The sequence below is a fragment of the Pontibacter aydingkolensis genome (assembly GCF_019443125.1).
Taxonomy (GTDB): Bacteria; Bacteroidota; Bacteroidia; order Cytophagales; family Hymenobacteraceae; genus Pontibacter; species Pontibacter aydingkolensis.
In genome coordinates this window covers 1-57,671 of sequence record NZ_JAHYXK010000001.1, presented here as the reverse complement: position 1 = coordinate 57,671, position 57,671 = coordinate 1, and the positions used below count along the sequence as shown (strand labels likewise).

General features: G+C 45.4%; 49 protein-coding genes (1 of these 49 running past the window's edge). 25 read left to right on the top strand and 24 right to left on the bottom strand.

Annotation, left to right across the window (positions count from 1 at the left end; genetic code table 11):
• The 7 genes from K0O23_RS00240 to K0O23_RS00210 all read left to right on the top strand — a co-directional run.
• A protein-coding gene (locus K0O23_RS00240) for a branched-chain amino acid aminotransferase (protein ID WP_219875753.1) crosses the window boundary here: on the top strand, positions 1 to 1,035 show its 3' portion. The gene continues 39 nt to the left of window position 1, outside the view; only the last 1,035 of its 1,074 coding nucleotides appear in the window; its start codon lies off the left edge, out of view; the stop codon is at positions 1,033 to 1,035.
• 91 nt (positions 1,036 to 1,126) lie between these two features.
• A protein-coding gene (gene prfB / locus K0O23_RS00235) for a peptide chain release factor 2 (protein ID WP_219875343.1) occupies positions 1,127 to 2,204 on the top strand; the annotation gives its coding sequence in 2 pieces (ribosomal slippage) (positions 1,127 to 1,186 and positions 1,188 to 2,204; 1,077 coding nt in all).
• Between the two features lie 351 nt (positions 2,205 to 2,555).
• The gene (locus tag K0O23_RS00230; protein ID WP_219875341.1) at positions 2,556 to 5,723 is read left to right on the top strand and encodes a SusC/RagA family TonB-linked outer membrane protein; all 3,168 of its coding nucleotides are present in this window, start codon (positions 2,556 to 2,558) and stop codon (positions 5,721 to 5,723) included.
• Between the two features lie 18 nt (positions 5,724 to 5,741).
• Positions 5,742 to 7,196 (top strand): SusD/RagB family nutrient-binding outer membrane lipoprotein, encoded by a 1,455-nt coding sequence (locus K0O23_RS00225; protein ID WP_219875339.1) that lies wholly within the window; start codon positions 5,742 to 5,744, stop codon positions 7,194 to 7,196.
• 593 nt (positions 7,197 to 7,789) lie between these two features.
• Positions 7,790 to 10,939, top strand: coding sequence for a SusC/RagA family TonB-linked outer membrane protein (locus K0O23_RS00220; RefSeq protein WP_219875337.1), 3,150 nt, complete (start codon positions 7,790 to 7,792; stop codon positions 10,937 to 10,939).
• 18 nt (positions 10,940 to 10,957) lie between these two features.
• A complete protein-coding gene (locus tag K0O23_RS00215) occupies positions 10,958 to 12,424 on the top strand; it encodes a RagB/SusD family nutrient uptake outer membrane protein (RefSeq protein WP_219875335.1) in 1,467 nt (488 codons plus the stop codon).
• A 172-nt stretch (positions 12,425 to 12,596) separates the two neighbouring features.
• Complete coding sequence (locus tag K0O23_RS00210) at positions 12,597 to 13,196, top strand: ribonuclease HII (RefSeq protein ID WP_219875333.1); 600 nt, start codon at positions 12,597 to 12,599, stop codon at positions 13,194 to 13,196.
• A 62-nt stretch (positions 13,197 to 13,258) separates the two neighbouring features.
• Here the strand turns inward: K0O23_RS00210 and K0O23_RS00205 are convergent, their stop codons facing one another.
• Together K0O23_RS00205 and K0O23_RS00200 are read right to left on the bottom strand one after the other, a co-directional pair.
• Positions 13,259 to 13,693, bottom strand: coding sequence for a response regulator (locus tag K0O23_RS00205; protein WP_219875332.1), 435 nt, complete (start codon positions 13,691 to 13,693; stop codon positions 13,259 to 13,261).
• A gap of 50 nt (positions 13,694 to 13,743) precedes the next feature.
• Positions 13,744 to 15,213, bottom strand: a complete 1,470-nt coding sequence (locus tag K0O23_RS00200; protein ID WP_219875330.1) for a sensor histidine kinase — start codon at positions 15,211 to 15,213, stop codon at positions 13,744 to 13,746.
• 410 nt (positions 15,214 to 15,623) lie between these two features.
• Here K0O23_RS00200 and gcvT point away from each other — a divergent pair, with 410 nt between their 5' ends.
• Both gcvT and K0O23_RS00190 read left to right on the top strand, forming a co-directional pair.
• Positions 15,624 to 16,712 (top strand): glycine cleavage system aminomethyltransferase GcvT, encoded by a 1,089-nt coding sequence (gene gcvT, locus K0O23_RS00195; RefSeq protein WP_219875328.1) that lies wholly within the window; start codon positions 15,624 to 15,626, stop codon positions 16,710 to 16,712.
• A 47-nt stretch (positions 16,713 to 16,759) separates the two neighbouring features.
• Positions 16,760 to 17,509 (top strand): 2-phosphosulfolactate phosphatase, encoded by a 750-nt coding sequence (locus K0O23_RS00190; RefSeq protein WP_317195613.1) that lies wholly within the window; start codon positions 16,760 to 16,762, stop codon positions 17,507 to 17,509.
• A gap of 442 nt (positions 17,510 to 17,951) precedes the next feature.
• On the opposite strand, the gene K0O23_RS00185 is transcribed toward K0O23_RS00190, so the two are convergent.
• The 3 genes from K0O23_RS00185 to K0O23_RS00175 form a co-directional block, all read right to left on the bottom strand.
• Positions 17,952 to 18,278: a nucleotide pyrophosphohydrolase gene (locus tag K0O23_RS00185; RefSeq protein ID WP_219875326.1), complete on the bottom strand. Its 327-nt coding sequence runs from the start codon at positions 18,276 to 18,278 to the stop codon at positions 17,952 to 17,954.
• Between the two features lies 1 nt (position 18,279).
• On the bottom strand, positions 18,280 to 18,738 hold the full coding sequence (gene dtd / locus K0O23_RS00180) for a D-aminoacyl-tRNA deacylase (RefSeq protein ID WP_219875324.1): 459 nt from the start codon (positions 18,736 to 18,738) through the stop codon (positions 18,280 to 18,282).
• A 353-nt stretch (positions 18,739 to 19,091) separates the two neighbouring features.
• Positions 19,092 to 19,739 (bottom strand): hypothetical protein, encoded by a 648-nt coding sequence (locus K0O23_RS00175; protein WP_219875323.1) that lies wholly within the window; start codon positions 19,737 to 19,739, stop codon positions 19,092 to 19,094.
• Positions 19,740 to 19,874: 135 nt separating this feature from the next.
• Between K0O23_RS00175 and K0O23_RS00170 the strand changes: the two genes are divergently transcribed.
• Positions 19,875 to 20,765, top strand: coding sequence for an ATP-grasp domain-containing protein (locus K0O23_RS00170; RefSeq protein WP_219875321.1), 891 nt, complete (start codon positions 19,875 to 19,877; stop codon positions 20,763 to 20,765).
• 127 nt (positions 20,766 to 20,892) lie between these two features.
• Here the strand turns inward: K0O23_RS00170 and K0O23_RS00165 are convergent, their stop codons facing one another.
• Positions 20,893 to 21,774: a universal stress protein gene (locus K0O23_RS00165; RefSeq protein ID WP_219875320.1), complete on the bottom strand. Its 882-nt coding sequence runs from the start codon at positions 21,772 to 21,774 to the stop codon at positions 20,893 to 20,895.
• Positions 21,775 to 21,934: 160 nt separating this feature from the next.
• On the opposite strand from K0O23_RS00165, the gene K0O23_RS00160 reads away from it, so the two are divergent.
• A complete protein-coding gene (locus K0O23_RS00160; protein ID WP_219875319.1) occupies positions 21,935 to 24,664 on the top strand; it encodes a DUF4836 family protein in 2,730 nt (909 codons plus the stop codon).
• 69 nt (positions 24,665 to 24,733) lie between these two features.
• On the opposite strand, the gene K0O23_RS00155 is transcribed toward K0O23_RS00160, so the two are convergent.
• Together K0O23_RS00155 and K0O23_RS20255 are read right to left on the bottom strand one after the other, a co-directional pair.
• Positions 24,734 to 25,471 carry a hypothetical protein gene (locus tag K0O23_RS00155; RefSeq protein ID WP_219875318.1) on the bottom strand — a complete coding sequence of 246 codons (738 nt, stop codon included), beginning with the start codon at positions 25,469 to 25,471 and terminating at the stop codon, positions 24,734 to 24,736.
• 21 nt (positions 25,472 to 25,492) lie between these two features.
• Positions 25,493 to 25,621: a hypothetical protein gene (locus K0O23_RS20255; RefSeq protein WP_262902601.1), complete on the bottom strand. Its 129-nt coding sequence runs from the start codon at positions 25,619 to 25,621 to the stop codon at positions 25,493 to 25,495.
• A 437-nt stretch (positions 25,622 to 26,058) separates the two neighbouring features.
• Here K0O23_RS20255 and K0O23_RS00150 point away from each other — a divergent pair, with 437 nt between their 5' ends.
• On the top strand, positions 26,059 to 28,848 hold the full coding sequence (locus K0O23_RS00150; RefSeq protein ID WP_219875317.1) for an outer membrane beta-barrel protein: 2,790 nt from the start codon (positions 26,059 to 26,061) through the stop codon (positions 28,846 to 28,848).
• Between the two features lie 329 nt (positions 28,849 to 29,177).
• The gene (locus tag K0O23_RS00145) at positions 29,178 to 29,453 is read left to right on the top strand and encodes a YciI-like protein (RefSeq protein ID WP_219875316.1); all 276 of its coding nucleotides are present in this window, start codon (positions 29,178 to 29,180) and stop codon (positions 29,451 to 29,453) included.
• Between the two features lie 21 nt (positions 29,454 to 29,474).
• On the opposite strand, the gene corA is transcribed toward K0O23_RS00145, so the two are convergent.
• The 3 genes from corA to K0O23_RS00130 all read right to left on the bottom strand — a co-directional run bounded on the left by corA (position 29,475) and on the right by K0O23_RS00130 (position 32,261).
• Positions 29,475 to 30,605 carry a magnesium/cobalt transporter CorA gene (gene corA / locus K0O23_RS00140; protein ID WP_219875315.1) on the bottom strand — a complete coding sequence of 377 codons (1,131 nt, stop codon included), beginning with the start codon at positions 30,603 to 30,605 and terminating at the stop codon, positions 29,475 to 29,477.
• A gap of 141 nt (positions 30,606 to 30,746) precedes the next feature.
• Complete coding sequence (locus tag K0O23_RS00135; RefSeq protein ID WP_219875314.1) at positions 30,747 to 31,349, bottom strand: IMPACT family protein; 603 nt, start codon at positions 31,347 to 31,349, stop codon at positions 30,747 to 30,749.
• Positions 31,350 to 31,352: 3 nt separating this feature from the next.
• Positions 31,353 to 32,261 carry a hypothetical protein gene (locus K0O23_RS00130; RefSeq protein ID WP_219875313.1) on the bottom strand — a complete coding sequence of 303 codons (909 nt, stop codon included), beginning with the start codon at positions 32,259 to 32,261 and terminating at the stop codon, positions 31,353 to 31,355.
• A 116-nt stretch (positions 32,262 to 32,377) separates the two neighbouring features.
• On the opposite strand from K0O23_RS00130, the gene K0O23_RS00125 reads away from it, so the two are divergent.
• From K0O23_RS00125 to K0O23_RS00105, 5 genes are all read left to right on the top strand, one after another.
• Positions 32,378 to 32,794, top strand: coding sequence for a sugar 3,4-ketoisomerase (locus K0O23_RS00125; protein WP_219875312.1), 417 nt, complete (start codon positions 32,378 to 32,380; stop codon positions 32,792 to 32,794).
• Positions 32,795 to 33,907: a DegT/DnrJ/EryC1/StrS family aminotransferase gene (locus K0O23_RS00120; RefSeq protein WP_246596842.1), complete on the top strand. Its 1,113-nt coding sequence runs from the start codon at positions 32,795 to 32,797 to the stop codon at positions 33,905 to 33,907.
• Positions 33,908 to 34,377: 470 nt separating this feature from the next.
• Positions 34,378 to 35,637 carry an MATE family efflux transporter gene (locus K0O23_RS00115; protein WP_219875311.1) on the top strand — a complete coding sequence of 420 codons (1,260 nt, stop codon included), beginning with the start codon at positions 34,378 to 34,380 and terminating at the stop codon, positions 35,635 to 35,637.
• Positions 35,634 to 36,572, top strand: a complete 939-nt coding sequence (locus tag K0O23_RS00110; protein WP_219875310.1) for a glycosyltransferase family 2 protein — start codon at positions 35,634 to 35,636, stop codon at positions 36,570 to 36,572. The genes K0O23_RS00115 and K0O23_RS00110 overlap by 4 nt, the downstream gene beginning before the upstream one ends.
• Positions 36,573 to 36,772: 200 nt before the next feature.
• Positions 36,773 to 37,753, top strand: a complete 981-nt coding sequence (locus K0O23_RS00105; protein WP_219875309.1) for an acyl-ACP desaturase — start codon at positions 36,773 to 36,775, stop codon at positions 37,751 to 37,753.
• Between the two features lie 61 nt (positions 37,754 to 37,814).
• On the opposite strand, the gene K0O23_RS00100 is transcribed toward K0O23_RS00105, so the two are convergent.
• Entirely contained in the window at positions 37,815 to 38,165 is a 351-nt protein-coding gene (locus K0O23_RS00100) for an endonuclease domain-containing protein (protein ID WP_219875750.1), read from the bottom strand.
• Between the two features lie 205 nt (positions 38,166 to 38,370).
• Here K0O23_RS00100 and K0O23_RS00095 point away from each other — a divergent pair, with 205 nt between their 5' ends.
• Both K0O23_RS00095 and K0O23_RS00090 read left to right on the top strand, forming a co-directional pair.
• Positions 38,371 to 39,471, top strand: coding sequence for a vWA domain-containing protein (locus K0O23_RS00095; protein ID WP_219875308.1), 1,101 nt, complete (start codon positions 38,371 to 38,373; stop codon positions 39,469 to 39,471).
• 145 nt (positions 39,472 to 39,616) lie between these two features.
• On the top strand, positions 39,617 to 41,137 hold the full coding sequence (locus K0O23_RS00090) for a sigma 54-interacting transcriptional regulator (RefSeq protein WP_219875307.1): 1,521 nt from the start codon (positions 39,617 to 39,619) through the stop codon (positions 41,135 to 41,137).
• A gap of 166 nt (positions 41,138 to 41,303) precedes the next feature.
• Here the strand turns inward: K0O23_RS00090 and K0O23_RS00085 are convergent, their stop codons facing one another.
• The 6 genes from K0O23_RS00085 to K0O23_RS00060 form a co-directional block, all read right to left on the bottom strand.
• Positions 41,304 to 42,230 carry a ketopantoate reductase family protein gene (locus K0O23_RS00085; protein ID WP_219875306.1) on the bottom strand — a complete coding sequence of 309 codons (927 nt, stop codon included), beginning with the start codon at positions 42,228 to 42,230 and terminating at the stop codon, positions 41,304 to 41,306.
• Between the two features lie 84 nt (positions 42,231 to 42,314).
• Positions 42,315 to 43,967: a S8 family peptidase gene (locus tag K0O23_RS00080; protein ID WP_219875305.1), complete on the bottom strand. Its 1,653-nt coding sequence runs from the start codon at positions 43,965 to 43,967 to the stop codon at positions 42,315 to 42,317.
• A gap of 69 nt (positions 43,968 to 44,036) precedes the next feature.
• Positions 44,037 to 44,492 carry an SRPBCC domain-containing protein gene (locus K0O23_RS00075; RefSeq protein ID WP_219875304.1) on the bottom strand — a complete coding sequence of 152 codons (456 nt, stop codon included), beginning with the start codon at positions 44,490 to 44,492 and terminating at the stop codon, positions 44,037 to 44,039.
• Positions 44,493 to 44,664: 172 nt separating this feature from the next.
• Positions 44,665 to 46,503 carry a serine hydrolase domain-containing protein gene (locus tag K0O23_RS00070; RefSeq protein ID WP_219875303.1) on the bottom strand — a complete coding sequence of 613 codons (1,839 nt, stop codon included), beginning with the start codon at positions 46,501 to 46,503 and terminating at the stop codon, positions 44,665 to 44,667.
• 257 nt (positions 46,504 to 46,760) lie between these two features.
• Positions 46,761 to 48,062 carry a dicarboxylate/amino acid:cation symporter gene (locus tag K0O23_RS00065; RefSeq protein ID WP_219875302.1) on the bottom strand — a complete coding sequence of 434 codons (1,302 nt, stop codon included), beginning with the start codon at positions 48,060 to 48,062 and terminating at the stop codon, positions 46,761 to 46,763.
• Positions 48,063 to 48,537: 475 nt separating this feature from the next.
• Entirely contained in the window at positions 48,538 to 48,996 is a 459-nt protein-coding gene (locus K0O23_RS00060) for a peptidylprolyl isomerase (RefSeq protein WP_219875301.1), read from the bottom strand.
• A 118-nt stretch (positions 48,997 to 49,114) separates the two neighbouring features.
• Between K0O23_RS00060 and K0O23_RS00055 the strand changes: the two genes are divergently transcribed.
• Positions 49,115 to 49,771 (top strand): fasciclin domain-containing protein, encoded by a 657-nt coding sequence (locus K0O23_RS00055; RefSeq protein ID WP_219875300.1) that lies wholly within the window; start codon positions 49,115 to 49,117, stop codon positions 49,769 to 49,771.
• A 77-nt stretch (positions 49,772 to 49,848) separates the two neighbouring features.
• On the opposite strand, the gene K0O23_RS00050 is transcribed toward K0O23_RS00055, so the two are convergent.
• The 3 genes from K0O23_RS00050 to K0O23_RS00040 form a co-directional block, all read right to left on the bottom strand.
• Entirely contained in the window at positions 49,849 to 50,550 is a 702-nt protein-coding gene (locus K0O23_RS00050) for an SDR family oxidoreductase (protein ID WP_219875299.1), read from the bottom strand.
• A gap of 515 nt (positions 50,551 to 51,065) precedes the next feature.
• Complete coding sequence (rsgA, locus tag K0O23_RS00045; protein WP_219875298.1) at positions 51,066 to 51,989, bottom strand: ribosome small subunit-dependent GTPase A; 924 nt, start codon at positions 51,987 to 51,989, stop codon at positions 51,066 to 51,068.
• The gene (locus tag K0O23_RS00040; RefSeq protein WP_219875297.1) at positions 51,986 to 53,236 is read right to left on the bottom strand and encodes a 3-deoxy-D-manno-octulosonic acid transferase; all 1,251 of its coding nucleotides are present in this window, start codon (positions 53,234 to 53,236) and stop codon (positions 51,986 to 51,988) included. Before K0O23_RS00040 ends, rsgA begins: the two co-directional genes overlap by 4 nt.
• 244 nt (positions 53,237 to 53,480) lie before the next feature.
• On the opposite strand from K0O23_RS00040, the gene K0O23_RS00035 reads away from it, so the two are divergent.
• The 4 genes from K0O23_RS00035 (at position 53,481) to crcB (ending at position 55,613) form a co-directional block, all read left to right on the top strand.
• On the top strand, positions 53,481 to 53,969 hold the full coding sequence (locus K0O23_RS00035) for a GNAT family N-acetyltransferase (protein WP_219875296.1): 489 nt from the start codon (positions 53,481 to 53,483) through the stop codon (positions 53,967 to 53,969).
• 42 nt (positions 53,970 to 54,011) lie between these two features.
• Positions 54,012 to 54,437 carry a GNAT family N-acetyltransferase gene (locus tag K0O23_RS00030; RefSeq protein ID WP_246596841.1) on the top strand — a complete coding sequence of 142 codons (426 nt, stop codon included), beginning with the start codon at positions 54,012 to 54,014 and terminating at the stop codon, positions 54,435 to 54,437.
• 38 nt (positions 54,438 to 54,475) lie between these two features.
• Positions 54,476 to 55,105, top strand: a complete 630-nt coding sequence (locus tag K0O23_RS00025) for a class I SAM-dependent methyltransferase (protein WP_219875294.1) — start codon at positions 54,476 to 54,478, stop codon at positions 55,103 to 55,105.
• A 136-nt stretch (positions 55,106 to 55,241) separates the two neighbouring features.
• The gene (gene crcB / locus K0O23_RS00020) at positions 55,242 to 55,613 is read left to right on the top strand and encodes a fluoride efflux transporter CrcB (protein WP_219875293.1); all 372 of its coding nucleotides are present in this window, start codon (positions 55,242 to 55,244) and stop codon (positions 55,611 to 55,613) included.
• A gap of 74 nt (positions 55,614 to 55,687) precedes the next feature.
• On the opposite strand, the gene K0O23_RS00015 is transcribed toward crcB, so the two are convergent.
• The 3 genes from K0O23_RS00015 to K0O23_RS00005 form a co-directional block, all read right to left on the bottom strand.
• On the bottom strand, positions 55,688 to 56,317 hold the full coding sequence (locus K0O23_RS00015; RefSeq protein ID WP_219875292.1) for a peroxiredoxin: 630 nt from the start codon (positions 56,315 to 56,317) through the stop codon (positions 55,688 to 55,690).
• A 29-nt stretch (positions 56,318 to 56,346) separates the two neighbouring features.
• Complete coding sequence (locus K0O23_RS00010) at positions 56,347 to 56,802, bottom strand: Fur family transcriptional regulator (RefSeq protein ID WP_246596840.1); 456 nt, start codon at positions 56,800 to 56,802, stop codon at positions 56,347 to 56,349.
• 221 nt (positions 56,803 to 57,023) lie between these two features.
• The coding region (locus K0O23_RS00005; protein ID WP_219875290.1) for an IS3 family transposase at positions 57,024 to 57,671 on the bottom strand (648 nt) is incomplete at its 5' end.

The window sequence follows — 57,671 nt, the reverse complement described above, 5'->3', positions numbered from 1 at the left end:
ACCCAATCCCGCATTTCGGAACTGGACTATAACAACATCGAATTCGGAAAAATATTTTCGGACCACATGCTGGTGGTTGACTATAAAGACGGAGCCTGGCAAACACCCCAAATCGTGCCCTACGGCAACATGTCCTTAAGCCCGGCAACATCAGCCATTCATTACGGGCAATCCATATTTGAAGGCATGAAAGCCTATAAGTCAGCTGATGGGGATATTTTGCTTTACCGCCCACTGGATAACTTTAAGCGACTGAACATCTCTGCAGAGCGCATGTGTATGCCAGAGCTGCCCGAAGATATCTTTATGCAGGGCCTGGAGCAATTGTTAAAGCTGGATGCTGCCTGGGTACCGCCAACATCAGGCTGTGCGCTGTACATCCGTCCGTTTATGTTCGCTACCGATGATTTTATCGGAGTGCGTCCATCATCTAGTTACAGGTTTGTTATTTTCTCCTGCCCGGTAGGTGCTTACTATGGTCAGCCGCTTAAAGTAGCCATAGAGCCTCATTATGTGCGTTCAGCAGAAGGTGGAGCAGGTTATGCCAAGGCAGCCGGCAACTATGGTGCTGCCCTGTATCCGGCCCGTAAAATGCAGGACAGAGGTTACCACCAGCTTATCTGGACAGACGCTAAGGAGCATAAGTATATCGAAGAATCGGGTACAATGAATCTGATGTTTGTGATAGACGGAAAACTGATAACCCCTCCGGCCAGCACAACCATACTTAAAGGCATTACCAGAGACAGCGTGCTGCAACTGGCACGTGATATGGGCCATACAGTAGAGGAACGCAAAATATCTGTTGATGAGATTGTAGAAGCGTATAAAGCCGGCAAGTTACAGGAAGCCTTTGGCACAGGTACTGCCGCCACTATAGCCCAGATTGCCACTATCCATTACAATGATACTGACATGGAACTGCCGGCAATAGAGAACCGCGAAATATCTAACAGAGTAGCTACAGAGCTTGATAAGATTAAAACAGGCGAGTTGCCTGACCCTCATAACTGGGTTTACCGCATCAGCCTGTAACCTATTAAGTATAAAGTAAAATGCTGAAGTATGGCCAAGAGTTTATACTTCAGCATTTTGTTGTTTAAAACAAAGTATAACCGCATAGCTAATGACAACTGAGCAAGTAAAAGAGTTGAAGGCCAGAGTAGAGGCCTTGAGGAGGTACCTTTGACTACGAAACCAAAAAAGAGCAGGTAGCCGAGATAGAAGAACGCACAACTGCCCCAAACTTCTGGGACGATCCTAAAGAAGCAGAAAAAATACTGAAAGAAGTTAAGTCCATTAAAGTATGGACGGATCATTATGATGAAGTAGAGAAAGCTGTTTCGGACTTTGAGGTTTTGTTCGACTTCCACAAAGAGGGCGACGTATCAGAAGAGGACATACAGGTAGAGTATAAAAAGGCATTAGCGGCTGTAGAAGGGCTTGAGTTTAAGCGTATGCTAAGCGGCGAAGAAGACCAACTGAGTGCTATACTTGAAATTAACCCCGGTGCTGGCGGCACCGAAAGCCAGGACTGGGCCGAAATGCTGATGCGCATGTACATTATGTGGGCCGAGTCGCATAAGTTTGGTGTAAAGCAGATAAACTATAACGCCGGCGAAGGAGCAGGTATAAAATCAGCCACGCTGGAGATAACCGGCGATTTTGCCTATGGTTATCTAAAGTCTGAAATAGGAGTGCATCGTTTGGTGCGCATATCTCCATTCGACTCCGGTGGGCGTCGTCATACTTCATTTGCCTCGGTATTTGCTTACCCTGTGGTAGACGATACCATTAACATTGAAGTAAACCCCAGCGACATTGAGTGGGATACGTACCGGGCAGGTGGTGCCGGTGGGCAGAACGTGAACAAAGTAGAGACAGCTGTTCGCCTGAAACATAAACCAACCGGTATTGTGATCGAGTGTCAGATCGAGCGTTCGCAGCTGATGAACAAAGAGCACGCCATACGGATGCTTAAGTCGAGGCTTTACCAGATAGAAATGGAGAAGCGCAACGAGGAACGGGATCGCATTGAAAGCACCAAAAAACGTATCGACTTCGGCTCTCAGATACGTAATTATGTGCTGCACCCATACAAGCTTGTAAAAGACATTCGGACCGGGGTCGAACGCTCTGATGTGCAAAACGTGTTAGATGGGGACCTGGACGAGTATATCAAAGCTTTCCTGATGCAGGCTTAAAATTATTTTTTAATTTGTAATGCAGCGGGGGCTACTACTTTTTGTGGTAGCCCCCGCTGCATTGTTGTGCTGTGGCCACAGGTAAGAGGGAAGTATAATTTTCACTTTAATTGTTAACTGGTGTTCTATTGCACTTGTAAAGGCGTGTTTTATCATAAAGGGAAAGATGTAAGTAGTACTATTTTTATATAGCTAAAATGTTTTGAATATGTAACTTATTGATATATAATTATATATACCATAATATATTGTACGTTTTATATGCTTTTTGATAACTTATAAAACAACCTTTTTATGACCGGTATCCGTAAAACCACATTGATATGTTGTATTATTTAAAAATATATTGGTATGAAAAAAGGTCTACTACTAACCTTTTTGTTGGCGATACTATTGTCGATAGAAGGTTTTTCACAAACAACTCAGACCATAAAGGGTCAAGTGACTGATGCTGGTACAGGCCAGGCATTGCCAGGAGTTGCTGTGATTGTGAAAGGTACTACAACAGGTACTACAACTGGAGCAAATGGCGAATATGCCTTAGAGGTTCCTATTCCTGTAAACACAAAGGTTCTTCAGTTCAGGTTTATTGGTTATGGGGTCGTAGAGCGTGCCATAGGCAGTACGACTACCGTAGATGCACAGCTAAGTGTTGATACTAAGCAGTTAAGTGAGGTTGTTGTAACCGCATTTGGTATTGAGCGAGAAGAGAAAGCCCTTAGCTACTCTGTGCAGCAGGTAACTGGCGAAGAAGTTAACAGGGCAAATCAACCTAACGTGACTAACGCGATACAGGGTAAAGTTGCCGGGGTGATTGTTCGACAGTCGAGTGGCTTGCCAGGTGCTTCTTCTACAATCACGATTCGCGGTAACCGTTCTTTTACTGGAAACAACCAGCCACTGTATGTTGTGGATGGTATGCCTATAGAAAGTAATGCAAGCTTTGCAGGTGGTGTGAGTGGCACTGATGCTTCTGCGCGAGCACTTGATATTAACCCTAATGACATAGAATCAATTTCTGTGCTGAAAGGTGGCGCGGCGGCCAACCTTTATGGTATTCGCGCTGCTAATGGAGTGGTAGTTATCACAACAAAAAAAGGTAGAGGAGTCTCTCCGGATGAAAGAGCAAGAATAACCTTTACATCTGATTACTCTTTAGACAGGGTATCAAGGCTTCCGGATTTGCAGAGTACTTATGCCCAAGGCTCAGGGGGAAGATACAACAACACAACATCTCTTTCATGGGGACCAAGAATATCCGATTTAGGCACAATCGAAAATGTGCTTGGCGAGCAGGTGCAAGCCCAGGTATACGATAACGTAGATCCTTTCTTTGAGTCAGGCCATACCTGGACTAATAGCGTTTCGCTTGCCAACAACGGGCAGATAGGAAACTACGCTGTAACACTAGGTTACACAGACCAGAAAGGTATTATACCTACAACAGGTATGGAGCGCTTTAACGGTAAGGTTGGTGGCGACTTTAGAGTAGGAGAAAAAGTAACTATAGGTGCCTCAATAAATTATTCTGATATTCATATTGATAAAGTGCCGGGTGGTTCTAACTTGTCAAACCCGCTCTTTACACTTTATGCAGCTCCCAGAACTTTTGATTTGTGGGGATTACCTTTTGCAAACCCTAATAATCCATTTGAACAAATCAACTACCGTGGCGCAATAGATAACCCAAGGTGGGCACTGGCCAACAACAGGTTTTATGAAGACACAAGACGTGCGATCAGCTCAGCAAATATAAGCTTTAAGCCGCTCGATTGGATTAACATAAATTATAGATTAGGCGGAGACTTTTTCATAACAGACGGTAAAGAAATATACGAACTTGGCTCTGGCCAAACAGGTGGTTTTTCAAGACCTCCTGCAGGCGGTCAGATCAATGACTATGCCTTTATACAGAATCAAATTAACTCAAACTTATCTGTTAGTTTAAACCGTGACTTAACTGAAGACTTAACCGGTACTTTGCTCATAGGCAACGAGATCTATAACATCTGGAACCGCTTGATCACCAACAATGGTTTCGGTATTGCTCAGGGCGGTTTTGGTAACATTAGCAATACTACCGTTCAAACAACTTCAGAAACGATAACTGAAAGAAGAGTGGCAGGATTTTACGCTAACGCAGAATTAGCGTTTAAAAACTTTCTGTTCCTGAATGCTTCAGCCCGTCAGGATTACGTTTCTAACCTTGCAAGAGATAATCGCGACTTCTTCTATCCAGCTATTGGTGTTGGCTTTGCTTTCACAGATGCTTTCGATATCGGAACAGATGTGCTGAACTTTGGTAAGATAAGAGCTTCCTACGCAGAAGCAGGACAGGCTCCTGATCAGGCCTTTATTACCAGAAACATATTTGTACAGGGTGGTGCAGGGTCAGGCTTCCTAAATGATGACATCCAGTTTCCGTTTAACAGCCGCATTGGTTACACATTAAGCGATGTATTCCGTACCAGAGACCTGCGTCCGCAAAACACTAGAACCATTGAGGTTGGTGGTGACTTCAGGTTCTTCGACAACAGACTTTCTTTTGATTATACTTACTACGTTCAAAATACAGAAGATCAGATTTTTGCAGTGCCAATATCTCCTTCTTCTGGCTTCACCTCTGAATTCCGAAATGCCGGTGAGTTAGAAACCAGTGGGCATGAATTAATTGCTACTGTAGTTCCTTTAAAGTTTGAAGACTTCGAATGGGCCATTACTACTAACTTCAGCTCTTTTGAAAACGAAGTGAAGTCACTTGCGCCTGGTGTTGAGAATATCTTCCTGGGTGGTTTTGTTACTCCAAACATTCGAGCAGAGGCCGGGGCAGAATATCCTATTATATTCGGTACTTCGTTCGTTCGGGATGATGCCGGCAATATAGTGGTAGATAGCCGTGAGACAGTAGCTGGCAGGGCTAACCCTTTTTATGGTATGCCATTGGTTGGGCCAGCACAAAATATTGGTAGTGTGCAGCCGGATTTTGAGATGACGTTTACTAATACAATAACCTTTAAAGGCTTTAGCCTGGCTGCGCAATTGGACTGGAGAAAAGGAGGTAACATGTATGCCGGTAATACCCGACTATTGAAGTTATACGGTATGGCTGAAATAACTGAAGACCGTGAAACTCCTAAGATTTTTGGAGGCTCCAAAGGGTTTTTTGATGCCGACGGTAACCTGGTATTAGAAGGAGAAAATGACATTGCTATACAGCAGGGCCAGGTTTTCTGGCAAAATGCTATGGACGCGATAACAGAGTCAAATATTTACTCAACTAGCTTTGTGCGGCTTAGAGAAGTTGCGTTAAATTATACGCTGCCTACCACTTTGCTGGAGGGCACCTTTATCAAAAGTGCTTCTGTTGTGCTAACAGGACGTAACTTATTCCTGATTACAGATTATCCAAACTTTGACCCAGAGACAAACGTGGGTGGTTCTGGTAACTTCCAAGGAATAGAATACGTGACACTGCCACAAACGAGAAGTTTTGGTGCCGGTATAAGAGTAACATTTTAACTGAAGGAGACTACGAATATGAAAAAGTATAAATTTTTACATTTCCTCCTGGCAGTAGGACTAGTGATAGGTAGCTCTGCCTGTGATGAGGATACATTAGATGAGATAGATACCAATCCGAACAGCCCGGAAGATGTATCAGTAAGTTTATTGATGCCACAGGTTACAATGGCTGTGCCTACAGCTGTTACAGGCGTAGATTTAGGCTGGTATTCTTCTGTATTTGTTCAGCATACCGCAGGGGTTCACGCACAGTTACAATCTGCAGACCGCCGCTCAGGGCTAGAGGATGCTACATTAGTAAATAACGTCTGGACCAGTATTTATGCGCTTGTACTTCCTGACCTGGATGCAATAATCAGGAAAGGATCTACAGGAGGACAGGAAGAAGGTAACTGGACACATGTTGGTATTGCGAAAGTTTTAAAAGCCTATACATTGGCAGTGGCTACCGATACCTGGGGACCAGTTCCGGCAAGCCAGGCAGGCCAGGGTATAGAGAACAGACAGCCGGCATTTGACGCACAAGAGCAGGTTTATGCACAAGTACAAACGCTGCTGGATGAAGCTATTGCTGATTTAGCTAAACAAGCTGCAACAAACCCGGGCGCACAAGACTTTATTTACAATGGTAACGCAGCAAGATGGACGAAAGCAGCTTACTCACTTAAAGCCAGGTATTGGATGAGACTATCAAACGTAAATCCAAATGCTGCTCAAAATGCGCTTGCTGCAGCTGCACAAGGCTTTGAGAGTGCAGCAGACAATTTTACCTTTAACAGGTATGTTGCATCTGCCATTGGTGAGCACCCTTGGTTTCAGGAGCTAAACGATAGAAGCCACCATGCCGTAAGCGAATCCTTTGTAGAGACCCTACAGGAATTGAGTGATCCTCGTTTACCTTTAATGGTTGCGCCAGCACCTGTCCCAGGTGCAATTAAAGGTGCACCAAACGCTACACTAACGAACGATCAGAGAAACAGAGAATTTTCTGATGTTACTACGTTGGTGCTTAATCCCACTTCTCCTATGCCATTAATGACTTATGATGAGTTAAAACTGATTGAGGCGGAGGCACACTTGAAAATGGGAAATACAGCGGATGCATTTACTGCTTACCAGACTGGAATTCGGGCTGCCATGAGACGCCAGGTAAACGCGACTGATGCTACCATTGATGCTTACTTGGCAAGTTTAGCGCTGCCGCAGTCTGGTAGTGCCTTAACCTTAGAGAATATTATTCGCCAAAAGTGGATTGCTTTCTTCTATTTCCAGCCATTTGAGGCATACAATGACTGGAGAAGAACAGGCTTTCCAGAATTTATTGACGAACACCCGATTTCTCCACCACCTGTTCGCTTTCCGTACCCGCAGTCAGAAATTGATGCGAATGATGCCAATGTACCAAATATTAGAGGAAACCAGATATTTACCAATCCAATTTGGTGGGTAGATGGTGAAAGAGAAGTATAAAAGTTAAATAGCTTTATAGCAAAGGGTCCTGGTAATTAGATTACCGGGACCCTTTTTGTTTGAATTGGATAAATTATAATTGAAGTTAAATGAAATTAGAATAACCTAAATTTAGTGATGAATTATATTATCTTCTGTAGGTGCAAAAAGTGTATTATATAGAGGTTAGTAATAGCTCGTTTTATTATAATATTTAAGTAAAAAACGCTTAAATAGCTGTTTAAACATTGATTTTTAGATAAATTTATTTTCATCTTACTATTGCTTTTGAAAGAAAAGCTGGATATTATTGGTCACTGAATAGGAGCTCTGTTGACTGAAGAGTTGTTGCGAAATTGAATTTTAAGCCTCCTGTTCCCTTTCATTTACCTATTAATGCCATGTCTGTTGTATAGCAGGGCATATTTTAATTCATTTAAACTTTTTTGCTATTAAAAACAGAAAGAGCCTATGCCCTTTCTGTAACGCTGGTATACAGTTGTTTTGAGCCCCAAAAAAGCTCACAGGCTTTATATTGCCCTTTTTTTAGCTTTTAAATACACTTATAACAAACCTTTTACTTACCTATTATTCACCTTAATTCAAAAACTTAAATGAGAAGACTATTACTCATGAGTTTTGTTTTGACGCTCACCCTGCTCAATCAGGCAGTTGCGCAAAGCAAAACCGTGTCTGGTACTGTAACCGACCAGACTAATTCACAAGGGCTGCCAGGCGTTGCAGTCGTTGTTAAAGGTACTTCTGTGGGTACAACCACAGCTGCCGATGGCTCTTATACTATCAATGTGCCGGCTAATGGCACCACGCTGGTATACCGCTTTATAGGTTACCTCCCTGTAGAGAGAGTAATCGGAAACTCTACTTCCATTAATGTGGCGATGGCTTTAGACAATAAGCAGTTGCAGGAAGTAGTTGTAACTGGTTATTCTACCCAAAAAAGAGAAGAGTTTACAGGTGCAGCGGCATCTGTAACCGGCGAGGCTATCAAAGATCGTCCTGTGCAAAGCTTTGTTCAGGCTTTAACCGGCCAGGCCGCAGGTGTTAATATTGTACAGCCAAACGGTGTACTTAACAACCCTCCAGTAATCCGTATCCGTGGTATAAACTCTATCTCATTAAGCTCATTTCCACTTATTGTAGTAGATGGTATTCCGATTTCTACAGGAGATATATCGCCTAACGCAGCAGCAAATAACCCGCTTGGCGATATCAACCCTTCAGATATTGAGTCTATCGATATTCTGAAAGATGCTGCCTCAACATCTATCTACGGATCGAGAGCTGCAGCCGGTGTTCTAATCATTACTACTAAGAAAGGTAAACAAGGAAAAGCCAAAGTATCTTACGATGGCTGGGTTGGTACAGGAGTAGCTGCACGTCTGCCAGAGATGTTAAATGCGCAGCAGTACATAGAGTACAAAAACGAAGCTGTGCGTAATGCATTGTCTGTAAACCCGGCACTTGTGCCTGTTGCACAGCGTGATGCAAATGGCGTAAGCTTTTTCCCTGGCGACGGCAATGTAGACACGAAGTGGTATGATGAGATTTACCGCCGTTCAGTTTCTCAGAACCATGCTATGTCAATTTCTGGCGGAAATGATAACACTTCTTACTATTTCTCGGTAGGTGTTACTGATCAGGATGGCTTTATTAAGTCTAACTCATTTAACCGTAAGAACACAAGATTAAATATTAACCACAAAGTAACCGACTGGTTTAACTTCAGAGGTAACGTGACTTACACGAACTCCATGAACGAAGCCCCTCAGACTGGTTCACTTCCAGGATCATCTTTTGCTTCTTCTGGTTTGGCGCGTCTTGCACAGGTTTTACCTCCTAACATTGCTCCAAGAAACCCTGATGGCAGCTACAATATTACTGGTTCAAACACAATTGGTCAGGGTAACAACCGCGCTGCGATTACTTTCCAAAACCCACTTCCAATTATTGAGCTGAACACAAACACATCTGAAAACACCAGATTGATCTCTAATATTGGCGGTGATTTTACACTTTTTAAAGGTCTAACTGCTAAAACAACATATTCTTACGATAGAGGAAACACAGAGAACATCCAGTTCTGGAATCCTAAGCACGGTGATGGCTGGAGCTGGGGCGGTTATGCCTATAACAACACGGCTAGAAGAGAGAACTGGAACTGGGTTAACACTTTACAATACCAGACTACTTTTGGCGAGAAGCATAACCTAAGTATTTTAGCAGGTAGCGACGTTCAGAAAATATCTGTAACTAACTGGGGTTCAGTGCGTCAGACGCTTACAGATGTTGGGTTTGATGTGTTCCAGGCTGGTTATACTACTAACGTAGCTGGTGGTAACGGTATTGGCATGAGAGCTTATGAGTCTTATCTGTCAAGCTTAAGCTATAACTATGGTGGCAAGTATTTCCTGAGTGCAAACTTCAGAAGAGACGGTAACTCTGCTTTGGCAACAGACCAGCGTTGGGGTAACTTTGGTGGTGCATCAGTAGGTTGGTCACTGTCGGAAGAGGAATTCTTCAAGAACAGCTCGCTTGCAAACACTGTATCAAATGTTAGATTCAAAGGTAGCTGGGGCCGTGTAGGTAATGGCAACCTGGGTGACGACTTTGGTTCGTTCTCATTATTTGGAACAGGCTTATATGGAGACATCTCAACACTAGCGTATTCACAGGCTGGTAACAGATTCCTTTCTTGGGAAACAAGTGACCAGACCAACATCGGTTTAGACTTAGGCTTCCTGAACAACAGAATTACGTTAGAGGCTAATTACTATAACAACGATGTTAACAACCTGATCCTGGCTGCGCCACAGGCTCCGTCTAAAGGTATCCCTGGTAACAGCATTCTGACTAACGTTGGATCTATGTACAACAAAGGTTTAGAATTTGCCTTAGGTGCTACACCAATAGACAGAGGTAAGTTTACCTGGAGAACTAACCTGAACCTGACACTTAACAAGAACGAGGTTACTGCCCTGGCTGGCGGAAATGCGCCAATCCCTGGTGTTACTCAGCTAGAGACAGCCAACCTTACAAGAGTAGGCAATTCTGTTGGTAGCCTTTGGGTAGTAAGAACAAATGGTGTTAACCCACAGAACGGTAGAAGAATCTTCATTAACAAAGAAGGTAAAGAAGTGCAGTACCTGCATGGTGGTGGCGCCAACGCCTGGACTTACCTGGATGGAACCAAGGCTCCTCAGGTAACTGCAGCTGATGCGTCTGCGATGTACAACACATTGCCAACCTGGTACGGTGGTTTCACAAACAACATTACTTACGGCAACTTTGATCTGAGCTTGTTGTTTACTTACTCTGGTGGTAATTACATCTACAATGGTTCACAGGCAGGTTTAAGAGACCAGCGTTTCTGGAACAACCACACAGACGTGTTAAACCGCTGGCAGAAAGAGGGAGACCAGACGCACATCCCTCGTCCGATCTTCGGCGATAACCAGTCTAACGGTTCTGCATTCCCGCTTGATATTAACGTAGAAAAAGGTGACTTCCTGCGTCTGCAGAACACTGTACTTGGTTACAGGCTGCCAACTCAGTTATTTGGCAAAACCGGTATCTCTTCACTGAGAGTTTACGGACAGATCGACAATGCTTTCTTAATCACAAAGTATAGCGGCGTTGACCCTGAGATTTCTACAAATGGTAATTCTAACCTGGCTCCAGGCGTAGAGCGTAACACGGTTCCTCAGGGAAGAATGTTCACAATGGGTGTTAACCTGGGCTTTTAATCTTTAATTTCCTTATCAATGAATATACTTAACAATAAAACGAACAAAAAATACTTGCTAAGGCTGGCCTTATTAAGTATTCCTTTGGCTGGGGTTATGTCATCCTGCGCAGATGATTTCCTGGAGGCAACTCCACGTACTGAAGCTTCAGTAGAAAGTGCGTTTGACACCCCTGAACGAGTAGAAGCACAGGCAAACGGCCTTTATGCCACTATCAAATCGGGTGCTTTTCTTGGTGGCCGTTATCAGGTTTACAATGATGTACGCGCAGAGGAATTCATCAACCGTCTGAACAATGGTGTAACCGGAGCATGGGCATATCAGCACATCATTGGTGGCGATGATACTTATCTGACGAACTTTTGGATCACAGGATACCTGGCAATTAACAGATCTAACCTGTTTCTGGAAGGTTTGGATGCGAACTCTTCTAAAATAGATCCTGCAAAGCTGTTGAGTTACAAGGGAGAGGCAAAGTTTGTAAGAGCTTTGACTTATTTCTACCTGGTTCAGATCTATGCAAAGCCTTATGTGCTGGATAATGGCGCATCTCCAGGGTTGCCGCTACGCTTAAAAGGCGAAACCGGTCCTGAAAATAATGGCTTGGCAAGAAGCACTGTTGCTCAGGTTTATGCTCAGATCCTGAAGGACCTGAACGAAGCTGAGGCCGAACTGCCTGCTAACTATAGCTCTGGAAGCCTTAATACTACCCGTGCACATAAGAATACAGCAATCGCCCTTAAAACGCGTGTATACTTGACAATGGGTAACCATGCCAAGGTAATCGAAGAAGGTAACAAGATTGTATCTGCAACTGCTCCATTCACTTCTCCTAACAGAGTGGCACATGCACTGCAGCCAGATATCAAAACTGTTTTCACGAACTACACAACAACAGAGTCTATACTGTCTATGCCAATGACCAATAACAGTGCACCTGGTACACAAAACCAGTTGGGCTATTATTACAATGGCGCACCAAACGGTAACAGAGAGTATTACCTGAACGTAAACCCAACTGGTATCACAGGTATCTATACTCATCCACAGTTCAGAGATACGGATGTTCGAAAGACAGGCCTGACAGCTACTATCTCAGGACAGCGTTATGTTACAAAGTTTAGTGGTGTTACTCCATTTGTTGACTGGGTTCCGCTTATCCGTTACTCAGAGGTACTTTTGAACCTTGCTGAAGCAGAGGCTACAGTAGGTAGCGAGACCCGTGCGCTTGCATTATTACTTGCTGTACACCACCGCTCTGACCCTACCTGGGTATTCGTTCCTGCTTCTAAGGCAGAACTTATAGACGCTATCCTAACGGAGAGAAGAATAGAGTTACTGGCAGAGGGTTTCAGAACAAATGATATCATGAGAAGAGGTCAGGCTATACCGTCAATTGGTGCCGGTGCATTGATCCCTACAACTGATAGCAGATACACTTTCCCTATTCCGACAAGAGAGTTCCAGACTAACCCGCTTATATAGTCTGTACTAAAGATTTTTCTCATATATTTCTAAAAGCCCGCCGTCGCTTGACTGGCGGGCTTTTCTTTTGCCCTGGGAAATGTTTTATTCTATTGCTTTGTTTACTCTAAATAAATTTAGCCTGTTAAATTTGCAGCAGCTGAGTTTATACTTTTAGTCATACTTTATACTTATGCTTTTATCCAACTATAGCGGCTATACTTTAGAGGCTGGCATTGATGAGGCAGGCCGAGGCTGTTTGGCCGGGCCTGTAGTGGCAGCAGCTGTTATACTTCCCGTAGATTACAGGCATCCGCTTTTAAATGACTCCAAGCAGCTAAATAAAAAGCAGCGGGAACAACTACGTGAGGTTATACTTCAGGATGCTGTTTGCTGGGCAGTAGGGGAGGCAAGCCCAACAGAGATTGATGAGGTAAACATACTTAACGCAACTTACCTGGCCATGCACAGGGCAGTTGCAGGTTTGCAGCAGCATCCGGAATACCTGCTTATTGACGGCAACAGGTTTAAAACAAATTTAACTACGCCTTATGCCTGCATTGTAAAAGGGGATGGAAAGTACCTGGCTATTGCGGCTGCATCAGTGCTGGCAAAAACCCACCGCGACGATTATATGTGCAGCCTTACTGGAGAATGTGAAAAGTATGGTTGGGCCCAAAATGCCGGTTACCCGACCAAACAGCACAGAGAGGCTATAGAAAAATATGGCGCGTCTGCATACCACAGGCAGTCTTTTACCTTACTCTTTAAGCAACTGCCTCTTTTTATATAAACTTCTGCACCAAATCTATACTTACCGGTACTAATTTATACTGGCTGTAAGTATAGCAAGCGCTATTTCATTTTAATCAGATCAAGGAAAAGGCTGAAGCTATCCAATGATGAGTGGCTGTTCTCGAAACTATCAAAGGTGAGTGGCTTAACTATATAGCCGGCTACATTCAGGCGCTGGGCAGCCATTCTGTCGGTTTCCTCATTTGAGGTAGTCATGATAAATACAGGGATATGGCTGAATTCAGGCTCTCGTCTAAGTTCTGTTAAAAACTCGATGCCGTTCATCTTGGGCATGTTAATGTCCAGGAGAATAACACTTGGAGCCGGAGAAATCTTAGGTGTGCCCTCGCCACGCAGCATACTAAGAGCCTCACGGCCGTTACGCGCCACGTGTATCGGGTGATCTATATTGATTTTTTTAAGTTCGCGTTCCACGTTCATAATATCCAGGTAGTCATCTTCTACTAAGAGGATATTTACTTCTTTGTCAGTCATTTATATTTACTTATGGTGCGTTTAATACAAAAATACTAAAATTATACTTCTCATGCCTTACTTTTTGGCCACGTAAAGGTAAATGTGGCACCCTGCCCGGGCTCAGAAGTAAGCCATATGGAGCCGCCCTGCCACTCCACAATCTTCTTAACGATAGTTAAGCCCACACCAGTACTTTCCACAGCGTCGCGTTCCTGCAATGTTTGAAAAATAACAAAAATACGGTCATGGTACGTAGGGTCAATGCCAGGTCCGTCATCAGATACAGAGAAAACATGATGGGTTTCTTCTTCGTGATGGCGTATTGTAATATGGCCTTTTTCTTTGTCGTGATACTTGATGGCGTTACTTATCAGATTACTGAAAACCTGATGTAGCTGTATACGGATTGTGTGAAGTACGGGCAGGTTTTCCTGCACATCAAAAGTGAATTTTCTGCCAGGTGACAGCATATCAATCACTTCTACCAGCAACTCATTAACATCTACTGTCTCCTCTACCTGGCCGGTACGGCCAATACGTGCCAGGGCAAGTATACCGTTAATAAGATTTTCCATCCGGTGAACTCTCACACGCATCATCATAAGGTATTCCTGCACGTTAGGCGGCAACTGTGAACCCATGTCCTCTTCTACCCAACGCGATGCTACTTCGATGCCCCGAAGTGGTGCCTTTAAGTCATGTGACACAACATAGGCAAACTGATCAAGTTCTTTGTTCTTTCTGTCTAGTTCCGAAAAGGTTTCGTCGATGGTGGCAGACATCCGGTTAAGTGAGTGAGAAAGCTGACTAAGCTCGTCTTTGGAAGTATCGATGATCTGCGTTTTATAGTCGCCTTGTGATATTTGCTCGGCCAGCTTTACCATTTTATTGATCCGGTCTGAAATGATCCGGATAATATAGTAAGCCCAGCTTAAGGCAAGTATAACCGATAGTGTGGTAAGTATGGTAGATACCTGGCGCGTAGTATCTATACTATTGTTAAGGCGTTGCCGGCGCTCTTCACGAACCTGGTACTCAAAAGCATTAAACTCGCGAAAAGTAGTACGTATCGAGTCTGTTATTGCTTTCTCTCCCAATACCAGGCTATCTATTCTGCTTGTAAAATCCTGGTTACTTGGAACTGTATCGGCACGGACCATGGCGATTAACGGCTCTGCGTAGTTCTCCTGAAACTCTTTCTGCAGCCGTATGATCTTATCTATTCTTTCTCCCTGCTCTGGTGTATCTACAGTGTAGCGTTTTGTTTCATCAAAAAGGTTGGCCAGCATATCTTTAGCCTGGTAGTATGGGCGCAGGAATGTTTCGTTCCCGTTAAGCAGGAACCCGCGTAAACCTGTTTCCATATCAATGATATTTCGCTGCAAGGCAGCGGAGTTACGAATAACTGTCTGTGAGCGGGTTACCCATTGCGAGTTTTTTATCACATCTTCCGAAAGCTGGAAGTTAACAATGGCAACAGCAGTAAATAATACCGAGATCAGAATGAACCCGACAAATAGTTTTACAGATAACTTCATGAATTAAATACCTATCATAGCAAAGACCAGCCACCTGTAGTACAACAGGCAGACAACTAGCTGACATATCCCTTAAAGGCAAAGCAGATTAGCTCAAGCTAAAGCAGGGAATGTTCATGGCAGGATATACAGTAAAACTATACTGGAGGTACAGGTGTGGGGAGTATGTATGTTGGTTGGTTAGATGATATCATTTCTTTGGCTAATTATACGGTAGCAATAACGGGAAACAGCAATATAGAGTTTGTTATTATTTTGCACTATTTTTGCCTCTTTTCAAGATTTTTTTCTTTAAATGTAATATAATAAACCTATTATTAATATACCAAGATGGCGAAGACAATTAATTTCGGATGCGGTTGAAATTTAATTAATTTTGTCTCTTAACTTCTTAGAACAGCTTTACCGAAATGGAACTTAAGAAAATAGCTTTAAACGATGTACACGAGGCGCTTGGTGCTAAAATGGTGCCTTTTGCCGGATATAATATGCCTGTGCGTTACTCATCAGACCTGGACGAGCACAACACGGTGCGTAATGCAGTTGGTATTTTTGATGTGTCGCACATGGGTGAGTTCATGCTGCGCGGCCCTAAAGCCCTGGACCTGATCCAGCGTATTACTTCTAACGATGCCTCTAAGCTAAGCGATGGTAAAGTGCAGTATTCGTGCTTTCCGAATGAGCAGGGCGGCATAGTAGACGACCTGCTGGTATACCGTTTAGGCGAAGAAGAGTACATGCTGGTGGTTAATGCCTCTAACATAGATAAAGATTGGGCCTGGGTAAACAAGTATAACACAGAAGGCGTGGAACTGGAAAATATCTCTGATGAGATGTCTTTGTTTGCCGTACAGGGGCCAAAAGCTATTGAGGCACTGCAGCCACTAACAAAGTTAGATCTTGCCAGCATGGTGTACTATACTTTTGATAGAGGTGAGTTCGCCGGTGTGCAGGATGTAATCGTTTCGGCTACGGGCTATACTGGCTCTGGCGGTTTTGAGATATATGTTAAAAACGAAGACGCCAAAAAAGTGTTCGAGGCTATTATGGAGGCTGGTAAAGAGCATGGCATCAAGCCAATCGGATTAGGTGCACGCGATACACTACGCCTGGAGATGGGCTTCTGCTTATACGGCAACGACATCAACGACACTACCTCACCGTTAGAGGCTGGATTGGGTTGGATCACGAAGTTTGACAAAGACTTTACGAACTCAGCCAACCTCAAGGCTCAGAAAGAAGCAGGCGTGCAGCGCAAATTAGTTGGTTTTGAGATGCTGGAGAAAGCTATACCAAGAGCACATTACGAGATAGTAAATGCAGGAGGTGAGCAGATTGGTGAGGTAACCTCCGGCACGATGTCGCCATCTATGGGCAAAGGCGTTGGTTTAGGTTATGTTACTACTGAGTTCAGCAAACCTGGTTCTGAGATCTTTGTGCGCGTTCGTAACAAGGATATGAAAGCACAGGTGGTTAAACTGCCTATCCTAAAGAAATAGTTAATCGTTGATCGTTATTCGTTGTTCGATTTTCCAATTAACGAATAATGATCAACCAACAACGAAATAAAATGCCAAGTATAGATGTGTGCTATAGCCCGGAGCTGTTGCACTTGTATGATTTGAAGGGAAAGGCAGTGGTGGCAGTGGATATTCTGCGTGCTACCTCTACAATGGTTACGGCTTTTGCGCATGGCGCTACGGATATTTTCCCGGTGATGAAGCTGGAAGAGTGCCAGGCCTATGCTGCTAAAGGTTGCCTGATAGCCGCAGAACGTGACGGTGTAAAAGCAGAAGGTTTTGACCTGGGCAACTCTCCGTTTGCCTACATGAACGGCAATGTGCAAGGCAGAACTATCGCCATTACTACGACAAACGGCACACGTGCTATCCATTTATCTATGGAGGCTGATGAAATAATTGTAGGTTCTTTTCTGAACCTACAGGCAGTAGCTAATCATTTGCAGGAACTACAGTTGGATGTGCTGATTGTGTGCGCCGGCTGGAAAGGCAAGTTTAACCTGGAGGATACCTTGTATGCCGGTGCTTTGGTGGAACGCCTGCAGCAGGCTTTTTCTTTTGAAAATGATGCTACACTTGCCTCGCTATACTTGTACCAGACTGCCAAACAAGACTTAGTAACTTTCCTACGCCAGTCCTCGCACGTTCGCCGCCTGGAGAACCTCGAAATACATAAAGACATAGAGTTTTGCCTGCAGCACGATAAGTTTGGTGTTTTACCAGTTTGGCAACAGGATAGGCTGGTGGACATTGGAGTTAGAGAGGTAAAGGGGTAAAAAGGTAGAGAGGGAAAAGGTGGAAAATTGGGTATTACCTCATGTAAAAGACGCAATATTTTGCGTCTTTTACATTAAACCCTGCCTTGAGTTTAGCGAAGCGTAACTTGTGGCTATGCATGAGGCCAGTTTGTAAAGGCTTTCTGCGTGAGCAGAAAAGTATACTTTAAGAGATTTATACTTTCTGGGTAATTCCCCTCTTGAGAGGGGTAGGGGTGTGTTATACTTTACCGATAATTATCAAAGTATAAAGTATAGCCTGGGCCATCACAATACTTGTTTTTTCAAAGCAAAGCAGTTGAAAACTGCTGCCATACTTAGCTGTTCTAAGAGCTTCCGGAACCGCATTGAAAATCTCTCATGTAAAAAGAAGCAAAATATTGCGTCTCTACGAAAGGTAACTCTATACTTCTCTACCTTTCTAACTCCCAAACTCTCTAACTCATTTCAGTTTCTCATTTTCCTTATGGCGCTGTCTGTCGCGGGTGGTCTTTTTCTCCAGGTTTTTTTGTAGCGCCTCTGTTAAGTTGATACCGGTTTGGTTGGCAAGACAAATCAATACAAAAAGCACATCAGCCAGTTCATCGGAGAGTTGTTTGCCTTCATCGCTTTTCTTAAAAGACTGTTCGCCATACTGCCGTGCTATGATGCGGGCCACTTCGCCAACCTCTTCGGTAAGTATAGCTAAGTTGGTGAGCTCGTTAAAATAACGCACTCCGTTCTCTTTGATCCAGTTATCAACTATGGCTTGTGCTTCTGCTATGGTCATGTTAGAAGTTGTCTTTATTTTTAGTGTCCATGATTATAGTTACAGGGCCGTCGTTTAACAGCGATACTTTCATGTCGGCACCGAACTCACCAGTTTGTACGGGTTTGCCCAAAACGCTTTCGAGTATAGTTACAAAACGCTCGTACAAAGGTATGGCAATAGCAGGAGGAGCAGCATTAACATAAGAAGGGCGATTACCTTTTTTTGTGTTGGCATATAGCGTGAATTGGCTGATAACAAGTATATCTCCCTGCACATCCTGCACGCTCAGGTTCATCTTATCGTTCTCATCGCTGAATATCCGGAGCTGAGCAACTTTGGTAGCTAACCACTTCAGGTCTTCTTCGGTATCGTCAGGGCAAATGCCAACTAAAAGCAACAGGCCTTTATCAATCTGGCCTTTTATCTTTTTCTCTACCTCAACAGATGCCTGTGTTACCCGCTGAATTACTGCTCGCATACTTATACTACTCGTTGGTTCCTGGGCAAAGGTAGGAATTGATTGTTTATTGCTGGTTGCTGATTGTTAAATTTCAGTGTGAGACAACTACCCCAGCTGTACACCCCAGTCCTCTCCTAATAACAGGTGAGGAAAGTCCTGGTACTACTACGTCTTGCGTGATCATAATAGTGTCTGTCTTTCCCTTCATTTTGTCATCCTGTAAGGATCCTGGTAGAAGGGAGGTTAAGCAGTTGCACTGAGTTTATACTTTTGCTAAAGTAGTGTCAGAACTCCTATCCTTGGTTAAGGAGGGGCAGGGGTGGTTGGACCCGGTATTGCAAACCAACAATTGAACAATTAGCAAATAACAATTAATCAACATACCCCTCATACAGGATACGGCTTACTTTACCATTTTTGAGGAAAAAGTGCAGGGTGGTGGGGGCGCCTTCGTAGCCGGAGGCAATTACTTCGTTGGGATTTTGAGTGATCCTGATATCATTGCCAAAGGTTTTTAGCTTGCTCATAAGCTCTGCCTGCGACATGCCCACGCGCATGTTGTTGCGAAGCGTAATGTCGCTGTTCTTGATATCGGCTACCTGTAAAAGGAGATCACCTGTCTGGCTTGGGGCATAAAACTCGAGCATAGAGTTGCCGAAGCGGATGGTAAAGATCGTGTCGGTAACAGTAGAGCGGTGGATATTTTCTATCGGATCGGCATCAATTGTAAAGTCGGAGTTGATGCGGTCGTAGTAGGAGCTCAGGAAATTTCCTTTGCTGCGGTTTGCCACAAACGGGTTACCCAGCAGGCTTACCGTAGTCGGTACTGCGTTTCTTTTTGTAGAGGTAGTGTCGGCTTCAAGGGTTGTTTCGCGCTCACGGGGCATGTCGTTCTCCCCATCTACAGTAGAATCAGAGGAACATGCGGAGGCAATGGTGTTTACCAGGAACAACAGGATCATCAGCCTTATAGTGAGGCTGTATTTCCAGCGGCAGCTGATGAAGTATAAAGTAGACATGGTAAACGTAAGTAGGCGTTAAGAAATTATACCATACATACGAGTGCTGCCTGCTTAAAAGTTTTGACTAAAAGTAGTTTAGCCAGTAGTATCTGCGCCTGTAAAAGCATAATTTTGCGCAAAGATTACACAAATATGAATATTCAACAAATAGCACTCATAACTTATTTTAATACCGGCAATTTTAGCGGAATTTCTGATCAGGAGAACGATGACCTGTATAACTACCTCACCCAAAAAGGGCTGTCTGTATCTTACCAGATATGGGACGATCCGGAGGTGGACTGGAAGCAGTTTGAGCTGATCATTCTTAAATCGCCGTGGGATTACTTTGATAAAATAGATGCTTTTTATGCCTGGCTGGATAAGCTGGAGCAATTAGGCTGCCGTGTACTGAACCCGGTGCAGACAGTGCGCTGGAATGCCGATAAACGCTACCTGAAAGATGTGCAGGACAAAGGCATGAAAATAGTGCCTACGCTGTGGCTGGAAAAAGGTAGCACGTTTAATGCAGCAGATGCGTTTGCTACACTTAGTTCAGAAAAAATCATTGTAAAGCCAAGTGTGAGCGGTGGTGCTAAAAATACCTTTGCCCTTTCGGCATTAGATGCCGAAGCCAAAACGGAAAGTATAAATGAACTGCTTCAAGAGGAGGCATTTCTGGTGCAGCCTTTTGTAGAGGAGATCAAAACGAAAGGAGAGTGGTCGTTTCTGTTCTTTAACGGTGAGTACAGCCACACAGTACTCAAAACAGTAAAACCCGGCGATTTCAGGGTGCAGCATTTCTTTGGAGGCACCATTCATACACCAGAGCCACCTGCTGCGCTGTTAGAGGCTGCGCATAACATAGTAGATAATTTTGCACAAGGCTGTCTGTATGCCCGCGTGGATGGTGTGGAGATAAACGGTGAATTGCACCTGATGGAACTGGAACTGATAGAGCCATTCCTGTTTCTTGCAACCAGCGAGGGCGCTTTGGAACGCTACTACCAGGCGGTGCTGGAGCACTTGCAGGTTACGGCCTAAGGTAGAACACCTTGTGACTTTTAGACAAAAGACTGCATGACAAAGAACTCTGAAGTTTCAGTATAACAACTACCTATTTTGTCACAAAGTCTTTTGTCAAATTGTCCTTTACAATCCTGCTACGCTTTTATACTTCCTCCGGAGAGTGGAACACCAGCAACGGTACCTCCGACTCCAGTACAAGCTTCTGCGCCAGGCTTGGGTTTAAAATGGAGCTAAGACCACTGCGTTTGTGCGTTGTAAGGGCAAGCAGGTCAATCTGTTGCTTTTGGATGTACTCCTGCAAGGTCTTGGCTACATTATCACCCTCCAGTAAAGTATAATTTATACTTGCCTTCGGGTGATGCTGCGCGAATTTCTCCTGTAAGGCGGTGAGGTTCTGCTGGTCCTGTTTGCTGTCTGACTTGCTGATGTGCACACAATGCAGGCGGGGCCTGAATGGCTCGAGCAATTGTAGCAGTTGCGCTATGACCCTGCTGTCGGTTTTGTCGAAGTCGGAGGCATAGGCTACATTTTTCAGTTGGGTGCCTTCGTAGGAGAGTGGTATAGTAAGCACTGGAATATTTAGCTCCTGCACTACCTTGGTAGTAACTGTGCCAAAAAAAGAACGGGAGAAATTAGACTCACCTTTGGTGCCCATAATTACCAGGTCGGGTTTAAAGCGTTTTGCTTCGTCGAGTATCACCTCTTCAGGCAAGCCATGTATAAAAGCGCGGTCTATTCGGGTATGGGTATTTCGTACTGATGCCTCTGTGCGCATGAGCTGGTAAAGTTCTTCCAGTTCATCCTCTGCTTCTGTCACGTTCCGGTTTATAACACGCTCTGCCACTTCCTCCGATGCAGTCATTTCAAGAGGCGGAAGGTCCGTATCAGCGTCTGCAAGATAATCGTGGGAGCAGTGCAATAGCAGTAGTTGTGCCTGTGGAGCAGCAGTGGCCAGTGCCAGGGCATAGTGGCTGGCTTTAGTGGAGTTATCTGTAAAATCTACCGGAACAAGAATTTTATACATGGGTCTCTTCGTTTTGGATATTTATACGTGTGCTTGCTTCAGGGTTATAGTTGCCTGTGCACAAAGTATAAAAATGGCTTACATAATAGCTCCAATACCCAAGGGTAAAGCTGTCAGTATTCAAAAAAAAGCCTAAGTTTGTAATCCCTAATTGCTGAATATGCCGAAACGCATCGTATTCTTCTTCATTGGCTTTGTTGTGCTGGCATCGCTGGCCTACTATGGGTTTAACCGCTGGAAAGACTCCCGCGAAAAGGTGGACCTGTGGGCAATGGTGCCCGAAAGCGCCGCTTTTGTAGTAGAGACAAACAACCACACGGCCCTGGTAGAACACCTGAAGGAAACAAGCCTGCAGGAGAGCTTTTCAGCCCTATCGGCTTATCAGCGTTTTGAAGAGAATATGGTTTACCTGGACAGTGTATCGCCGGGTAGCCAGCGCCGCGAACGCTTCCTGGATAAAAAAAATATCCTTACCTCAATTCACGTTATTGGCAAAACAAATGTAGAGTTTGTGCACTACATACCGGTAAACTCTGTGGGAGAGCATCGCTTTTTCCGGAACCTTGTAGATAATATTAACAAGAGCAATATTTTTGAACAGGAAAGCCGGCAATACCAGGATGTTTTGCTTACAGATGTTACCAATACCCGCTTAGGCACACGCTTTACATACTTTACATATCACAATAATATTATACTTAGCCAGTCGCCGGTGCTGATAGAGGAGATCGTGCGACGCATTGGCAGGGGCAAGCCTGTGTCTATAGCCGCCGGTTTTAAAAGTACCAATTACCTTACTCAGCCTGAAGTATACGCCAACGTATTTATAAACTACCGTGCCCTGCCTGACGTGCTGGGGCTGTTTTTAAGCGAAGACCTGATGCCGCAGGTGCGTTACCTCAGTAGCCTGAGCAGTTCTGCCATGCTGGAACTAAAGCTGGAAAAGGACAAGATATTTCTGAATGGCTTTTCAGAGCCTGAAAATTTAAAGAACTCATTCCATAACAACATTGCCCCAGTAAAACCGAGAGCCCTTGGCGTAAAGAATTACCTGCCTAATCGCACCGCCATGCTGATGCACTTTGGCCTGGAGGAGGTTGCAAAGCTGAAGATACAGCCAAACCGTAAAGAGGCAGCCGGCTCGGCTTACGGTGCCACGCTGGATAGCCTGGCCCTGGCGTTTAACAATGAGTTAGCATTGGCTTACATGGAGTCGAGCTCGATAAATGCAAGCCCCGAAAAAGTAGTATTTGCCCATACCGAAAACCCCGATTTGGTCCGGCGGTTGCTTGAGAAACTAAACAAACAGGTACTGGCCTCCCGCAAAAAGAAACCCTACACCGAAAAGTATGGCAGCTATACTATCCAGATGATAGAGGTACCGGATTTGCCTGCCAAACTGTTTGGCAGCCTGTTCGCGGGGTTTGAGCAAAGCTATATAGTGCAGATAGATGGCTATACTGTTTTTTCTGATGAGGTTGCCACGCTCCGGGACCTGCTCGATGATATTTCTGCTGACAATGTATGGGGGAAATCTGTAGCGCAAAAAGCCTTTTTAGAGGAAACCCTGCAGGAAGGCAATTTCAGTTTATACCTTAATACGGTGAATGCCTGGTATGTACTGAGTCGCTACATGACCGAAAACAGTCGCGAAGACCTGCTGCAAAATTCCACCCTGATCAAACGCTTTAATCAGGTAAGTTTCCAGTTTTCCAATGCAGGCAAGCAATACTATACAAGCTTTGTTTTCCGGAAGCAGGACAGCGGAGCCATTAGCGGAGAAGATGCCTTTGCCACAGAACTTACTATACCATTTGAGTCGCGGATTAGCTCCAGGCCATTTGCAATCCAAAATGCCGTAGACCGCAGCCGCGAAGTTGTAGTGCAAGACTCTTCTAACGTTTTGATAAATATTTTGGCAACTGGAAAACGTGGCTGGGTAGATACTGTGGGAAGTACTATAAGGGGAAGTATAAAGCAGGTTGAACTGGGGGCTGATAATAAACTGCGCTACCTTTTTGCTACTGCCAACCGCATTCATGCCATCAACAACCAGGGGCAGAACCTCGAGAATTTCCCGTTTAACATCGGCGATACGCTTAATATACAGCACCTGGCGGTATTTGATTATGAGAAAAACCAGGATTACCGCCTGCTTGTAGACGATTATCTGGGCAACCTGTACATGTACGATATCAGGGGCAATGCCATTGATGGATGGCAGCCGCGGCGCATGGATTACCGCCTGGCAACAGAGCCACAGCATGTGCGTGTGAGTGGGCGCGATGTAATTCTGGTATTGCTTGAGAATGGTTACGTTTATGCCCTAAACCCGCGAGGCGAGGTGTACCCCGGTTTCCCGATGAACCTGAGATCACCGCTAACGTCTGGTGCTTTTGTAAAAGCCGGTGCCGATCTGCGCAAAACAGAGGTTACGGTGGTTACAAAGTATGGCAGCGTAACTACTTTTAACCTGCAGGGCAAACTAATTACACGTGAGCAGCTGGTGAGGCCAAGCAAGAGCGCCTTTTTTGACCTGGAGGCAGAAGGCAACAATGGAAAATCGTTTGTGATCGTGCGGCAGGAGCAAGGCAAGGTAGCCGTCTTTGATCAGGACCTGAACCTGCAGTTTGAGAAGCGCTATGTTACCTCTGCACCTAAAATAGTACAGTATTTCCATTTCGGCGGTGACAACAAGCTATACGTCATAACAGAAACCGGCCCTCAGAAAACCTATCTCTACACCAGCAAAGGCAAACTGGTAGGCAACAGCACCCTCGAAAATAGCAAGCCTGTTATTGTTTACCGCAACGAGGCTTCCAACGATTATACTTTATACAAGGTGTTCCGGAATGAGCTGCAGAAGATCAGTTTCAGGCTTGTGAATTAAGCTGAATCTAGGTGTGCTATAAGTAGTAATCAGACACGGTACTTTTCATTATATCTGCAGCTAGTTCTGCTACTGCACAGAAGCTATTTTCTCTTTCTTTTCCAAATCAGTTTTGTAGAGGATATAGCCTTTTACTTCCTTCCCGTTTAGCATTCTACGGGTAAATTTATCAGGGTATCCATCTTTGTTGTAGGAGTATTCGCAGGTGTAGGACAATTCCTTTCGCACGTTGCCTGTTGCGTCCGTAACGGTATAGCTGGTGATGTTATGGTCCCGGTAGGGCAGCTCCAGGGGCATGAATCTTGCCTCCAGGGGCAATTGCTTCAGATAGCCTGGCCTATCGTCGTAGGCAAGCTCTATCAGCAGGTAAGGCCTACTGGAGCCGGGGGCGTAGAAAGCTACCATCGATAGTTTCCCCTCTTTGTAATCGTACTTCACCTGCTTGGAAATATACCTTGGGTCGTTCAATATATTTTTTGCCTCTCGCCCTGTGAGCATGAAGTAGTAGGTTGATTCGGCTAGCTGCTTATCCTGATTATAGCTGTGCTTTACTTTTTGACTTTGGCTAGTTCTGGCAAGGTACACACTTTGCGACTCATCCGTAACCAGATCCGAGTCTGAAAGTCTTGCGAGCATTTCCTGTCTGGATTTAATAGAATCACTCCTGTCCCAGCCGATAATACCTTTGTCGGGCGAATAGTTTACTTCAAATATCTCGTCCTTTAGCCTGTGGTCTGGCTCATTAAAATATTCATCGTAGTAACGGTAGGTTACCGCCTCGTAGAAACCAGGTTTGGTAGTGGTCACGCTGTAGATCCTGCCGGCGTCTTAGTGAAACTCATGCTTCGTGTCGCCAATTACTACCTTAGTAGGGTAGAGCTTTTTTTCTTCTTCGCCTTTAGAGCAGGCGGCCAGAAACATTAGCAAAGGGAGCAGGTAAAATAGCGGGTACCTCATAGCATTTTGCATTAAAGGTGTAGGATTAATTTCAATATTAATATAATACAATGTTTTGAAAAAGCAAATCGACAGATGGACAAGCTTAAAGTATAAATTTAAGAAAGACTTTCCACTACAACAGATCAGGCAAAAGAATGCTGACCATAGGGCCTAAAGGTACTTGTAGCAGTGGTTTATATTTTAAAACTGAAAATCTGATGTGGTGTGAAAAAGGTGCTTAAACTAAGAGGCTTTATGCATTTTACCCTATTGGCAGGTTGGCCTCCCTTCAATTATTCCGGTACGATGTTGATCTAAGGAATGTAAGTTTTTAAATGTATAGAAAAAATGTTAGATTGAAATGTATTTCAGGGCTATTCGTTGGGGTGAAATGGTCTGTGTTTGAGGTTAACCTGTATGCCTGCCTAAAACTATTAATCATATCAACCCCTACTATGAGACATACTTTACTCTTAGCCCTGCTGCTTTCCTTCTTTCTTCCACACTCAGCCAAGGCCCAAAATCAGAAAGGCGAACTCGCGGGTCGTCTGTTGGATGAAACCTCTAAAGAAGCCCTTCCTTACGCCACTGTAGCCGTGTACACGGCCGCTGACACGGTTATGGTTACCTTCAGGATGAGTGACGAAAAAGGCGGCTTCCGTGTGCCCGGGCTCCCTCTTGGTCAGGAGCTCCGCGCCGTGATCACCATGATGAGCTTTAAGGTATACCGGAAGGAGTTCGTGCTCTCGCAGGAGAAGCCCTCTCTTGATCTGGGGGTGATCAATATGGAGCAATCGTCGAACCTGCTAAGCGAGGTATTAATTGTTGCCGAGACGCCGCCGGTGCTTGTAAGGAATGATACACTGGAGTTTAACGCCGCCTCTTTTAAAACCTTACCCACCTCTTTGGTAGAAGACCTTCTCAGAAAGCTGCCGGGTGTAACGGTAGACCAGCAGGGCAACATTATGGTCAACGGCAGGTCTGTTCAGAAGATACTGGTTGACGGGAAAGAGTTCTTCGGCAGTGACCCAAAAGTTGCCAGCCGCAACCTCCCGGCAGATGTGATAGATAAAGTGCAGGTAATGAACGACGCGGAGGCACTACGCCGGGACCCGGACATGCCCGAGATGGACATTCCGCAGGTCATCAACCTCACCTTTAAGAAAGGTATTAAGAAAGGGATGTTCGGCAAGCTGCATGGTGGGGCAGGCACAGACGCACGCTATGAGGTAGGGGGGATTTTCAACATGTTCCGGGATACCACCCAGATCAGTGTTTTAGGTTACTCCAACAACCTGAACCGCCCTGGCTTTGAGATGGCAGATGTAAGGAGAATAGGAGGTTTTGATCGTAGCGGCTTTAACAGTATGAGCATACGTTACGGCGGGGGATACGCTATCAATGGTGTTTCCTTCGGAGGAATGGGCCAGGGCATTCAGCAATCTTCAGGGGGAGGTGCCAACTTTAACACTGTGACTAAAAAAAGGATGAAGCTCAATCTGCAGTACTTTTTGGGTGACGCGAATGAAGATCTGAGACAGGTAGTGAACGCGCAGCAGTTTCTGAGAAGTGATACCCTTATTACCAGAAGAGACAGGGACCAGAATAGCAGGAGCCAGACCCATAGGGTAGGGGGCAGAATGGAATGGAAGCTGGATAGCTTGACAAATTTGAGTATTGCCCCTGGCTTGAATTTCTCCTATAGACTTTCAAATCAGAACTCCTTTGTGAGTACTTACCGGAACCTCTCCGGGCTGGTGAATGAGAGTATAAACGAAGAAGTGGTGGACAGCGAGGAAGTTAGCTTCTCCAATACGCTCAGTTTTGAGCGCTTCTTCAGGAAGAAAGGAAGACTACTGACGCTCTATAGCAGGATGGGCCGCGTTTCTACTTTACAGGACCAGTTCAACGAGGCGGAGAATACATTTTACCGGCCCGATCCAATGATCACTTACCTGGATCAGTTACGTCAAACAGATCAGGAGGACTTTCAGATAAACAACACGTTTGCTTATAATGAGCCTATGAGCAAGAACTTAAGCGCTGTTTTTAGACTGAATGTAGAGTACTTCAGGGATGAGAATGTACTGGTAACCTATACGCCTGACCCGGAGAGCGGGGAGTATGAGCACCTTGTACCAGGATTATCTAATGGGCTGGACCGCAAGGGATGGCGCAATTACCTGACTTCAGGCCTGAAATGGAAAGTAAAGGATGTTACACTGCAGCCGGGCATCCGCTTTACCTCGCTTCACATTAACAACAGCTTTGAGACTATGCCTGCTATTGAGCAGCGGTACTTCTATGCCTTTCCGAGCCTGAGCGTAAACTGGAAACAGCTTCACTTTAACTACAATGTAGACCTGCGGGAGCCAAATGCGACGGATCTGCAGCCTGTGCTGGATAATACCGATCCGCTGTTCATACAGTACGGTAATCCTGAGCTGCAACCCACGGTATCCAATTCCTTTAGTTTTAATTACAGAAAGTATGATACCAAAAGGTCGCTCAATTACACCGCCTATCTTTCAGGCTCCCTTACCAACGACGCCATTATAAGAGAGCGCACAGTAGAGCAGAACGGACTGCAGACAAGCAGACCAGTGAACGTGGACGGGAACTGGGGCCTTAGTGGAAGCGCCCGCGTAATGAAGGACTACAAGTATGACAACAAAAAAAAGTTTACAATAGGAGCCAATATGCGTGTTACTTACGGGACAGGGCTTGTTCTGCTCAACAATGCCCGCAGTAATAGCCATAGCTGGAGGTTTTATCCTGAAGTGGAGGCCAGGGCAAATCTGGATGACAAGTTTGAGTTAAGCCAGTCTTTTACCCTTAGTCATCAGCGCAGCACTTACGAGAACAATGCTTTTGATAACCTGCGCTTTAATACCCGGGCGGCCAGGTCGGAGATTGTGGTGCGCCTGCCTAAAAAGCTGGTATGGGAGGCGACCTTTGACTACTGGTATAACTCTAATGCCGCGCCGGGCCTGCAGAACAGCTATGGCAGACTGAATGCTGGAATAACATACCTGTTCATGAAGAATGACCGGGCGCAGCTGAAGCTGTCTGTTTACGACCTGCTGGACCAGAACATTACCGCAAGCAGGAGCATCCGGGAGAACCTGATCCAAGATTTCCAGACCGCGGCGCTGACCCGCTACGGCCTGCTCACCTTCACCTACAACATCCGTAACTTTGGTGGAAAGGTCGGGGGGAGACAGAATCCACTTTTCTGGTTTTAGCGCCGTTGGAAATCTCCATCATAAAAGTAAGGAGAAGGAAAGGTGATAGTAAAAGACAGCATAATACATTGTCGTAAATATGGCTCTGGCCATACACTTTATATTTACAGGCAAAAGTTTAAATATGGCTAACAGCTTCTCTGCTTTAAGTGGAATATTTAAAGTGCTGGGAGTATTTATATTTAATATCTTGCTAAGTGCTTTTGTAGTTCTTGTTTTCTGGGCAAGATTATGAAAGCAGACAGTAATGAAAAAAGCTAAGCTCAGAGCTAGTCCCAGGTTATCTGGCCTGGAAAAGTATAGATGCTTCCACATTTAATAGTAAGAACATGTACTACATCCTTTTTTACAAAACAGTAGAAAACTACATCGAGAAACGCGCTCCTTATCGTGAGGAGCATTTAGCACTGGCCCGGCAGGCAAGGCTGGATGGGAGTTTGTTTATGGCAGGCGCACTGGCAGAGCCAGCCGACGGAGCGATACTCGTTTTCAAGGCTGACTCTCCTGAAGTAGCTGAGGACTTTGCCAAAAACGACCCATACGTAAAAAATGGGCTTATTTCGGAGTGGCAGGTGCGGCCCTGGACCGTGGTTGTAGGAGACTAAGTGTTAAGCTTCGCCATCCTGTTAAAAGCTCCTGAACCACCCTTTCCTGTAAAAGAAGTATATCTGGAAAAGTATGAGCGTACCCATTAGCCCCAGTAGTATCGGGTAAGAGTATGGCTCGTACAATTCAGGCATACTATACCGGAAAACCTTACCTGTTTCCGGGTCTTCGCGGGAGAAGTTCATACCGTAGATGCCAACTATAAAACTAAGCGGGATAAAGATACTGGAGATAATAGTAAGCACTTTCATGATCTCGTTCATGCGGTTGCTTACCATAGACATATACAATTCTACCAGACTAGAAGACATTTCCCGGTGGTTTTCGATCAGATCTATCAACTGCACGGCGTGGTCGTAGGCGTCCCGGAAATATACTTTTAGCGAGTCTGGAATCACATCTTCGTCCATACGCAGCATTTCATTCATCAGGTCGCGTTCGGGCCAGGCAATACGGCGCAGTTTAACCAGCTCGCTTTTCAGATTTAGAATCTCGGTCAGGGTATTTTTTGAGGGCTTGCGCAATACTTTCTGTTCCAGCTCTTCCATATAAAGGCCTATTTCTGCCATTACCGGGAAATAGTAGTCGAGCACAACATCTAGCATAGCATAAGCCATGTACATTGTAGGGCGGCTACGGATAACACCTTTGCCCACCCGGATGCGCTCGCGCAAAGGGTCCAGGCAATCGCCGTAATCGCTTTGCAGGCTTAATACATAGTTGTCGCCGGTAAACAAGGATAGCTGCACATCTATCAAGGACTTAAATTCAGGAGACCAACGCAGCATGCGTGTGATAATGAATAAGCGGTTAGTACCGAACTCCTCTACCTTTGGGCGCTGGTAATCATTTATCACGTCTTCCATCTGCAGCGGGTGCAGGCCAAAGTCAGCAACAAGTTGCTCCAGCATAGTTTGGTCGCCATAGCCCCGGATGTCTATCCAATGGCGTGCCTCGGGATGGGCTTTTACACGCAGCATCAGTTCTTTGTAATTCTGTAGCTCTGTTTCTTCAAACAAAGTTTCAGAGAAAGACATCAGGAAAAAACGCGGCTTGTAAGACTCTGTAGGAACGAGTAGTGTGCCCGGTTTTATGCCAGCTTTACGATCGAGTATTTTTTCGCGTTTACGGTGGAGTCTGAGTTTGGCCATGTAGCAAGATAGAGAGTTTAGGAGTTAGAAAGTTAAAAAGGTAGAGAGTTATGAATCTGGGAAAGTAACATATTACATCTTTTAAATTTATGCCGCAAGTACAGCTGCATTTACGCTCCGCAAAATATGCGGCAGAACAACTCACTCCAGCATTTTAACCTTAACCTTCTCCATTTCTTCCAATTTAGCGGTAACTTCTTCCTGGAGAGCTTTTCTTACCTCAAGGGTTAGTTTGCAGTCCAGTTCAAATTGCTGGTTGCGTACGGGCAGGTCGTATTCTTTTACCAGACTCATCACATCGTTCATCTGCGGATAATCGTAATGCGCCTGCAGCAGAACGGTTTCGTGTTTTTCTATGATAGCAGCCTGTTCCAGGGCATCGGCAGTGGCGGTTTTGTAGGCTGTTATCAGTCCGCTAACGCCTAGCTTAGTGCCTCCGAAATAACGTACCACTATCACCAGCACATTGCTCAGGTCTGCAGAACGGATCTGGCCAAGTATAGGGTCGCCGGCCGAGTGGTTGGGTTCACCGTCGTCGTTGGCGCGGTAGCGGCTTTTATCGGCACCCAAAGTATAAGCATAGCAATGGTGACGGGCATCATAGTACTTCTTCCTCACCTCCGCCAGTACGTCCTTTACCTCATCTTCGGAATAAACAGGAAAGGCCAGGGCTTTAAACTTGCTGCCTTTCTCTTTGTAAAGTCCTTCGGTGGGGTTAACTATGGTTCTGTAAGTATCTTGCATAGGCTAAGGTAAGTTAGCTAAAATTTCCTGATACGAGATAAGTATAATGGCCATAACAGCTACCGCAATCCCCACCAGGTTCAGTTTACTAAGCTTTTCGCTAAAGAAAATAACGGCACCTACTGCTCCCACCAGTATAATGCCTATGTTGTTGATGGGGTATAGAAAAGCGCCGTCGTTGCCAAAAGCGGTAAGCGCCTTTATCAGAAAGTATATCGAAAAGTAATTCGGGATACCCAGCACCACACCTGCTGCTATACTTCTGAAGTTTAGTTTTACTTTTTTAAGCATCAGCAAAACCACTAACACCAACATGCCTGCCACTGCCGAGGTAGCAAATGTGAGCATGGTAAACTGGCTGGCCTCGTGGGCTTGCAGGTAATGCTCGTTTGTGTAGTTGATGAGAGAATCTGCGATGCCACTGTTCAGGAAAATGATAAAAGGCAGCAGCAATGCCATGGCAGGAGAGGCCTTTACCTCGCTATCCTGCCTCGGCCTGATAGACGACAGCACGATTGCCACCAGCGCAGCCACCATGCCAATGTAGTTGATGATGTTATACTCTTTGAGGCTGGTGCGCAGCACAAGCAAACTGAAAAGCACAGGTATTACCAACGAGATCTTAGCAGCCACCGAAGTTGCAGTTACTCCTACCTTTTGGGTGCTGAGCGCCATCAGGTAAAATGTAAGTATAAAGATAGCGCCAAGCGCCATAGCCGCATAGGCCCAGGTGTTAGTAAAGATGCCCGGTTGCAGCACATCACTGCCTCCCGGAAACAACAGGCCCACCAGTATACAAACCGTATAGTTTACCACAATGGCCTGAAATGTGTGCACATTGTACCGCTGGAAAAGCTTGAAGATAAAAATAAGTGTGGCGCTAACTAAAACGCTAAGTATAAGGTAAAGCATAGATTTGGTGCTGCGGCCTGTATGCCGGTATTACAAATTTAGTTTAACTATGGCTGCAGGCAAGCAGGTAAAGAGAATTAGCACTATATTCGTTCTGAAAAACCATCTTTACAAAGTTGCCGCAACAGCCATACTTCATTCAGTTTAACAGCACTGGTAATTCTGCCGAGGGCTACATCAGCTCCACGCAGTTTTCAGACAAGCTCCCTTTTAATGTAAAGCGTGTTTTCTGGACGTATAATACGCCACAGGAAGTAGTACGAGGCCGCCATGCGCACATAGCAACAGCGCAGGTACTGGTGGCAGTAAACGGAAATATAGATGTAAAGGTAGACAACGGCAGAGGAAGTACAGAGACTTTTAAGCTAAGCAAACCAGACCAGGGCTTATACTTGCCGCCTATGTACTGGGCAAATTTATACTTCTCGGAAGGGGCCATACTTTTGAGCCTTACATCTTCTGATTTTGATGAAGCCGATTACATACGCGATTACCAGGATTTTGTAGAGAAATCAAAAAACGAGAAAGTATAAATGATGGAGGTGCCATACTTTGCTTTCAGGGATTTTGTGCCGGGTGTGCAGCAGCAACTCGAGCAAGCTTTGGTGCAGATGGCGAAGCGGGGTAATTTTATACTTGGCAAGGAGGTACACAGCTTCCAAAAGGAGTTTGCCGCTTATCTCGCCGAGGGCACTACTGCCATTGGTGTTGGCAATGGCTACGATGCGCTGGTAATCTCGCTGAAGGCTTTGGGCATAGGAATTGGTGACGAAGTGCTGATGCCATCAAACAGCTACATGGCTACGGTAAATGCGGTGCTGCAGGTGCGGGCAAAACCGGTGCTGGTAGAGCCTGATGCTTATACCTACAACCTGACAGCAGCCAACGCTGAAAAGGCCATTACTCCTAAAACCAAAGCTATGCTTCCTGTGCACCTTTACGGTCAGCCTTGCCAGATGGGCGAGCTTATGCAGCTGGCAGCAAAGTATAAACTGCGTGTGTTGGAAGATTGCGCACAGGCACACGGAGCCACATTTAAAGACCAGAAAGTTGGCACCTTTGGCGACGCTGCAGCCTTTAGCTTTTACCCGACCAAAAACCTGGGTGCCATGGGCGATGGTGGCGCTGTTGTGACAAACAACATAATCATAGCAGATTTTGTGCAGCAGTACTGCAACTACGGCCAGAAGCAAAAGTATATTGGCGAACTGGTTGGCGTTAACTCCCGCCTCGACGAATTGCAGGCTGCCATACTTCGCATTAAACTGCAGCACCTGAACCAGTACAATACCGAAAGGCAACGGCTGGCAAAAGTATACTTAAAGGAGCTGCAAAGTATAGGCGATCTTATACTTCCGCGCACAGCTGATAACTGCAACCATGTGTACCACATCTTCAACATCCGGACAAAGTATAGAGAAGCCTTGCAAAACCATTTAAGTAAATCAGGCATTGGCACAGCCATACATTACCCTATGCCAGTGCATTTGCAGCCGGCTTATACTTTTCTGGGATATCAGTCAGGTGATTTTCCGGTAGCAGAGGAGTTGGCAGATACCAGCTTGAGTCTTCCGCTTTTCCCGGGAATGACTGAAGTGGAGCAGGAGAGTGTGATTGAGGTGGTGAAGGAGTTTTATAATAGGTAGTTAGTAGAGTCTTTAGGATTTTGGACCTTGCCTAGGTGTTCTCTCAATAGATTTGATATTATAGGGGGTCCTGTTTCGGACATCCTTGTCCGGAACTTTCTCTGCTGCGGACTTCCTAGTCCGTGTGAAGGCAGGGCCATTTAATTACGGTGAATTCCATACTTATGGCGCGAGCGTCCTCGTCCCGAAGCAAGTCCGGGATCTGCGACTCGTGACTGGCTATAATCTGGGCCTCTGGCCCAGTCGGGTTACAAACCCGACATCATAAACAGGACACGAGTTGTAAACCCGCGCCAGCGAAGTAATTTATGGGGATAAGGATATCCCCGGCAGAAAGCTTTCGGACTTGGAAGTCCGAAAGAGCTATAGGCATGTGCAACGTCCTTTGTCATTTGTCCAACAATCTTTTGTCCATCATTCTCCCATCCTCCACAGAAAAACCTTATTTTGCAGTTGCTTTGGCCAACTAAATGCTGCGACTACTTAAATCATCCTTCTGGTCTTTTCTTTCGGTTCTGGTTCGTGCAGTATCCAGTATTGCCATTAATAAGCTGTTTGCAATTTACTACGGGCCAAACGGTATCACGCTTTATGCCCACTTTCAAAACCTGCTATCCATTATAACCACCGTTCCGGATGGCGGTACCAATATTGGCATTATCAAGTTTCTGGCAAATGGGCGGGCTATATCCGGAAACTACAGGCGTTATTTCTGGGCTGGGGTTATACTTAACGTGTGCTGCGCACTGGCGGCACTCAGCATTATCTTCAGCTTTTCAGGCTATTACTTAGAGGCTTTTGTGGATAGTTTTGGCAGCAGCGAAGTGTGGCTATGGGCTATACTTTTTGGAGCCGGAAGTGTACTGGTAACGCTTAACCTGATGCTGATGGCAATTGCGCTGGCTCGGCGTGAACTGAAGTGGCATGTGCTAAGCACTACCTTTACAACATTCGGGGCCATGGCAGCGGTTTATTACACCCAGGGCAGGTTGTCTCTTAACCAAATACTGCTGGTGGTGCTCGGCGTGCAGTCGCTGGCTTTCTTTTTTACCCTGGCCATACTATACTTTAAAAAGCTGCTGCCTCCCCTCAAAAAGATCAACATACCCAAAAGTATATACAAAGACCTCTGGAAGTATATCCTAATGGCTCTGAGTGCGGTGGTTTGCCTGAAACTAACAGACTTTTACATCCGGGATTTCGTGATTGCGCGCTTCGACCTGTACCAGACGGGGCTTTGGCAGGCGGTAGTAAAAGTATCGGAGAATTATAGTACCGTGTACACAGCCGTTATCGGTATGCTGGTGTATCCGCGCATGGCGGCCATGGTAAACCAGGAAGACGCCCTGCGCAAGTTTGTCCGTAACACGTTTTACCTGGTGCTACCAGGGCTTATAGTAGCTTTGCTGGTAATATACTTTTTGCGGGAATGGGTGCTGCTGCTGCTCTTTAACCAGGATTTTGTAGTGGCCGAGTACCTGTTCGATTACCAGTTGCTGGGCGACTTCTTCAGGATGTGGAGCATTGTACTGACCAACCTGATCGTGGTGCGGGCACATGTAAAGCTATACATCGGGTGGCAGATTGCTTCGGCGCTGCTGTACATTACGCTGGTAAGTGTGCTGCTGGAGCCTTTTGGCCTGGAGGGCATTACCGTGGCCAATGCCCTGCGCTATGCTGTAACACTTGCCCTGGCTATGTTGTATTACCATAAATACATTCGCCCATGATTACGCAGCCACTTGTTTCCGTTATCTGTTTATGCTACAACCACGAGCGTTTCCTGGCAGATGCCCTGGATTCTGTGCTGACGCAAACCTACCCAAACATTGAGATAATTGTGGTGGACGATTGCAGCACCGACGGAAGTATAACCATCATCAACGCTTACCTGGCAAAGTATCCGCAGATCAGATTCATAAGCACCGGGAAAAACATTGGTAACTGCGCAGCCTTTAATACGGGTTTAAACGCCAGCTCCGGCGACTTTATTATCGACTTCGCAACAGATGATGTATTGCTGCCGGAAAGAATAACTCAGCAGGTAGAAGCCTTTAAGAAAGTGGATGAAAGTTATGGTGTGGTGTACTCAGATGCCGAATACATTACAGATACGTCGGAGCATTTATACTTTCATAGCCAGAAGTATAAGCCAGCCCCTGACGGTGATGTATTTGCAGAGGTGTTGCGCCGGTATTTTATCTGTCCGCCAACCATGCTTATTCGCCGTGCGGTATTTGAGGATTTAGGTGGATACGATGCAATGCTGGCCTACGAAGACTTTGATTTCTGGATAAGATCAGCCCGAAAGTATAAGTACCATTACCTGGATAAAATTACCACACAGCGCCGTGTGCACGATAAATCCCTATCCAGGGGCTTGTATAAAGCAGGAGATAAAATGCTGGCATCTACTGTAATAGTGTGCCGGAAAGCTGCTGACCTGGTACAAAACGAGATGGAGAAAAAAGCACTTGCTCAGCGGCTAAAGTATGAGGCCAGACATGCCTACCTGACTGGTAACTTTAAAGAAGCTGCTGACCTGTTAGCAATATTGGAAACTATCTCTGGCTTGCCGGTTTCCTATCGCCTGATTTCCTCTCTTAATAAGCGCAAAGTTAACCTCAGTTTCCTTCGCAAACTGTACCACTTACTCCGGTATTAATTATTTTATTGCACTCTTTTTCTGTATGTTGCGTTTTAAAATCAGCCATAAAGTATAACTTAATTCTGTTTTTGCGTAAACATTAGTTGCAGTAAACGGCAGTTTGGGTTTCGTTTCATGATATTATCAAAATGTTATCTAAAGGGGCTGCTTTATTGGCATTTAATAAGTATATTTGGCCTTTCAATTAATAAAACAAAATGATCACAGCAGTTTCAGCTTCCCGCGCAGAAGTCATCAAATGGATGGAGGATTTCGTGAATGAGAAAATGTCCGAGTTTCTAAAATCTGTAGAAGATAGCTGGCAACCAGCCGACCTTTTACCAGACGCTACTCTTGAAACGTTTTTTACTGAGGTAAAAGAATTGCGAGAGCGTGCCCGTGATCTTAGCTACGATTTACTTGCTGTACTAGTAGGTGACACGATCACTGAGGAAGCCCTGCCAACTTACGAAAGCTGGCTGATGACCATCGATGGCCTGCCACAGGACCCGAAAGGACCTTGGATGCGCTGGAACCGTGCCTGGACTGCTGAAGAAAACCGCCATGGCGATGCTCTTAACCGTTACCTTTATTTAAGCGGCCGTATTAACATGCGCGAAATGGAGGCATCTACACAATACCTGATCGCCGATGGTTTCGACCTGCAGACAGATAACGACCCTTACCGATCATTTGTGTATACTTCGTTTCAGGAAACAGCAACTAACATTTCGCACCGCCGTGTGGCTCAGATCGCTAAAAAGCAAGGCGATAACATGCTGGCTAAACTGTGTGGTCACGTTGCCGCCGACGAAGCAAGACACGCCAAAGCATATAAATCGTTTGTAGGCAAAATTTTCGAAGCCGATACAAGCGAAATGATGCTGGCTTTTGAAGACATGATGCGCAAAAAGATCGTTATGCCAGCCCACTACATGCGTGAGTTAGGTGTTGATCTGGGCAAAACGTTCGGCCACTTTACCGATGCCGCGCAGCGTATCGGTGTTTATACTTCTTCAGATTACACAGATATTCTGGAAGACCTGATAAAAGAGTGGAAGATCGAAACACTTACCGGTCTTAACGAAGCCGGAGAGCGTGCCCGCGATTACGTTGTGGCCTTGCCAAACCGCCTTCGCCGTGTAGCCGAGCGTATGAAAGTGCCACAGCTGGAGTATAAATTCCGTTGGATTGACTAAGCTATAAGCTGAAAGTATAAACACAAAGGGCAGGTTGCTGATGCAACCTGCCCTTTGTGTTTTACCTCCCCCTAGCCCCCTCCCAAAAACAAGAGGGGGAATTGGTGAATTGTGATATAATTTTGTTGCGGACAGCTGCCAGGCTTTCGAACACTTCATCGTTTCGTATTCTTAATACTTTAAGGCCCCAATGGCGTAGCATTTCATCACGTAGACTATCGTTAGCAATGGCTTCCGGAGAATCATGTACGGCGCCATCAACTTCGATTACCAGTTTTTCAGAGGCACAATAAAAATCAACAATGTAATTTTCTATACTGTGCTGCCTTCTAAATTTTCTCCCCTCAAGCTCACGACCTCTAAGTATGCGCCAGAGTTCTTCCTCAGCAGGTGTTAATCCATTTCTAAGTATCGCTCTCTGCTGCTTAAGGTGAGGTAAGCCGTGTAATTAACTACTTCTCATGTGTATGATTTCGTTTTCAACACTCTTTGTTAGGCAACTGTTCCAAATTTTAATCACCCCTCCTGTTTTTAGGAGGGGGCCGGGGGGAGGTAAATCCCGTATAAGAACATTTGCAGAGGCTGCGTTGTTGAAGTAAGTATAAACAGGAGAAAGTATGAGCTTAGGATACCGATTTACAGATTATGTACCTCCACAGGATGATAAGCCCGGCTTTGAGTCACTGCTGAAGATTTTCCTGCAACTGGTGACCATTAGTGCAGGCGATGTAGGAGAAGCGCTGAACTGGCTTAGTTCACTGGACAAGCAGTATAACCTAACCGGCGACGATTACGGCATCGGCGACTTTATTGAGGATCTGAAAAAGAAAGGCTATCTCGACGAAAAGCCGCAGGAGAAAGGGGCATTCCAGCTGACGGCTAAAAGTGAGCAAAGTATAAGAAAGAGTGCCTTGGAGGAAATTTTTGGCAAACTGAAGAAAGGCGGGAAAGGTAGTCATGCCACACCGCACACCGGCATCGGCGACGAAGCCAGCACCGATCGCAGAGAGTACCGCTTTGGCGATGCGCTGGAGCAGATCTCCATGACCGACTCTATCCGGAACGCCCAGATCAACCACGGCATCGGCGATCTTTGGTTAACGGAACAGGACCTGGAGGTGACCGAAACAGAGCATAAAACACAGGCCTCTACAGTGCTGATGATCGATATCTCGCACTCCATGATTTTGTATGGGGAAGACCGCATTACACCGGCCAAGAAAGTGGCTATGGCACTGGCAGAGCTTATCAAACAGAAATATCCCAAAGACACCCTTGATATACTTGTTTTTGGTAATGATGCCTGGCAGATAGAAGTAAAGGACCTACCATACTTAGAGGTGGGCCCATACCATACAAACACTGTTGCCGGCCTGGAACTTGCCCTAGACATATTGCGAAAACGCAAAACTCCGAACAAGCAGATATTTATGATAACCGATGGTAAGCCAACCTGTCTGAAAGAGGGACTACACTACTATAAAAACAGCTTTGGCCTGGATAGGAAAGTAGTAAACAAAACGCTTAACCTGGCCGCGCAATGCCGTAGGCTTAAAATACCTATCACCACGTTTATGATCGCATCAGACCCATACCTGCAGCAATTCGTAGACGAGTTTACAAAAGTGAACAACGGACAGGCCTACTACAGCAGCCTGAAGGGCTTGGGACACCTGGTGTTTAAAGACTACGGACGCAACCGCAGGAAAAGCTTTTAGAGTTATAGAGTTTGTGAGTTAAGCATTCATATAACTCAAGATAATTCTCCTCCCTGGAGGGGCTAGGGGTGGGTTTGCAAAAGAAAGTCAACAATTTAACAATAAAGCCAATTGGCAATTATATTTGCCATTCAACCATAAAAGAATGAATTACAGAGACATACCAGCCGAAAACTTACTGAAGATAAAAACTCTAGGCCAGCTAAAGGCAGCCGGATACGAGTCGCAAAGTGTAAAGCAGGAGCTACGGCATAATCTCATAAAAAAGCTGCAGAACAAAGAGGAGATATTTCCGGGCATCTGGGGGTATGAGGAAACGGTGATTCCGGATATGCAACGGGCCATACTTTCGATGCACCACATTAACCTGCTTGGTTTACGCGGCCAGGCCAAAACGCGTATTGCACGCCAGATGATTGACCTGCTTGATGAGTATATACCCGTAGTGCAAGGCTCTGAGTTAAACGACGACCCGTTGCAGCCGTTATCGCGCTACGCCAAAGATATGGTATACGAGCATGGCGATGATACACCTATTGCCTGGCTGCACCGCTCAGATCGCTATACCGAAAAACTTGCCACGCCCGATGTATCTGTAGCCGACCTGATTGGCGATGCAGACCCCATAAAAGCCGCTACCATGAAACTGCCATACTCCGATGAACGCGTGATCCATTTTGGCTTGATACCGCGTTCGCACCGGGGCATTTTTGTGATTAACGAATTACCCGACTTGCAGGCACGCATACAGGTGGCATTGTTTAATATTCTGCAGGAAGGCGATATTCAGATACGCGGCTTTAAAGTACGTCTGCCGCTCGATATTCAATTTGTGTTCACGGCCAACCCCGAGGATTATACCAACCGTGGCTCTATTGTAACGCCACTGAAGGACCGTATCGATTCTCAGATCATCACACATTATCCTAAAACTATAGAAACTGGTAAGAAGATAACCAGCCAAGAGGCCCGGGTTAAAGATGGGCAGGGGGAGCTGGTGCAAACCAACGACATTATTGGCGACCTGATAGAACAAGTGGCGTTTGAGGCCCGCGAAAGTGAGTACGTGGATGCTAAAAGTGGTGTGTCTGCCAGGTTAACAATATCAGCTTTTGAGAACCTCTTAAGTGCTGCTGAGCGCCGGGCATTGCTGAATGGTGAGAATAAGACCTATATACGCGTATCTGATTTTCTAAATACCATACCTTCGGTTACAGGTAAAGTGGAGCTGGTGTACGAAGGCGAGCAGGAGGGAGCCGGCCATGTGGCGCAGGTGCTAATGGGCAAAGCCATCCGTACGCAGTTCCTGAAATACTTCCCCGACCCGGATAAAGCCAAGAAAGCGAAAACGGGCAATACCTACAAAGCCATTACTGACTGGTTTGGTGACGGAAACACCATCGATATTTTAAACGACGCTTCAGCAGCAGACTACAAGAAAGCCCTAAACAAAGTGCCCGGTTTGCAGGAGTTGGTAGAAAAGCATCAGCAAAAAGCCAAAGGCGACGAAAAGCTGTTTCTGATGGAGTTCGCACTACATGGCCTGGCCGAGCACAGCCAGCTTAGCAAGAATCGCCTCAGCACCGGCCTGCAGTTCAAAGACCTGCTAAGCGGTATGTTTAGTATGCCAACCTTTGGCGAAGAGGAAGAGGACGAAGACTATTAGGAGTTAAAGACCTCGCAGTGTCCGGAGGTCCTGCGAGCGTCTGGAGTGGGAAGGCTATAGCTACGTAGCATGCACCAGACGCTCGCGGGTCATAAAGACACCGCGAGGTCTTAGTAATTTATTCTCTATCTGAAGACTTCTCATCATGACTTGCGCCAGATCCTGTTTATACTTTGCTTCGCGCTTTTTTCTCCATTGGCAGAATGCAGTAGTAGATAAAGCGGTTTACCGGAACTGGCACCTTATACTTTTCAGCCAGCCATACCACAGTGCCATTCTGATACTCAATTTCGGAGGGTTTGCCTTCCCAGACATCCCTTGTAAGCGAGGCAGTAGAGTCGGGTGGAAGCGATTCGAAATTAAGCATTGTTCTGGTCACGAAATCAGATTCTATACTTATGCCGATGTGCTTCGATAAAGTATAAACCTCCGTTAAAACATCTGTCATTAATTGCCTGGTTTGTGGCAAAGCAAGCAGCTGGCCGTAATTAGACTTCGTTACAGCCAACAATCCACTCACACAAATGCCAATAAATTCTTTCCAAAGTTCAGCCTGTATGTCTGTGGCAACTTTAGCCTGAATGCCTGCCTGTTCAAAAGTTTGCTGCAGCTGTTTAGCCCTGTCTGTTTGCTTGTTATCCAGCTCCCCGAAAATGATGGTAGGCTCTACACCGAAATGATTAATCACACCTGGTGCTTCTATTTTGCTGATGATGCGGCACAAGCCACCCAGTATGTTCTTGCTGGGCAGGTATTCGGCCAGTTCCTCGGCAGCAAGCACACCATTCTGAAGCGGAAGTATAAAGGTGTCAGGAGTTACAATAGCGGCAAGTTCTGCAGCGGTTTCTTTTACCTGCCATGCTTTTACGCAAACCATTATCAGGTCTGCAGGGCCTATTGCTTTTATACTATCAGTAGCATTTACCTTTTCCAGCTTAAAGTTGCCGTTTATACTTTTAACAGTAAGGCCGTTTTCCTGCATGGCCTGCAGGTGTTTACCCCTGGCCAGAAACGTAACATCATGGCCAGCTTTAGCCAACCTGGCGCCAAAGTAGCCGCCTACGCCACCTGTGCCTATAATTGCTATTTTCATAGACTTCTATACTTACTTTGCTGGTTAAGGTATACAAATAAAAAAACGGGAAGCTTTTAGCCTCCCGTTTATACTTTTAAGCTCTTACAGGTTCTTTTCCTGAACCACTCTTTCGGCCAGCTTCAGGGCTTCGAAGGCATTTACCACACCACCAGATGCTGATAAAGTAGAGAACTTGGTTGTCTTTTTACTTTTCTCTTCGGTTGGGTAGTATACTTTTAGTTTAGGGTATTTTACAGACGACTGTAGCAGCACATCTTTTAACTCTAAGGCGGTAAGCTCAGGGTAATACGACCAAACCAGAGCCGCCACACCCGACACTACAGGGCTGGCAAAGCTGGTGCCATCCATTTGGTCATACTTGTTATCCGGGGCCAGCAAGATCAGGTCTACGCCAGGCGCAAAAAGGTCTACATTTTTCTGGCCGTAGTTAGAGAAAGTGCCTATAAATGTTTTATCCAGGTTTTTAGAGGTGGCGCCTACTTCCAGCCAGGTGCTTGAGCGGGTGCCGTCCAACAATTGCTTTGTCGGGAAGTTATCGGCATTGTCAATATTCTTGCTGTCGTTGCCGGCGGCGTGTACCAACAGCACGTTCTTTGATTCGGCATACTTTACAGCCTCGTCTACAAAGTGCTTTTCCGGCGAAAAGTCTTTACCGAAGCTCATGTTAATGATGTTGGCGCCGTTGTCTACGGCATAGCGTATGGCCAGGGCAATGTCTTTGTCATACTCATCGCCGCTTGGCACAGCGCGCAGCACCATAATTTCCACGTTTTCGGCAATGCCATCCACACCAACACCATTACCACGAATACCAGCAATAATACCCGAAACAGGCGTACCATGGTCAGCTCTTGGGCCTATCACATTGCTGTTGCCATACTTGTTGTCGTTGATGTCTGTTGGGTTATCGGCTACAATGGTGCGTGGGTTAAAGTCGAGGTTAAGGTGGTAGTTTACATACTTATCAATGTGTGCTTTGTAGCCTATGAACGACTCTCTTGTAAATCCCTGGTTATACTTTGTTACCAGCCAGGTTTTAGCGCGAACCAAGTCAACATCTGTAGATGAGATGGCTTTAAGCTCCTGCACAGTATAAGTGTCTTTTTCGAGATGCTTCGTAACTAGCGCTTCGCAGTGCGCCAGCACCTCCCCAAAAGCATCCAGGTTTTGCTTTGTTTTCAGCTTTTCGTCCAGCTCTTTCTCGTAGTTTTTGCGGGTAGTAAGGTAGGTGTTATACTCTTTTAGCTCAGCTTCCGAAAGACCTTGCGCCGACGTTACGTTTTTATACTTGGGGGCCAGCTTGCGCAACAAACGCACATACTCATAGGTTTCGTACTCTATGTTTTCGCCGGCGGCATTCCCCAGAAATCCCCAGCCGTTTACATCGTCTATGTAGCCGTTGTTATCGTCGTCTATTCCGTTGCCCGGAATCTCGTTTTTGTTTACCCAAATCTTGCCTTGCAGTTCTTCGTGGTTAATGTCGGTGCCGCTGTCTATCACAGCTACCACTACTTTTTTTCGAGGCTGTTTAGAAATCAGCAATTCATTGTAAGCGCGGTTTACGCTTACTCCGGGTATTTTGTCAAGCTTTGCATCCAGGTTATACCAGTTGTGGTAAGCCTTATCAAGGTCCGATACCGACGATACCCCGCCATCCTGGGCAAAGGCCACTGAACCGCTAAGTAACAAAAAGGCAGCAGTCGCCTTAAAGTTGCGGGAAAGGTTTGTTTTCATACTATACTTTAAAGATTTCTATCTGATTTTGACGAAGCTATATTAACAAAAACCAGGCAAATTTTTTAACTAATTTTTATTTCTGAGAAAATCGAAGGCACCCTTTCTTAAATTAATGCCATACTCCATGTATGCTTTTAAACAAGCCAGGAAATTTGCCCAGCCTTCTGTATTGCCTTTCAGCCAGTTTATACCCGCTTCGTTGTTAGGCATGCTTTTTTCGGTAATGGTTACCAATGTGGAGTTATTCTCTCTTGGCTCAAGGCTAAATTCTACTAAGAACTCTTTGTCTTCATTGTGCCAATAGTAGGATATATACTTGTCTTTATCAATCCTATCAACACGAACAGGTACATCCATATCAAACTCCGGGAACCGCCAGGTAAGCTGCTTGCCTTCTACCATGCTACCAGTACTTTCCGATATAAAGTAGTTCGACATGTTAGCCGGATCAACTATGGCCTCGAATACTTCATGCACGGGTTTCTGTATCTGGAGTGCGGCTTTGATCTCAAGGGTTTGCATGCTGGTATGTTAAGTTTATTTTGGAATAAGTTATAGTTTGTATACAAGCGAACCAAGTACTAGTGAAGAATTTATTACTACATCCACTCCACATTAATATTACTCAAAAAGGTGTGCCAGTAGAAATATCACGCTAATCCTCAAGGTGAGTTATTAAGTTGTGTAAACCCTTTTATTTCCATAGCATCAGGGGGATCAAGCCGTTGAGGAATAATACAACTGTTAACTGAAGTACAAACACCAAAGCTAACAGATCTACTTTTGCAACCAACGTTGAAAGGTCGGAGCGTAGGAATTTGTAAGTAGAGACAGCTGTTAGAGCAGGCAGTAGAAATGTGCCGGTTGCAAGCAACACACTTCCACTAGTTTTATCACCCAAGGAAACAAAAGACTGATTTAGCAGGAAAAGCATCGCTGAAAGTATAATGGCCACCGCTATAAAGTGCCAGACCAGCGGGTGCCTCCAACTCTCTTTCCTGAGTGTGATCAGTTTATAGAGCCATGAGAACAGTAGAAAGATAATTCCTGCAAGCCCCGCAGCTATACTTAGCCAGCCAAGCAAAATATAAAGTCCGTTTGTTTTTCTGATGGTAGACAAGCCGGTGGTAATAAACTGCTGCCCATCTGCATCTTTATAAAATGCATGTGAAGGAGCAGATTTCCCTTCTGCTATAAAAGTATGATTGCCCAGGTAATGCAGGATAACAGGCTCTTTTTGAAATGGGCTGAAGGAGGCCCCCTGTGGCGTGACCTCGACCTTTGTAAAAGATGACAGATAATCTGCTAACCCGAAGGGCACTACTTTTGTAATGGCAGGCACGTAATAGCCATTCCAGTCAGCTAAGTCCGCTGTACTTTCTTTTGCTATAGGAGGAGACTGAGCAGCAATGTCTAAGTGCTCGATCAGGAGCTTGTTAAAGATATGATAGTCTGCTGTTTCGCTATCCATGTTGTGCGCTATAAAAAATGCCTTTTGCTCTTTCGGGAACATGTACATCATGGCACGGTAGCCTACAATATTTCCTCCATGTGTCAGTCCGATAACACCATGTCTGTCTCTGTAAGAAGCTCCCAGGGCATATCCCAAAGGCAAGCCCAGTCTGGAGGCATCAGTTTGGTAGGCTTTACCTAATTGAGACAGGAAAGCCTTGTCTATAAATGATTTTCCGTTGATAATTCCATCGCTCATCATGAACCGAAGGAACAGGCCCATGTCGTGGGCGGTTGTCGTAAACTGTCCGGCCGGCCTGATATACATGGGATAGGCAGCATAAGGCAGACCCTTGTCCAGATGCCCCATGGCAAGTGATGTGTCGGCTAACTTCCCGGTTTGAGACACAAACCCAAAGGTGCTGTTATGCATGCCAAGGGGTTTAAGAAGGTGTTCATCCAGGTATGCTTCATAGGGTTGCTTGGTAACGGCTTCTATAACCATCCCTAATAAAGTATATCCTATGTTGGAGTAGGAGAACTGAGAACCTGGTTTGGCTTGTATTACAAGAACAGATGGATCTTTAAGGTAAAATTCGGCCAGCTTAGTGGTAGCCGTGGAACTGGTGCTGAAAAGGTGCCATAGCCGCAAATCTCCCAGTCCGGAAGTATGGTCTAGTAAGTGTCTGACGGTGACGGGTCTTGTTTCTTGCCACGGATTATCAAAGGGCACGCCTGGTAAATAATTATTTACAGGAGCATCTAAGTATAGTTTACCTTCGGTTGCCAAACGAAGGATGCCTGCGGCTAAAACTGTTTTTGTAATGGAGCCTACCTGTACTTTGTCTGTTACCTGAAAATGCGTTTTAGCCTCATTATTTTTAAAGCCGGCGCAGGCTGCATATATACTACCGTCCGGGGTTACTATAGCCCATACCGCCCCTGTTAACTTTTGGTCGATTAAGGCTCTATGGATAGCCTGCTTGAGCCGTGGCTCTGCCTGAACTACGCCTGTGTGTATAAATAATATGTAAAGCGCAAATACTATGATATGCCTGCTTTTAGAGTATTTATTTATCATAAGGCCTGGGGTTAATTGGTTGTTAACTAGCGTAGAGCAGGAGCACCTACTCACACTATCTACACTATATCTGTAGTAGTTAAGGCAAGCATAAAATATAGCCTTGCCTTTCCTTAAAAATAGCAAAAAAACTATTTATTATACATGTAGCAGATTAAATAGAATCGGAGCTAAAGTATAAGTACTGCAGAGTTCAAAAAAACAAAAAGCCCCAGAGCGTTTTATTCCCTGGGGCTTTAATACAAGTGAGGTTTAAGCTATACAGTTTCCTCTATAGGCGGGTGAAGCTGGTTTTCGGTTCTGGCTACCACCATGGCTACAGTGGCATCGCCGGTTACATTTACTACTGTGCGGCACATATCCAGGATACGGTCAGGGGCAAGTATAAGCGCAATGCCTTCTACCGGAATTCCTGCCTGCTGCAGCACAATAACCAGCATAATGGTACCGGCACCTGGTACAGCCGCAGCGCCAATTGAGGCCAGCGTAGCCGTAAGTACAATACCGATCTGCGTCATCAGGTCCAGGTCCATGCCATAGGCCTGAGCAATAAACACGGCGGCTACGGCCTGGTAAAGGCTGGTGCCATCCATGTTAATAGTGGCGCCCAGGGGCAATACAAAACTGGTGATCTCTTTATTAATACCCAGGTTCTGCTCGCAACGCTCCATGGTAACGGGCAGAGTTGCCGCGCTGGACGAGGTAGAAAAGGCCAGCATCTGCGCCGGGAAAATCCCTTTAAAAAAGTCTTTATACTTTGTTCTGCCTACAGTAGTCACCAGTATAGGATAAATAACCGTTATCATTAAAGCCAGTCCGATCACCACTACAATGCAGTAATAGCCAAGCACAACAAGCAGCTCCAGGGCAGCGCCGGGGTCGTTGCCGGCAAACTCTACTACCAGGCCTGCCAGTAGCGCAAATACACCGTAAGGCGCGAACTTCATGATAATGTCCACTACCTTAAGTATAACCATGTTCACGCCTTCAAAAAAGTCGTTTACGGGGGCAGCTTTGTTCGGAGGTATCATGATAAGGGCAATGCCAAACAGCAGCGCAAAAAAGATTACCTGCAGCATACTTCCATTATCTGTCAAAGACCTGAACACGTTATCAGGCACAATATCTATCAGCGGTTGCAGCGGGCCTTGTTGTTCCAAAGCAGCGGCATTACTCGACTTTTCAGATGTAGTGGTGGCAAATTGTTCTTTAAACTCGTCGCGCTTTTCCGGTGAGAAGGCTTTTCCCGGCTCAAACACGTTAACCAGAATCAAACCCATGGTAACAGCCAGCACGGTAGTGGCCAGGTAAATGCCTATGGTTTTAGACCCGATCCGTGACAGCTTGCTAATATCGCTCAGGCTGGATACACCCGTTATCAGCGAGACCAGCACCAGCGGCACAGCTATCAGTTTAAGCAGGTTTATAAAGATAGTACCAAAAGGTTTAAGCCAGTCCTGGGTGAAATCGACAAGGCCGTAAGAGCTGGCAAGTATACCCCACAGCACACCAAGTGTCATGCCTATGAGGATTTGCCAATGTAGAGCAAGTTTTTTCATGTTACCTGAGTAGGAGCCGTGCCATTGGCCGGCATCCGTTATAGTAAGTATAAGTTGGTTATACAGCGCCTGGTACCGTAATAGCTGGGGCAGACAAAGCAGAAATTCCCCTACAGGTACCGAGTGGTCTTAGGGTAAATTTAAGCATAAATACTTAGGATAAAGGAGTAATGTTGGAAAGATAACGTTATACCTGCTAAAAGTGCAGCTTATAAGTAACATGACAAAAGAACTTTTAGACAAAGGGTAAAAGACTTTTTTGGGTATAAGGCGTTGTTATTCAATTGATTGATTGTTGTTGATTTCCATTTTATACTTCAAGCTGATTTTTTCATTATACTTAGTATGAAAAGTCAACAAAAAAGCCGCTGTTAAAGCGGCTCTTTTGTTAAAGTTTGGTCTAAATGTTCTCTGCCGTTCAGCTGTCAATCAAAAACACGAATAACTAACAACCAACAACGAATAACTAAAAAACTTATTCCTCGTTTACAACGATCTTCTCAATTTTATCATTGGCTTTGATCTGGTCGATCACTTCGTCGCCTTCTACCACTTTACCGAAGCAAGTATGGTTACGGTCTAAGTGAGCCGTGTTTTTGCGGCTGTGGCAGATAAAGAACTGAGAACCGCCGGTGTTGCGGCCAGCGTGCGCCATACTTAGCACGCCACGATCGTGGTGCTGGTTTTCGCCAGACGTTTCGCAATCGATCTTGTAGCCCGGTCCGCCAGTGCCTGGTACACCTTTAGCCCCTTCACGCGAGTTCGGGCAGCCACCCTGTATCACGAAATCAGGAATAACACGGTGAAATGTAAGGCCATCGTAAAAGCCTTTTTTAGCAAGATCTATAAAGTTCTGTACTGTTTTAGGGGCATCTTTCTCGTAGAACTCTACTTTCATTACGCCTTTGCCAGTGTGAATTTCTGCAGTTTTCATGGTTTATTCTTTTTCTGTAAAACAATGTAGATAACAAAAGTACGGATTTTATAGTTTAAGAAGTTTAAACAGCGCCATTATAGCGCGTCCGTGTAAAATAAAACTTTCGATAACAACTATGATAAAGGCAAATATATTTTTATTAGCTGGTGCATTACTTTGTAGTACCATGCTGGCTGGCTGCGGCGGTGCCGATGACAGCAGAAACGAAAACCCGATGCAGGAAGAGCGGAGCAGGCCAAACCTAGGTTCTGAGATGGAAGCAAAGGGAGCTAATCCGAATACAGAAGGACGCCTGGCTGGTGAAGGCGATCCTGCCATAACTGACTCAAGAATTGGTGGCAACGAAATGTTACCTTCTCAGAGCATTGTCGAAAACCTTACATCTGCTCCTGATCTTACAAGTTTTGCATCTGCCCTGCGCAATGCCGAAATGGTAAGAGCATTAAATGGCACAGGCCCTTATACGGTTTTTGCACCTAACAACCAGTCTTTTGAGGATTTGCCAAATGGGACAGTTAAAGATTTAATGGAAGACAAAAACAAGCAGCACCTGGTAGATTTGCTTAACAACCACATTGTAGCCGGTAAGCTAAAATCTGAGAATCTCCAGGAGGGGTCGATGCTTAAAACAATAGGAGGAAAGCAATTAAAAGTTACCAAACGTGGCGAGGAAATTATGATAAATGGTGCCAAGGTTACTTTGGCAAATAAAGAAAGCGGCAACGGCGTAATCCATGTGATCAACAAAGTTTTAGTGCCAGAGGAGCAATAAGTCTGGAACAGTAAGTATAGAATTATACTTTATTGCTGCAGGCAGGTAAGCTAACTTATCTGCCTGCAGCTTTTTTGTTAAAACGGATTGGTAGCCCAAACCGCCAGTTCAGGTATAAAGCCACGGTTATCCATTTCGAGGGCACTTTTTATGGCCCAGGCAATTTCTTTGCTGCGTAGTTTGTTAGGTTGGTCGTTACGTTCCTCCCTATCGGGGTTGCCAAAGGCAGTGGTTACCTCGCTGGGGTTTATAAGTATAACACGCACATTGTGCTTGCGCAGTTCCTTTTGCCAGCTCTGTGTCATACTTCTGAGGGCTGCTTTTGAGGAGGCATACACCGAGCCACCTTCATACCCATTTGTAGCAGCTGTAGAGCCTATGTTGATGATGTTGCCGTAGTTCTGCTTCTTAAAGATTTTAGCAGCTTTGGAAGCCATCATAGCGGCGCCAAAAACGTTTACCCGATAAATTTGCTCAAAGTCCTCCACGGTAAGCTCTTCCAGCTGTTTGGAAACCCCAATGCCTGCATTGTTTATCAATACATCCAGCTTGCCATATTCATCCATAAACGCCTGGAAAGTATGCCTTACATCGTCGGGGTTGGCTACATCTGCTGTAATGGGCATAGCACCTATATCGCGGGCTGCTTTTAAAGTTCGTTTTTCGTCGCGGCCCGTAATGGCTACATTGGCACCGCTTTCTATCAGCAGTTTTGCCGTGGCATGGCCAATGCCCAAAGTGCCGCCTGTAATCAGAATGTTTGCGTTGTTGAGTTTCATAGTAGGAGATGGGGTTCTAGTATAGCTTAGACTAACGCAGGTGGTGAGGAATTGTTGATTTACCTTACCCCGACCTTCTCCTAAGAACAGGAGAGGGAATTTTACCTGCCCATTCTTCTGTCATATCAATAGTTCAGACCATTCCTCCTCGTCATCTTGGAAAGATCTTGGTAGAGGGGAGTTTAAGCCGAAGCTATGAAAAGGGATGTACGTTCCCACAATATATAGTAATTCCCATCTTGAGAGGGGTAGGGGTGTGTTTTACACTTGCTAATATCATACTTTAGCCAACATTACAGTTTTATAGCACCGGCTGTTCCCCGGACAGGTCGCGACCTGTCTCTACAAAGATCAACAGCTTAGCTAATGCAGGAACAGAACTCCATCACCTGTTATTAGGAGAGGGCCGGGGTGAGGTAAAATAGTAGGGGTGGTTTGATCCGGTACTGCAAAGAAAAAAGACGCAAGGTATTGCGTCTCTACGTTTTTAATTCCCAAACCCTCTAACTCCCAAACTATTTCCTGTTGTCCTGGCCATGCATCATGCTCAGGTAGCTTTCGTAGCGGGTAAGGGATATGTCGTTTTTGCGGACGGCTTCTATAACGGCGCAGCCAGGTTCGTTAAAGTGGGTGCAGTTATTAAAGCGGCATTGGTTCATCCGTTCCCGCATTTCCGGAAAATAATGGCCAAGTTCCGCTGCCGGAATATCTACAATGCCCAGTTCTTTAATACCTGGTGTATCAATGATAAATGTATCTGTATCTACTTCAAACATTTCGGCAAAGGTGGTGGTGTGCACGCCTTTGTCTGAAAAGTCGGAGATTTCAGAGGTCTTTAGCTCCAAGTCTGGTACGATCAGGTTAATGAGTGTGGACTTACCTACCCCTGAGTGGCCGGAAAGAAGAGAGGTTTTGCCGTGCAGCAATTTTGTAAGCTCGTCGATCCCTTCTTTTGTTTTAGCTGAAACGGCCATAGTCTTGTAACCAATCTGCTCATACATGTGGCTTATCTGGCGTTGGTAGTCGCGCATTTCATCGTCGTACATGTCAGTTTTGTTGTACACGATAACGGTGGGTATGCTATAGGCCTCGGCAGTTACCAGGAAACGATCTATAAAGCCAAATGAAGTGCGCGGTGATACCAACGTAACAATAAGCAGCGCCTGGTCGAGGTTGGCAGCAATTATATGCGAGTAAGCCGATTTGTGTGTACTCTGGCGGATGATGTAGTTCTCGCGATCCTGTATCTTATGGATAACGGCAGTGTCTTCTCCGGTTGTCTCCACATCAAACTCCACTATATCGCCAACTGCAAGCGGGTTGCTTACCTTCATGCCCTTCAGTTTGAACTTACCGCGCAGGCGGGCACGGTGTAACTTCCCTTCTTCGTCGCGAAGCAGGTACCATGATCCCGTCGATTTAACTACAACTCCTTTCATGTATTCTTGTTAAGCAAGGCACCAATGTCAGCCATAATTTTAGCAGTGGCGCCGGCTTGCTCTTGTACGTATGTTTTTTCTTTGCTGGTTATACTTTGGCGCAGGCCGGGTGTAGTATGTACCTCTTCAAACACCTGCAATAACTCCTGGCTGTTGTTTACCGGGAATGCGCAGCCAAGTGCCACCAGGTCTTTAGCCTCCTGAAATTTATCATACTTTGGCCCGAAGAACAATGGCAAACCAAATACGGCAGCCTCCAGGGTATTGTGCAGCCCTTTACCAAAAGCGCCGCCAATGTAGGCGTAAGTGCCATAGCTATACAGCGACGACAGCATTCCTATGTTATCAATCACCAGTACGTTATGCTTTGCAGCGCTACCTTCCTCAATTTTAGAGAAACGCACAGCATCATTGCCAAGGTTTTGCATCACAGCATTTATACTTGCCTCATTTACCTCGTGCGGCGCGATGATGAATTTTATACTTTGCTTATACTTTTGAATAAGCGGAAGCAGCACCTCGATATCTGCAGGCCAGCTGCTGCCTACCATAAACACCTCTTTGCCGGCAGCAAAAGCCTCAACTAAAGGAATGGCTTTTATACTTACCGCTGTCTGCAATACCCTGTCAAAGCGGGTGTCGCCGGCTATACTTGCCTGGTTTATTTTTATATTGTTGAGCAGCTGCAACGAGGTTTTATTTTGTGTATAAATGTGTGTGAAGCGGCGCAGCATGTTGCGGTTAAATCCGCCGTAAGGCTTGAAGAAGATTTGGTCTTTACGGAAAATAGCCGATATAGAAAGTATAGGTATACTTCGCTGCTGCAGCTCCTTCAGGTAGTAATGCCAGAATTCATACTTTACAAACACAGCCAGCTCAGGCTCTGTAATATCCAGAAACTGTTTTGCATTCTCGGCGCCATCCAAGGGTATATAGAATATGTAATCGGCACCAGCGTAGTTTTTGCGGATCTCGTAACCGGAAGGGGAGAAGAAGGTAAGCAGGATTTTATACTTCGGGAATGTCTGCTTTACAGCCTCCATTACCGGCCTGCCCTGCTCAAACTCGCCCAACGAGGCACAATGAAACCACACCACCGGCGCCTGGTTGCCTGCAAAAGCCTGCCTAAGCTTCTCGAACTGCTGCTCACGCCCCTGCCGCATTAGCCTGGCCTTCTCGTTAAAAGGAGAAGCCAGCGCAATGGCAGCCTGGTAAGCTTTTAGTCCGATGTCGTAAAGTAACTTCAAATTTATACTTTGATACAATACAAAGACCTCGCAGCGTCCGGAGATCCTGCGTGTGTCTGTTGCTGCAAATATAGTGTATTGTGGAGGGATAGTTGGTAGGAGAGTTATACTTTGTATAGATTGCTGAAGAGAAGGTCTTGCTGAGGCACTATTATCTACTATATTTGGTAGGTTAAACGTATGATCACGCATTTATGGAAGCTCACCAAAGTCAGAGCACGCTACCATCAACCAACATAACTCAATGAGCATCACCATAAGACCAATAAAAGCGGAAGATAACCAGGTGCTGGCAACACTTATCCGCCAAGTTTTCAGAGAATTTAAAATAGACAGACCCGGTACCGTATATACTGATTCAACCACTGATGATTTGTTCAGCCTTTTTCAACATCCTGCCAGCGCCTATTTTGTTGCTGAACAGAATGGAGAGATAGTGGGCGGTTGCGGTGTTTACCCTACGGATGGTTTACCGGAAGGCTGTGCCGAGCTTGTTAAGTTTTACTTAGCTGCCGGTGCCAGGGGAAAAGGTATTGGGAATAAACTGATGCAGCAAAGTATAGAACAAGCCAGAGAGTTTGGTTATAAGCAGCTATACTTAGAGTCGTTTCCGGAGCTTGCAAAGGCGGTAAGTATGTATGAGAAAGCTGGCTTTAAACCATTGCCACATGCACTTGGTAATTCCGGCCATTTTGCCTGTAATATATGGATGCTGAAAGACCTGGAGGATTAGAAAATGCGGATCATTGAAGCAGACGCGCTGACACAAAAGCAGATGGAAGAAATCTATAAATTGTGGAACAATGAGTATCCTGCTGATTTATGCTATACTAATCCGCTTGCTTTTGAAAACTATTTAAAAGGGCTTGGTAATCAACATCATTTTCTTTTGGTTGATGGAGAGGACACTGTAAAAGGCTGGTTTGTTGATTTTATGCGTGAAGGCGAAAAGTGGTTTACGATGATCTTAGGTTCTGGCACCCAGGGGAAAGGGTATGGAAGTGAATTATTAAATAGAGCAAAACTTCTTTCTCCGGAAATAAACGGGTGGGTAATTGACCACAACAACGATAAAAAGCGTAACGGAGAAATTTACTCCTCGCCAATAGCATTTTATAAAAAGCAAGGATTTGAAATAGTTGCCGACACCCGGCTGGAGCTGGACATCATCTCTGCAGCGAAGATCAGGTGGAGGAAATAACTATAGCAACGTTGTTTAACTATACAGTGAAATAACCAATGAGTATCAAACAAGCTTACAACAGCTGGGCATCGCAGTATGACACTAACAAAAACAGAACCCGCGATCTGGAAGCTGTTGCCCTGCGTAACACCCTGGCAAGTATACCTTTCGAAACTTGCCTGGAAATAGGCTGCGGCACAGGTAAGAATACAGAGTGGCTGGTGCGAAAGGCGATGCATGTAACAGCGGTAGACCTGTCGGAAAAGATGCTGGAGTGGGCAAGGAAGAAGGTACACTCTAATAAAGTTGAGTTTGTGCAGGCTGACATTACAAAAGAATGGGGCTTTACACAGCAGCAGTACGATTTAGTAAGCTTTAGTCTGGTGCTGGAGCATATTGAAAATCTGCATCATATTTTTAAAGAGGCTGCATCAGCTTTAAATCCTGATGGACATATATACATTGGCGAGCTGCACCCATTCAAACAATACAATGGCACCAAAGCCAGGTTTGATACAGAAGAAGAGGGTAGGCAGGAGGTGGAGTGCTATACCCATAACATATCAGATTTTGTGCAAATAGCCAAACATCACCGCTTAAAGCTGCTAGACCTGAACGAGTATTTTGACAACCATGACCGCACAAGTATACCACGTATTTTAACCCTACTTTTGCAGAAAGTATAAAGGTTTTTCAGGTTTAATAATAACTGAGTTCATCCTGCTGACTTAAATCAGTTCGTCTCTATTTCATGTTTTTCTGATTTGCTCTTTGTACCTTTAAATAAGGCAACTTTATTTATACTTTAGACCACACATACACATGAAAATGCTTTTAGCAGTAGGAGCAGGAAGTTTTATCGGTGGCTCATTCAGATACCTGCTGGCACTACTCATACAGAACCGGTCTGCTATAGCCTTTCCGTTTGCTACCCTTACTGTAAATATTGTTGGTTGCTTTTTAATAGGGCTAGTTTTCGGACTAGGCATCAAAGGAAACATGTCTCCGGAATGGCGCTTGTTTCTGGCAACAGGCATACTTGGCGGTTTTACTACTTTCTCGGCTTTTTCTTACGAGTCTGTTAACATGCTGCAGAGCGGGCAAGTATGGAGTGCAGTTACTTATGTGTTGGCAAGTGTGTTGCTTGGGTTGCTGGCTACCTTTGCGGGGTTATGGCTGGTGAGGTTAGTGTAAGTATAAAGTACTTTGAAAACAAAAACGCCCCGACTAATGCCGGGGCGTTTTTATATCTTCAAAGCTGTTAAAGCTTAGTGCTTTGCAAGGTAGTTAGATACACCTTCTTTAGTAGCCTGCATAGCTTCTTTGCCTTCAGACCAGTTTGCAGGGCAAACTTCGCCTTTTTGCTCAAAATACTGCAGCGCATCTACCATACGAAGTGCCTCGTCGATAGAACGGCCAAGCGGAAGGTCGTTTACAACCTGGTGACGCACTACACCTTCTTTATCGATCAGGAACAGGCCGCGGTAAGCTACCGGCTCGCCAACAAATACAGACTCGCCTTCTTCGTTGTAATCGTAGTAACCAGCTAAAACGTCGTAGTTCTGAGCGATAGTTTTAGAAGCGTCTGCTACAAGTGGGTAGTTAACACCTGAAATACCACCCTGCTCGCGCGGAGTGTTCAGCCATGCGAAGTGAGAGAAATGCGTGTCGGTAGAGCAACCTACTACGGCTACACCTTTGCGCTCAAACTCCTCCATTCTGTCCTGGAAAGCGATGATCTCAGTTGGGCATACAAAAGTGAAGTCCATTGGGTAGAAGTAGAATAATACGTGCTTCTTGCCAATGTACTGCTCCAATGAGAAGTTCTCTACAAATTCTCCGTTTTCAACGGCTGTTGCTTTAAAAGAAGGTGCTTTTTTACCTACTAATACTGCCATGTTTATTGTTTTTAGTTTATTGAAAAAATCTATTTAGATACTCGTGTTATACTTATTTCTTTATCAGTCTCCACCTTATTACCCGTTAGCTGCACCGAAAACCCTTTTATCTCGAAGTTCTCCAGTTTTCGTTTGCTAAAGAAATCCTGTAAAAGCTGCTCCAGTTCTGCATCCTCAAAGTCAACGATCTCCTTGGTCTTGCTACAGAAAATGTGGTTGTGCGTGTGGGTATTGGCATCGTAACGTTTGCCGCCTTCCTCAGATAAAGCCCTTTTAATCAGGCCTGTCTCTACAAAGGTGTCCAGCGTTTTGTAAACTGTACCCAGCGATATACTTGGGTTTTCCAGCTTCAGGCGCTGAAAAACATCCTCAGCAGTAGGGTGGTGCCCATGCAGCTCCATCACTGATTCGAACACAACAATGCGCTGGTGCGTGGCTTTAAGGCCACCCTCCGTCAGGCGCTGTCGTACTTCGTCTCGTGTCAAGTTTTGCTGCATACCAGATAAGAATGTTTCTTAACTAGGAATAGTTCCTGCAAAGGTAAGTATGATTGTCAAACTTTAAAAGTGAAAGTATAAAAGTTGTTAGCAGGCAGAGGAACTCTGAGGGTGGAGGTGTTTGTGAAGCTCTGAAATACCGTTGTCCAACCACCCCTGCCCTTCTTGTATAAGGCGGGTGGACTTGCAACAAAAACCCGGACACAAGATTAAGCTGCTAAAGGTTTCCTGTTTAATTTTTCTTCCATTTGTTTTGGTGTGCGGTATCCCAGGCTTGAATGGAGCCTTTCCCTGTTGTAGAATATCTCGATGTATTCGAATATTTCTACTGCAGCCGCTTTCTGATTCTCAAACCTGTTGCCGTAAACACCTTCCGTTTTCAGGCTCTTGAAGAAGCTCTCGGCCACGGCGTTATCCCAGCAGTTGGCCCGGCGGCTCATGCTTTGCCGAATCAAGGGACAAGCTTCCAGCTCTTTTCGGAACTCATCGCAGGCGTACTGCACGCCTCTGTCAGAGTGAAAGACGAGCTCCTGCAAGACAGGCCTGTTGCCAACAGCCATCTTTAAGGCCGCCACACTCGCGTCTCTGGCTTTCATGCTCGCACTCAAAGCCCAGCCTATCACTTTTCTGTCTGCCAGATCCAGCACCACCGTCAAATAGAGCCAACCCGTCAGCGTTCTGATGTAGGTAATGTCAGAGACCCAGGCCTGGCCAGTGGCTGCGGGCGAGAAGTTTCGCCGCAGCAGGTCCTCGCTCACGGCAAAGCTGTGTTTTGAGTCCGTGGTCGCCCGGAACCGCTTTGCCGCCTTGGCCCTGATACAGGCCTGTTTCATGAGCCGGGCTACCCTGGGCCTTGA

What these genes read in the sequence shown, in the direction of transcription:
- K0O23_RS00230 (WP_219875341.1), top strand. Translation starts at nt 2,556, where the DNA reads ATGAAAAAAGGTCTACTACTAACCTTTTTGTTGGCGATACTATTGTCG.
- K0O23_RS00225 (WP_219875339.1), top strand. Translation starts at nt 5,742, where the DNA reads ATGAAAAAGTATAAATTTTTACATTTCCTCCTGGCAGTAGGACTAGTG.
- K0O23_RS00220 (WP_219875337.1), top strand. Translation starts at nt 7,790, where the DNA reads ATGAGAAGACTATTACTCATGAGTTTTGTTTTGACGCTCACCCTGCTC.
- K0O23_RS00215 (WP_219875335.1), top strand. Translation starts at nt 10,958, where the DNA reads ATGAATATACTTAACAATAAAACGAACAAAAAATACTTGCTAAGGCTG.
- K0O23_RS00210 (WP_219875333.1), top strand. Translation starts at nt 12,597, where the DNA reads ATGCTTTTATCCAACTATAGCGGCTATACTTTAGAGGCTGGCATTGAT.
- K0O23_RS00205 (WP_219875332.1), bottom strand. Translation starts at nt 13,693, where the DNA reads ATGACTGACAAAGAAGTAAATATCCTCTTAGTAGAAGATGACTACCTG.
- K0O23_RS00200 (WP_219875330.1), bottom strand. Translation starts at nt 15,213, where the DNA reads ATGAAGTTATCTGTAAAACTATTTGTCGGGTTCATTCTGATCTCGGTA.
- gcvT (WP_219875328.1), top strand. Translation starts at nt 15,624, where the DNA reads ATGGAACTTAAGAAAATAGCTTTAAACGATGTACACGAGGCGCTTGGT.
- K0O23_RS00190 (WP_317195613.1), top strand. Translation starts at nt 16,760, where the DNA reads ATGATCAACCAACAACGAAATAAAATGCCAAGTATAGATGTGTGCTAT.
- K0O23_RS00185 (WP_219875326.1), bottom strand. Translation starts at nt 18,278, where the DNA reads ATGACCATAGCAGAAGCACAAGCCATAGTTGATAACTGGATCAAAGAG.
- dtd (WP_219875324.1), bottom strand. Translation starts at nt 18,738, where the DNA reads ATGCGAGCAGTAATTCAGCGGGTAACACAGGCATCTGTTGAGGTAGAG.
- K0O23_RS00175 (WP_219875323.1), bottom strand. Translation starts at nt 19,739, where the DNA reads ATGTCTACTTTATACTTCATCAGCTGCCGCTGGAAATACAGCCTCACT.
- K0O23_RS00170 (WP_219875321.1), top strand. Translation starts at nt 19,875, where the DNA reads ATGAATATTCAACAAATAGCACTCATAACTTATTTTAATACCGGCAAT.
- K0O23_RS00165 (WP_219875320.1), bottom strand. Translation starts at nt 21,774, where the DNA reads ATGTATAAAATTCTTGTTCCGGTAGATTTTACAGATAACTCCACTAAA.
- K0O23_RS00160 (WP_219875319.1), top strand. Translation starts at nt 21,935, where the DNA reads ATGCCGAAACGCATCGTATTCTTCTTCATTGGCTTTGTTGTGCTGGCA.
- K0O23_RS20255 (WP_262902601.1), bottom strand. Translation starts at nt 25,621, where the DNA reads ATGAGGTACCCGCTATTTTACCTGCTCCCTTTGCTAATGTTTCTGGCC.
- K0O23_RS00150 (WP_219875317.1), top strand. Translation starts at nt 26,059, where the DNA reads ATGAGACATACTTTACTCTTAGCCCTGCTGCTTTCCTTCTTTCTTCCA.
- K0O23_RS00145 (WP_219875316.1), top strand. Translation starts at nt 29,178, where the DNA reads ATGTACTACATCCTTTTTTACAAAACAGTAGAAAACTACATCGAGAAA.
- corA (WP_219875315.1), bottom strand. Translation starts at nt 30,605, where the DNA reads ATGGCCAAACTCAGACTCCACCGTAAACGCGAAAAAATACTCGATCGT.
- K0O23_RS00135 (WP_219875314.1), bottom strand. Translation starts at nt 31,349, where the DNA reads ATGCAAGATACTTACAGAACCATAGTTAACCCCACCGAAGGACTTTAC.
- K0O23_RS00130 (WP_219875313.1), bottom strand. Translation starts at nt 32,261, where the DNA reads ATGCTTTACCTTATACTTAGCGTTTTAGTTAGCGCCACACTTATTTTT.
- K0O23_RS00120 (WP_246596842.1), top strand. Translation starts at nt 32,795, where the DNA reads ATGATGGAGGTGCCATACTTTGCTTTCAGGGATTTTGTGCCGGGTGTG.
- K0O23_RS00115 (WP_219875311.1), top strand. Translation starts at nt 34,378, where the DNA reads ATGCTGCGACTACTTAAATCATCCTTCTGGTCTTTTCTTTCGGTTCTG.
- K0O23_RS00110 (WP_219875310.1), top strand. Translation starts at nt 35,634, where the DNA reads ATGATTACGCAGCCACTTGTTTCCGTTATCTGTTTATGCTACAACCAC.
- K0O23_RS00105 (WP_219875309.1), top strand. Translation starts at nt 36,773, where the DNA reads ATGATCACAGCAGTTTCAGCTTCCCGCGCAGAAGTCATCAAATGGATG.
- K0O23_RS00095 (WP_219875308.1), top strand. Translation starts at nt 38,371, where the DNA reads ATGAGCTTAGGATACCGATTTACAGATTATGTACCTCCACAGGATGAT.
- K0O23_RS00090 (WP_219875307.1), top strand. Translation starts at nt 39,617, where the DNA reads ATGAATTACAGAGACATACCAGCCGAAAACTTACTGAAGATAAAAACT.
- K0O23_RS00085 (WP_219875306.1), bottom strand. Translation starts at nt 42,230, where the DNA reads ATGAAAATAGCAATTATAGGCACAGGTGGCGTAGGCGGCTACTTTGGC.
- K0O23_RS00080 (WP_219875305.1), bottom strand. Translation starts at nt 43,967, where the DNA reads ATGAAAACAAACCTTTCCCGCAACTTTAAGGCGACTGCTGCCTTTTTG.
- K0O23_RS00075 (WP_219875304.1), bottom strand. Translation starts at nt 44,492, where the DNA reads ATGCAAACCCTTGAGATCAAAGCCGCACTCCAGATACAGAAACCCGTG.
- K0O23_RS00070 (WP_219875303.1), bottom strand. Translation starts at nt 46,503, where the DNA reads ATGATAAATAAATACTCTAAAAGCAGGCATATCATAGTATTTGCGCTT.
- K0O23_RS00065 (WP_219875302.1), bottom strand. Translation starts at nt 48,062, where the DNA reads ATGAAAAAACTTGCTCTACATTGGCAAATCCTCATAGGCATGACACTT.
- K0O23_RS00060 (WP_219875301.1), bottom strand. Translation starts at nt 48,996, where the DNA reads ATGAAAACTGCAGAAATTCACACTGGCAAAGGCGTAATGAAAGTAGAG.
- K0O23_RS00055 (WP_219875300.1), top strand. Translation starts at nt 49,115, where the DNA reads ATGATAAAGGCAAATATATTTTTATTAGCTGGTGCATTACTTTGTAGT.
- K0O23_RS00050 (WP_219875299.1), bottom strand. Translation starts at nt 50,550, where the DNA reads ATGAAACTCAACAACGCAAACATTCTGATTACAGGCGGCACTTTGGGC.
- rsgA (WP_219875298.1), bottom strand. Translation starts at nt 51,989, where the DNA reads ATGAAAGGAGTTGTAGTTAAATCGACGGGATCATGGTACCTGCTTCGC.
- K0O23_RS00035 (WP_219875296.1), top strand. Translation starts at nt 53,481, where the DNA reads ATGAGCATCACCATAAGACCAATAAAAGCGGAAGATAACCAGGTGCTG.
- K0O23_RS00030 (WP_246596841.1), top strand. Translation starts at nt 54,012, where the DNA reads ATGGAAGAAATCTATAAATTGTGGAACAATGAGTATCCTGCTGATTTA.
- K0O23_RS00025 (WP_219875294.1), top strand. Translation starts at nt 54,476, where the DNA reads ATGAGTATCAAACAAGCTTACAACAGCTGGGCATCGCAGTATGACACT.
- crcB (WP_219875293.1), top strand. Translation starts at nt 55,242, where the DNA reads ATGAAAATGCTTTTAGCAGTAGGAGCAGGAAGTTTTATCGGTGGCTCA.
- K0O23_RS00015 (WP_219875292.1), bottom strand. Translation starts at nt 56,317, where the DNA reads ATGGCAGTATTAGTAGGTAAAAAAGCACCTTCTTTTAAAGCAACAGCC.